Genomic DNA, 57,671 nt, shown 5'->3' with positions numbered 1-57,671 from the left:
TTTTGAATTGCGAGAAAAATTCGGACAAACCTTTGTTATCGTTACCCATAACAGCGAACTGGCAGAAATGGCAGACAGAAAACTAACCATGGTAGATGGTAAAATTGTAGATAAAGAAATCATTTTAGCATAAGGGAAAACAAATGCTAGAAGAACTTTTATTATTTGCAAAGAATCCGGTTTATGAACAGGATATTACAACTTCATTCTCGAACAAATTAAGAACTTTTTTTAAATTATTGCTTATAGCATTATGCATAAGTATTGTGCTATTGATAGTTGCCAGTTTAGCTGAAAATCTACTTCAACTTGAGATGGGCAAACATGCGATGGACGATTTGTTCGATAACTATTCAATAGCGCTTATTTTCTTTTTAGCTGTAGTGATTGCGCCATTTTTTGAAGAACTATTATTTAGAGGACCACTTGTGTTTTTCAAAGATGCTAATTATTTCAAAATAGTCTTTTATGCATTTACCATCGCTTTCGGCTTCATGCACATTAGTAATTTTGAACTGAGCACGCAAGTATTACTGTTTTCACCATTATTGGTCGCTCCGCAAATTGGTGTTGGTTTTCTATTAGGATTTATACGCGTTAAATTCGGACTAGTTTGGTCAATGGCACTGCATGCTTGTTACAATATGGTGCTGATAGTACCCATACTGATAATGCAAATTTTAGATATCCCCATTGAATGACAAAAAGTGAATTAAAAGTATTCTTAGACGAGAAGGTTATTCAGTATAATAATCCTGAATTCTTAGAAACAGATCCTATACAGATTCCACATCTTTTTACATCAAAAGAAGACATTGAAATAAGTGCTTTTTTAACCGCTACCATAGCTTGGGGAAACAGAAAAAGCATTATTAATAATTCGCATAAACTTATGGAAAGAATGGGGCAAAGTCCGTATGACTTTGTACTAAACCATGCCGATGAAAATCTTGAAAATTTAGCCGGATTCGTTCATAGAACTTTCAATGACATTGATCTTACCTATTTTATTCAGAGTCTTAAAAACATTTACACCAATCATAAGGGTTTAGAAGGTGTTTTTACAAAACATCAAGGCAAGGACAGCTTACAGCCCACAATTTCAGAATTCAAGAAAATATTTTTTGAATTACCGTATGAGCAACGTACCACAAAGCATGTTTCTGATCCATTAAAAGGTTCTGCCGCAAAAAGAATAAACATGTTTTTACGGTGGATGGTAAGAGACGCTTCTACCAATGTAGATTTCGGCATCTGGGAAAATATTAATCCCTCAAAATTATCCTGTCCATTAGACGTTCACTCTGGTAATGTAGCCCGAAAACTAGGACTTCTAAAACGGAAGCAAAATGATGCAAAAGCACTTGCAGAATTAGATAAAAACTTAAGAAAACTGGACCCATTGGATCCAGTTAAATATGATTTTGCCCTTTTCGGATTAGGAGTATTTGAAAAATTCTAATTCAGGTTTTCAAATTGTTGATCGGTCAATGTTTTCATAAAAGCGATTATTGCTTTCGATTCTACTTCAGTTAGCTTTAAAGAATCTGGCGGTAAGGTTTGATACGGTACATCTAAGCCCATACCTAATCCACCACCAACATTATAAAACTCTACCACTTCCTCTAAAGTTTTATATACACCGTTATGCATGTAAGGTCCTGTTAAATCAACATTACGTACCGTTGACGTTTTGAAGAAATGCTTCTTCTCCTCTACTTCGTATGGGTAATACTGACCCCAATCATCATCTAAAACAGGATTCTCAAAACTTGCATTTTTAGGAACCCCAAGATTCTCAAACTCACTCTCCATATATTTTGGAGGTACTGTACCGTTAAAAGCTGGTGGAAAATGGCAAGTTGCACATGCGGCTTTTCCCATAAAAAGATTAAAGCCGTCAACTTCCTCACTAGTCATGGTTTCTTCTAATCCGTTTATATTTCGGTCAAATTTAGAATCGAAACTAGAAAGACTTCTAATATAGGTAGCAATCGCATTTCTTGCATTCATATTGGTTATTTTACCATCGTAAAGCGAATCAAATTGAACTTTATAAACTGGCTGTTCTTTTATTTTTTCTTCCAATTGTTCTAAATCGATATGAAATTCGTTTTCATTATTGGTAACGCCGACAATTTGATCTTCTAGTCCGTCTGCCCTACCATCATAAAACAATGAACGCTGATATACCGCATAAGTTAGTGTGGGTGAATTGCGTTGTAATTCTTTTCCGTTAATACCGATTGCTTTTGTATGACCGTCGGTAAAAGCTTTTTCTTTAATATGGCAAGTAGCACAACTAATTGTACCAGTGCTAGACAACGCTTTATCATTAAACAATTGGCGCCCTAAAGCTATTCTTTCTTCTGTAATTTCAGGAGCTCTTTGCATCGAGAACATTTTCATATTAAAAAAGTTCTTTTCAAATAAACTGGTAGCATTCGGGTTTAATGAGCGAGAATCACTTAACTCAACATCCCAATCTTGAGCTGTTGTCATAGCTAATTCAAGCTGACGATTGGTATGATCTTTTATAAAAGAATAACGGTCAAATTCATCAAAATCACTTTTTTTCAATTCTGCAATGGCAGAAGCTATTTCTGCACTCCATTCTTCGAATAAATTTTTATCATAAAAAGCTTCCTTATAAATATCTAAAACCTTTTGTATCGATTCATAATTATAAATAGCCTCATTTAGAGAATTCGCTAACATAGGCGAATCAAAACCGGTAATGCCTTTTGTTGCGATATTTACAATAGCATCTCGAATCATTTTTAAATGATGTCGATCTCGCTGTGCAATTAAAATATGATTCTTTTTTATAAAAGGTATTCTAACCTTTAGGTATGTTAAAACGGAATTCAAATCTTTATTAGAAAAACCATCTTCAGCATATAAAAGTTCTTCTAAAACTTGAAAACTCTTTGGGTTTTGAATTTTAATATCTTGATGGTCATCTATTTCCACCTTTAATAAATTAGGTGCATTCATAGATACATAATTCTCATAATCGTAAGCTATAAGCATTGGCTCTACCCTTTTATACCATGCTCTACTTTTAAGAAAAAGCTCTTTATTTTTTAATAAAGAATTCAAGGTATCTATCTGTTGCATATAATGCGAAGTACTGTCAAGGGTAATAAAATAATAATCACGTATAGCATCATTAAACATTGATTGTTCGCTATTGGTAATCATTAATTTAGGTTTTGACTCCTCATGTTTACAGGATAGAAAAATACCCAGCATTAGTATCAAAATCCATTTATTATGAACTGCTCTCATGTTATTTATTGAAATTGTAATGAATAGAAAAGGTTCCCAATGAAGGGAACCTTTTTAAAAAAAATTATAAAGTAAATTATCTAGGCAAGCCTGTTAATTTAAAAAGAACAGAACCTTCTAAAGAAGCACTACCCTCACTAATAGCTGTTGGATCAACAAATTTAAGTCCGTCAGCCCTTACCGCAGTTTCAGGTGTAGTACTAAAATTCCATCCATGTACTTGAGCACCACCAATAAAGGTTGGTTCAGATGCACCAATGATATCAGTAACGTCGAATAACCCCGTAATTTCCCACATACTATCAGTATTTCCAATACCAACGCTAGATGCAAAAGTCTGGTTACACTCCATCACTTCAACAAAGCTACCTGTGTTTAAATCTAATTGCCATAATTTTGCGAATCCGGTAATATCGGCGTTTAAATCACTATAGCCATTTGGATCTTCTTGAACGTAAGCATAGTTTTCAGTAACCATAATATTATCAGGAGAATGCATACCGTCACCTTTACCACCTTCGATATCACCATCAACAACTACCGTAAGAACGGCATCAGCAATTGGGTCAGTATCATTTAATTCTAATTTATACACACGACCAAAACCAGTACCTCTTAAGTTAAGATCAGGGTTATCGCCACGAATTCTTCCCGTTGCATTAAAATATACTTCTCTTTGCGAGTCGGCAGAACCTCTTCTCCAATCTATATCTTCAATTCTTTGAAAACCAATTGCAGAAACATCAATAGCTTCTTGATTTAACTCATCGATAGTTCTTTCAGTAACTTCTACCCATTCTACGTCGTAAGCAACATCTTCAGACATTCCCATTTCAAATAGTTGTCCGCCTTCACCAGGTAAAGACTCTACAGGATTCTTTCCTCTTAAAACATATAATTTTCCACCGTAAAGATCACCTCTAGCAGCAACATACATTCCAAAATGAGCTTGTGGGTAAACATTATCGCTATGGTCATCTCCCATAAAAATAACAGTTTGCGAAGCGTATGCATCTTTACCGATTGCTACGGCATTTTCTGTAGACCATTCGCCTAAAGCAGGTAATCTTTCTACCTCTACTCTATCTTCTTTTGATCTAAAAGGATTTACCTTATAAACACCTTTAGCATTACCGCCCCATTCTCCACCAGAAAGATATAGAGGTCCGAAACCATGCTCTTCAACAGTTATTGCAGAACCAGAACACATAGCCGTAAATGCTGTAGCTGTTGAATTAACGATATAATCACCTTGTAATGGCTGAAGATCAGCGTTTAACATTATTCTCGCAATAGAATAATCTGCTTCTAAATTATTGATCAAAGCGTAGTTACCATCTTCAGTAGGAAAAAGTGCTGCACCATCCATATAAGAACCGTAAACAAATGTAGAATCAGACTCTAATATATCGGCAGAAGACATAATCATATTAAGGTCTGCAGATCCTGTAAATGCCCCTTTAAGCTCAAACAATTCATTCGGAGTTACAGAATTAGTTAATGGTATTGATTCTGCCAAAGTTAAATCTTGACCGTCAGCACCATCTTCTCCGTTAGTACCATCAGCGCCATCGACACCATCAATACCATTTGTTCCATTTGTACCATCAGCACCATCTTCGCCCTCACAGCTCATTACTGCAAATCCGAGGCAAGAAAAAAAAACAGCTTTTAATAGTAAATTTTTTGATTTTTTCATTATCAATATAGTTTTTAGGTTATGAATGCCAAAACTATATAGACAACCTTTTAAGAAGGTTCACTGAAAATTAGCAATTGATGAACAGAAGTTTATGCTTATGTTAAGATGTAAAATTAACTTGAATTTGAAGTGATCTAAACTTGAAATTCAAGTTAACTTAAATGTAATACTTCTGATTTATAGAATGTTATGATACTATACCTAAATCACCTAAAGACAGCGTTTGTTCTTTACCACCTTCTGCGATTGATTTGTAAATAGCTTCAACGATAATCATATCTCTTTTTCCCATTTCACCAGGCGCGATGTTTTTGGTACCTAATAACACATGCTTAGCAAAATCGTCCATCTGTAAAGCCTGCTGTCTTTTAAATGGGAATTCTATAGTATTACCGTTAGATGTTCTTCCGCTAATTGGTCCGTAACTATGAGCAGGATCCAACTCAAACCAACCATTACTACAATGACATTTTAATCGATTACCATTTGCGTTGTGTGAAGTCATCATATGTGCAACGGCACCATTAGCAAACTTAAATTGTGCGGTAATAGTTTCATCGGTATCCTTAAAATAATCTGGTCGTGTACTAAACTCTTGTGCAGAAACGGAAATAGGATTCTGCCCCGTACCATAAATACTGGTTTGTATGGCATATACACCCATATTCATTAAAGCACCACCACCTGACAATGCCTTATTCAATCGCCATTGATCAGGGTTACCATTAGAAATATATCCGGCATCCGAAGAAACAAAAAGCACATCTCCAAAAGTTTTCTCTTTCACGTATTTCTTTACCTCATTGGTATAAGGGTCGCTCTGCATTCTATAGCCAACACCTAACTTTACGTTATTCTCTTTACAAGCATTAATAATAGCATCACATTCCTCAACACTAACAGCCATTGGTTTTTCGCAAATAACATGTTTACCGGCTTTTGCAGCCCGAATACAAAAATCTACATGCATACTATTCGGTAACGCCACATAAACAATATCTATATCATCGTTCTTTGCGATAGTATCAAAATTATCGTAATTATAAATATTCTTTTTAGACAGGTTGTATTTCTCTTTCCAAATGGCTTCTTTCTCTTTGGTTCCGGTAACAATGCCCGCCAAATAGCAATGGTCTGTTTCTAATAACGATGGTGCAAGTTGATGTTCACTATAACTTCCTAAACCTACTAAAGCAATACCTAATTTTTTATTTATAGGTTTTGCAGTAAATGCTTTTGCTAGTGGCATGTTAGATAACAATGTTGTTCCTAATATTCCTTTGGCAGCTATACCGCTAAATGAGCGTCTTGATAATTTCTTCATGTGTCTATTTTAATGCTCTAGAAAATTAAATAAAAATCATTGAACTTCATCAAACCTTTAATGAATTTTATATTAAGAATATACAGTACTATTAAGTATCGTATTCTGTATTATAATCCTAAAAAATGAAGAATTGACATTAACAGTTTATTCAATTATGGTTGAAGTAAAAATTGAGCTTTTATGCTTATTTTCGTTTAACAACAGAACCTTATCAAACCATGAAAAAACTACTGCAACTATCAATTTGTTTGGCAGCCACCTTTAGCGTTGCCCAGTCTAGAGAATTACCCATAGACACTGTAATTACCACACAACATACTGCTACCATAAACGGAGCAACTTTTTCGTACACCGCGCAAACAGGTACACAACCGGTATGGGATGAAAACGCGAAACCTATTGCTTCTTTACATTACACCTATTACACTAGAAATAATATTAAAGATCGCGCAGCTAGACCATTATTAATATCGTTTAATGGCGGACCAGGTTCTGGATCTGTTTGGATGCATTTGGCGTATACAGGTCCAAAAATATTAAAGATCGATGATGAAGGATACCCGGTACAACCATATGGCGTAAGCGCAAATCCGCATTCGGTTTTAGACGTTGCCGATATTGTATATGTCAACCCTGTAAATACAGGATACAGCAGAACCATACCTGCAAGCGGAAAAGAAGTTGATAGGGATAAGTTCTTCGGAATTAACGCAGATATCAAGTATTTAGCTGAATGGTTGAACACCTTTGTTACTAGAAACAATAAATGGCGCTCACCAAAATATATCATTGGTGAAAGTTATGGAGGAACCCGTGTGATGGGACTCTCATTAGCATTACAAGAACAACAGTGGATGTACCTAAATGGCGTTATTATGGTTTCTCCGGCCGATTATAAAGTAATCCGTAATTCAGGACCAGTAGCAGAAGCAATAAACCTACCCTATTTTACAGCCGCTGCATGGCATCATAAAATGTTACCACCAGCATTGCAAAGTAAAGATTTACTAGAAATTTTACCAGAATCGGAAGCATATACGATAGATAAATTAATTCCCGCATTGGCAAAAGGCGGATTCTTAGAGTCCACAGAAAAAGAAGCTATTGCAGATAAAATAGCATATTATTCAGGATTAAACAAAAAAGATATTCTTGATCAAAATTTGGTAGTGCCCACCTCTTTCTTTTGGAAAAATCTTTTAAAAGATAAAAGTGGTTATACCATAGGTCGCCTAGACTCAAGATACTTAGGTATTGATAAACAATTGGCAGGTATGAAGCCAGATTACAATTCAGAATTAACATCATGGCTACATAGTTTTACTCCGGCAATTAATTACTACTTACAAGAAGAATTGAATTTTAAGACCGATGTAAAATATAACCTATTCGGCCCTGTACACCCTTGGAATAATGAAAACGATAATACAAGAGATAACTTAAGACTGGCAATGGCACAGAACCCATATTTAAATGTAATGATACAATCTGGATACTACGATGGGGCTACTACCTATTTTAATGCGAAATATACCATGTGGCAAGTTGATCCAAGTGGGCGCATGAAAGATAGATTCAGCTTTAAAGGCTACCGATCAGGGCACATGATGTATTTAAGAAGAGAAGATCTAAAAACGGCAAATGATGATATTCGCGATTTTATTAAACGCACTGTCGCGACCGATAGAAGTGCGAAATATTAAAAAAAGCCAAAAATTTATTTTTCTAAAACAGTACTAGACATTCCCAATATAAGCAATGAATTTATTTCTGTTGTTTCTATTGGGAATTTCTTTTGAAATCTGACATCGGCAGATTTAATAGCATCTCGATATAGTTGTTCTCTTTTGCGTTGTTTTTTCTTTTTGAAAATATCGATTGTAACTCCCACCGTAGCACCACCCAATACAGTAGCCAATAAATCTTCATTGCTCCAACCTCCATATTGCTTTTGGTCAATACTTTCTTTTGCCAAACCAATTAACAAACTACCACCCACAGCACCAATAAATGTCCAGGTTCTATCACCATCAGAAATTTCATTAGCTACTCCGGCACCAACCAATCCATACAGATTTCCTCCTAAAAAATGAAGTACTTTATCTTGTTCTATTTGACCGTATGCACTTTGTAGTGTTAAAGTAGCAACAATCATTATGAGTATATTTTTCATACTGTGCAAAGATAAAATTCTATATCATGCATATGGTATAAAAATCGTTACTATTAGTAGGTTAAATTCTCTGTAGCTGTATTTTATATTATCTTACAATTTTAAAAATTATATGGAACTAAAAAATTTTATCAAGAGCCTTTCTATCATGCATTTATTCTTACTTATTGGCTTAAGTATTTTTACCATTTGGGTGATTTTTCAAATCAACACCTTCAATACAGACAGTAATGCTGGGAGTGCGTTTTTATATGCCGTACCCATATTTGCTATGTTAGGTTATTTTGGTAGTCAATGGATATTTAAAAAAATGACTTCTAAAATTCAGTTAAACACACAACTAGAAGACAAATTAAAAAAATATCAATCTGCCTTACATATAAAATATGCACTTATTGAAATGCCTGCCTTTATTGGTCTCTTCGCCTATTATAATACAGGTAACGCATTACCACTGGTAATCTCAATTTGTTTGTTAGCATACTTAGCGGTACAAAGACCAAATAAAGATCACATCATTAAAAATGTACCATTGACTGGAGAAGAACAAAGTCAAATTCAACAAGCGTAAACAACCCACAACATGAAAAGAGCAAACAACTTAATTTTAACCTGTATGTTATCATTCTTAGGTTTAACAACGATTAATGCACAAGACTGGGCAGATTTAAAGCGTTTCGAAGAAGCTAATGCCGAAGTACAAGTAGTATCAAATAATGAAGATCGAGTTGTATTTATGGGCAACTCCATTACTATAGGTTGGTTAAATAAGCGACCAGAATTTTTTGAGGGCAAACCATACATAAATCGTGGTATTAGTGGACAAACAACACCACAGATGCTTATTCGTTTTAGACAAGATGTAATTAATCTGAATCCGAAAGTAGTAACAATACTAGCTGGCACTAATGATATTGCAGGCAATACAGGTCCGTCAACCTTAGAAATGATCATGGATAATATAAAAGGTATGGCAGAACTTGCTCATGCAAATGGTATCAAAGTAATTTTATCTTCTACCCTACCCGCTTACGATTACCCATGGAAACCTGGCTTAGAACCATCAAGTAAAATAATTGAACTGAACAAAATGATCAAAGAGTATGCCGATGCTAATGGACATATTTATTTAGATTATTTCTCTGCCATGGTCGATGAACGAAATGGCTTACCAAAAAAATACGCCGAAGATGAAGTACACCCTACAGTTGAAGGCTATAAGGTAATGGAGCCATTGGTTGAATCTGCTATTAAAGCAGCATTAAATAAATAAAAATCAACCAAAATATTGATTCTAAAATCTACCTTTTAAAACTAGATAAGATTTGATTATTTTTGGAGAAATTTGATTACTATAAAAATGAAAAAAACACTATTTCTATTGGTCGCTACGGCCATGTCATGTAATTCTTCTCAAAAAACAGTTACCGATGCCGCAACAGAAGAAGCATCATCAGTCGCATCTGAAATTTCATTTGCAGAAACAATTACTGAAGCAGAATTAAAAGAGCACCTATACATTTATGCTTCAGATGAATTCGAAGGCAGAGAAACTGGTCAACCAGGCCAGAAAAAGGCTATAGCATACTTAAAGGGCGAATATGAAAAATTAGGTATTCCTGCAGCTAAAAAAGATGGTAATTATTTTCAAGAAGTACCCTTAGAAATCAGCAAACTACCAATTGGTAAATTAACTGTTGACGGTACCGATTTCGCTGTTGGCGAGCATGTGTTAACTTTTTCTGCAGCCAACACATCAACCGATGATATTGTTTATGCAGCTTATGGAATAGAAGATGATTCCTATTCTAATTACGATGACCTTAATGTAGAAGGTAAGATTGTTTTAATGAAGTCTGGTGAGCCAAAAAATGCTGATGGCACCTTTGTAATTTCTGGTACTACCGAAACATCTAACTGGAGCAATATGTCTGAATCTTTGACTAAAAGAGTTCAAATTGCTATGGATAAAGGTGCTATCGGTGTCTTGTATTACGATGCTGGTAATTTCAGCCGATTTAAGCGCAGGTTCGAATCCATGAAAACCAATAATAGTGGCAGAATGGAAGTAGTAGATAATAGCGCTCCTGAATTCTATAACTTATTCATTGACCAAACGCTTGCAAAAAGCTTTTTATCTACTATTGACACAGATGATAAGCCACAAATTTTAAGCAAAAAATTACAATTGTCTTTTGAGAGTTCTAATGATAAAATTTCATCGGAAAACGTTGCAGCTATTTTAAAAGGTTCTGAGAAGCCGAATGAATATTTAGTTATTTCTTCGCATTTAGACCATATAGGTATTACTGGTGATGGTGAAATTAACAACGGTGCAGATGATGATGGATCTGGTACTGTTGCGCTTTTAGAAATTGCTGAAGCTTTTAAGAAAGCTGCAGATGCAGGTAACGGACCTAAAAGATCTATTGTATTCTTGCACGTTACTGGTGAAGAAAAAGGATTGTTAGGATCACAATATTACACCGATGTAGATCCAATTGTTCCGCTTGCAAATACTGTTGCCAATTTAAATATTGATATGATTGGTAGAATAGACCCTGAACGTGAAGGAGACCGCAACTATATCTATTTAATAGGTTCAGATAAATTAAGTTTAGAACTTCATAATCTTTCTGAAGAGATAAATAAGAAATTCATGAATATTGAATTAGATTATACCTATAATGATGAGAACGATCCAAATCGTTTCTACTACAGAAGTGACCATTATAACTTTGCCAAAAACAATATTCCGATTATATTTTATTTTAACGGTACTCACGCTGATTACCATAAACCAAGTGATACACCAGATAAAATAAACTACGATCTTTTAGAAAACAGATCTCGATTAATTTTTTATACGGCATGGGAAATTGCTAACAGAGAAAATAAGTTGAAAGTCGACTAAAAATCAACTACTTAACAATAAAAAAAAGCCTTGTGATCATAATGATTTACAAGGCTTTTTTTATGCTTTTTCTTAGGTAAGCAAATGGTATAAAACAAAAAAGTCTTAGAAATGAATCTAAGACTTTTTATCTGCTTTTAGGGTGGAAGACCGGGTTCGAACCGGCGACCCTCGGTACCACAAACCGATGCTCTAACCAGCTGAGCTACAACCACCATTTGTAAGCGAGTGCAAAGTTAATTTTTTTAAACAGTTCTAACAAATAATAATTTAAAAATTCAATAAATATTTAATTTTAAGAAACATTAATTATAATTTTTTTAACTTTAAGTTTTATTTGAAACAACCTACTAAGCTTATACCGTTATACATAATGCATTCTAAATCAAATAATAAACATAATTTTTTACTATTCGCATTTGTATGTTTCAGCTTTTTTTCAGCCTTTTCTCAAATAGATAGTGTTCAAGTTTTTAAAGAAAAAATATCTGAATTAAGGGAATGCCCAGATTTTTCAGAAAATGACTTCGAGTATATTGATAAACTGAACCAGCTATCTTATTACCAACGTTTAATAGCGCAAGATTCAATGTTAATAAACTCAGAGCGAGCACTTGAACTGAGTAGAAAAAATAATTACAGCTATGGAGAGCTCGAAGCTTTAGCAAATTTTGCTTTTTTTTATCTCAACGATGGTCCTACTGATAAAACAATTGAAATTTGTTTAGAGACTATAAAAAACCCTGATTTAAAAAAGTACCCAAAAACAGAAATGAAAATTTATAATCTTCTTGGGCAGGCATACTTTTATAATAATGATTATCCTTCCACCTATACTCAATTTTTACATGCTTTAGCAATTGCAGAAAAGACAAATGATCAATTTCATTTGTTTCGTATGAACATGAATTTAGGCACAATTTTTAATCGCCTTGAAAATTCTGATGAAGCATTAAAATACTACGCTGCAGCTTTTGAAGCTGTCAAAAAATTAAATGACCCCACTAAAGAAGCCATAATGCTAAGTAATATGGCATATTTAAATATAGAGTTAGGCAATCTAGAGGACGCTAAAACTAATTTGGACGCCGCTTTTAAGGTTTTTGAAATTCATAATAATACCACTTGGTTAGCATGGACCTACTCTACCCTTGCATATTATTACCTAGAATTAAAAGATTATGAAAATGCAATCATAAACTATCAGAAGAGCATAGACATGCATGATGGCTTTAATGATGTAAAAACTAAAGCAGATATCAAATATGGCTTGGCAAGAGCATATTTAGGCTTAAATAATCTACCAGAAGCTGAAGCAACTATTCTTAAAGGTCTCGCACTTTATGAATCTTCAAATTATGAAGCAGGTTTAGAACAAGCGTATAGGACACTATATGAAATTAAAAAAGAACAGGGTCAAGTAGCAGAATCTTTAAATTATCTTGAATTAACCGAGAAACTTTCTAATGATAATTACAAGAAAAAGAACAGACGAAACTTAATGATGCTTAATGCTAAATTAAACTTTGATAAAGAAACAGAACGTTTAAAAGCAGAAAATGAGCAGGCATTAAATGAACAACGTAAATATGTTAAATGGTCTCTTGCAGGTCTATTTACATTAATGTTCATAGTATTTATAATCTTAAAAGCTAATCATCGTGAAAAAATTCTAAATAAAAAACTAGCCAACCAAGCAGAAATTTTAAATAAAAACCAAGAAAGCCTTACTCAAATAAATGCTAATCAAGATCGATTGTTTTCAATCGTAGGTCACGACTTAAGAGGACCTATTAATTCATTGAACGATATTCTAAGACTGTATTTAGAAGACCCTGAAGGCAAGGTTTATTTTGAACAATTTGCTCCACAACTTAAAGAAGACCTTGAACAAGTACAATTTACAATGGACAACCTTCTGCATTGGGGAAAAACACAAATGCAAGGTAGCACCATTAATGTGCGAAGTATTTCTGTTAAGTATGAGTTAGATACTATATTACAGCTGTATAGAAATGAAATTAAGAAAAAATCTATCGTCATTAACAACCAAGTAGCAGCTAACCATAATGTGTTTGCTGATCAACAGCAATTCAATATTATTTTTAGAAATTTAATAAACAATGCCATTAAATTTACTCCTAATGATGGGTTGATTACTATATCTACCGAAATAAAAGATAAAAACCTGGTTATTCAAGTTACAGATACTGGTGTTGGTATGACTGAAGCCGATATACAAAAGTTATTTAGTAACACCGAGAATTTCTCTAAATATGGCACAAATTTAGAAAAAGGCACTGGTTTAGGTTTACGCCTGGTAAAGGCGATGGTAATAAAAAATAATGGTGAGATAATGGTTAAAAGTCAACCCAACCAGGGTAGTCAATTTATAGTTGAATTACCAGGAGACATGGTATAACTTTAGCCTCATTTTACCTAAACTTTTATTCATAATTTACTTGTAATAACTAATATGTTTATATTAATTAGCACTTTTCGATTATCAGTTTTTAAACCAACAAAAGCTTAATTCATCGACGAACTACATATATAGAACGTTGAAACACACAATAAAGCGCGTTTCACAACATTTATTACATTTCCGCATTCTTCTAGGTTAATTTTAGAATCGCATAATTGAGCGATAACTATGAATCGAAGAATACTGAAACCATTTTCATTACACTACCCATTACGGGTGTGCATGGTTGTATTCTTATTTTTAATAATAGGTAATCATTCAATTTCAGCGCAGAATTCTAAAAGAGATACATTAATACAAGAACTAGAGGATCTAAAAAACTCTACTTCTTTCAGTGCTAAGGATACCTTATATATTCAAAATCTAATTAATCTTGCTGCTGAATATCGTTTTCACAATTTAGATACTTTATTTACAATCAGTAAAAAAAGCCTAGACCTTAGCAAGAAGGCAGGTTTTATAAACGGTGAAATTAGTTCTTACCATGCTTTTGGCGGTTATTATTCAGATAAAGGAAAAATAGATCAAGCAATTGAGTATTTCACAAAGGCTTATAACCTTGCAGCAGAACAGGATCAACATTTTTTAAAGGCTAGAACTTTAAACGATTTAGCTAAAGAATATGGGTATAAAGGCGAATACTCTAAAGCATTAAAATGGTATTTGTCTACTATAGAAATTGCAGAAAAATATGATTATAAAAATATCATATCAATTGTAAACGACAATATTGCACATTTATATCTTGAACAAAAAGATTATGAGCAAGCAATGGTTTATTTCCAAAAATCTAAAAGCATTCATGAAGAAATAGGTAATCCAATTTTTCTAGCAGAAACCCTAAGCAATATTGCCTCTACATATGCAGATATGAACGAGTTAGAATATGCCATGTATAATATTAATGTAAGTATCGCAACTTTTGAAAAAGAAAGAATATTAGAATGGTTAGCGTACTGTTACGAAATAAAAGGAAAGATATACCTCAAAAATAATAAAAATACCTGGGCTCTTTATTGGTATAAACAGAGTGAATTACTACATCAAGAAATAGAAGATGACCGTGGTAAAATAGACTTATTAAATGGTATGACCGAAGCTTTTTTAAATCTTGAAAAAGATAGTGTAGCCGAAGTATATGCGCTAGATGCATTTAACCTTTCAAAAAAAATAGGTTTAAGAACAGGAATAAAAACTAGCGCACACAAACTATCTAAAATTTTTAAGGACAAAAAAGATTTTGAAAAATCGCTCTGGTATCATGAGCTTTACCAAACGACTTACGAATCTCTTTCTGCAACTAGTAATGAAAAAGCATTGAATATGCTTAAAACAAGGGTAGCATACGACCAACAGAAGCAGCAGTTAATTCTTGATAATGAAAAAGCACTGGCCAAACAAAAAATATACATTTACATATTTATTGTAATACTATTCATTTTCGCGATTATAACATTCTTAATTCATAGAAATGAACAAGCACAGAAAAAATTAAATCTAGAACTTAGAAATAAGAAAACTGATTTAGAAGAGAAACAAGCGTATTTAAATGAGTTAAATCAGACTAAAAACAAACTGTTCTCTATCATCGGTCATGATTTAAGAGGACCAATAGGTGCATTTCAAGGACTTTTAAAATTGTTTAAAGAAGGAGAAATGACAAAAGATGAATTCTTAAATTTTGTGCCGAAATTGAAAGTAGATATCGATACGATTTCGTTTACCCTAAATAATTTACTTTCATGGGGCCAAACACAAATGAATGGATCCATCACTAGACACTCCGTAACTAATTTAGATTGTATTGTTGAAGAAAATATTGCGCTTTTGTCTGAAATTGCAGAAGCTAAATCTATAACGCTAGTAAATAGAATTGAACCTAACTGTCAAATTTGGTCAGACCCAAATCAAATAGATATTATTATTAGAAATCTTTTAAGCAATGCTTTAAAATTTACTCCTAATAACGGTCAGATAATCATAGGTGCCATACAAAAAATTAAAACTTGCGAAATATATGTGAAGGATAATGGAATGGGTATGAGCGAAGATATTATTGATAAATTATTCGAAAAAGACTCTAACCACACCACCTACGGTACCAATGATGAAAAAGGTACCGGACTTGGACTATCTTTATGTAAAGAAATGGTCGAGAAAAACAATGGCAAAATATGGGTACATAGTGCCTTAGGTAAAGGTTCTAGCTTCTATTTTACCATACCAAGAATACAAAAAAGATATAAAGAATCTGCTTAAATTAAATGGTCAAGCGAATCGACCGCTACCAATCTTTCAACAGTAAAGCCCTCCGCATAGTCGACACCTACCAATCTACCTAAATCTTTGGCTCTATAGTGCACACTTTCAATAAAGGTTTTACTACTAATTGGTGTTTCAGGCTCATTACTTTTAGGATCATGAAACTGAGATGTATATGCTAAAATTGCATCAGTCTTTGCTGTAATATAATCACTGATATCTACTACAAAATCTGGCGTAATGTTCTTCCACTGAATATAATGATAAACCAATTTAGGTCTCCATTCTTGCTGACTCTCCTCCCCTATTTTCGTTTCTATCCGTCTTAATCCGCTTAAAAAACAGGCATCACTAACAAGCTTACTACCTTTACCATGATCTATATGTCGATCATCAATAGCATTACACAAAACCGTATGCGGCTTGTATTTACGAATCATTTTAATAATTTCTAATTGATGCGCCTCATCGTTAGTAAAAAAGCCATCTCTAAACCTTAAATTTTCACGAACTGCTACTCCCAGAATTTTACCTGCATTAGCAGATTCTTGATCACGAATTTCTGCGGAACCTCTAGTACCTAATTCACCACGGGTTAAATCTACAATACCTACTTTTTTACCCAGTGCTATTTCTTTGGCTATGGTACCACCTGCTCCTAGTTCTGCATCATCAGGATGCGCTCCAAATACTAAAATATCCAACTTCATGCTATGCTAATTGTAATTGATATAATTATTTTAAACTTTCTAAAGCTTGCAAAATATCTTGCTTTAAATCTTCTACTTCTTCAATACCTACCGAAAAACGAATTAATCCGTCTGCTATGCCTTGTTCTGCTCTAACTTCGGCACTCATTAATGCGTGAGATGTTTGTGTCGGTGATAAAACCGTACTCTCTACCCCTGCCAAACTCATTGATGGTTTTATTAATTGTAATGCTTTCTGAAATTGAGATGCATTAAAACTAGCATTTAATTCGAACGACAACATCCCTCCAAAGCCCTTCATTTGCTTCTTGGCGATATCATGATCAGGGTGCGATGGTAGACCAGGATAATATACTTTTTCTATATCAGCTAAATCATCAAGAAAATGTGCCATTGCCAGTGCATTCTCATTTTGTGCTCTTACACGAATACCCATCGTTTTCATACTTCTTTCTAACAGCCAAACCGTATAATCACTAAGGCTACCACCAAAGTTCTTTGCCAAATGAAAAATACGCTCCATATGCTCGGTCGTTGAAGCAACTGCACCTGCACAAATATCTGAATGACCACCCATATACTTGGTAGCACTGTGTATTACAACATCAATTCCGAAATCAATTGGGTTTTGATTTACCGGACTAGCGAAGGTATTATCAATCAAAGTTATGATTCCGTGTTTTTTTGCAATGGTAGCAACAGCCTCTAAATCGGTAATGGTCAACAACGGATTAGATGGTGTTTCTATATAAATAACCTTTGTATTCTCTTTAATTTGAGCTTCAAACGCTTCGGCACTCCAACCTTCTGTAAAAGAATACTCTATTCCGTATTTAGAAAACTCTTCGTTCACCAAATTATATGTTCCGCCGTACAAGGTCTGTTGTAAAACCACATGGTCACCCGCTCTTAAAAAAGCTAATAAAGCTGTACTTACTGCAGCCATACCGCTACCAAATATAAGTGCCGATTCTGCATGCTCTAATGCCGCAACCTTCTTACAAAGTCCTTCTTGATTAGGTGTATTAAAATATCTAGGGTATCGTTTTACGTCAACATCTTCGTATGCATAAGATGTACTCATGTATAATGGAGAAATAGCCCCCTTATGTTGTGTATCTTCCAATTCCCCTACGTGGGTACAAATAGTATTCAAGCCTTTTTTATTCGAATTCATGTGCTAATAATTATAGAAAATAAAGGTAAGAAAATAGAATGTAAACGAACTCACTATCCTACTTCTGTATGTTATCATTAAAACAATATGATATCGGTCTAAAAAGAGGGCTTAAACTTTCAATAAAAGTTACTTAAAAACCGATGTCTAAACTTTTATTAATTAATACTCATCTATCAATACTTTATTAAATGGAGTTAACTATTAAGAAATATGGAATACTTCTATCTAATTCCTTTTAAACACACTTACTTTCCCATTTTGTTTCTAGATTTAAACATCAACATTTCAAAACCTATATAAATACAAACCAATGAAAAAGAAATTCACTTATATAATTTTACTTGTTTTCGTTATTTCAGCATGTAAAAACCAACAACCTGCAGCAAAAGGATACCAAGGTCAGGGAAAAAGCGCCGTAGTCTCTACCCTATCTAAACCTGTTCAAAAACAATGGAAAGGTATTTGGACCTTTGATGAAGGCGCAACCTTCTTTAGTAATGATTTTGAAAGCGGAAGATTAAATGGTATAATTTCTGACGGAAACAATCACTACACCGCATTAATCACAGCTGAAAACACTCCTGTAAACGTAAGTCCGTGGTATGCATTTAAAGTTTGGTCAAAAACAACTAAGACTATCACTATTAAAATGACTTATCAAGATTCTAGAAGTAGATACTACCCTAAAATTAGTACTGATGGTGAAACCTTTACACCTTTAGATAGCACCAATTTTACAGGAATAAATAAAGGAACGGGTGATTTCGGAATTAAGGCAGTACCAGAAATGGTAGAAATAAAAGTAAACATTAGCGAAGAGCCAACTTACATAACCGCTCAAGAACTATACGGATCCACAAGAGTAAAAAGTTGGATAGATTCTTTAACCACCAAAGATTTTATATCTACTTATGAAATAGGAAAAAGTAGAGAAAATAGGGCAATGAATTTAATGGAAGTTAGTAACGGTGAACACAAAAAAGCTGTTATGGTTATTTCTAGACAGCACCCACCAGAAGTTACCGGGTTTCTTGCCATGAAGTCTTTTATTGAAACATTAAGCGGAGACTCGCCAAAGGCTCAAAAGTTTAGAGAAAGCTATGATTTATTTGTTGTTCCGCTAATGAATCCTGATGGAGTTGATAACGGCAATTGGCGTCATAATATGGGCGGTATCGATTTAAACAGAGATTGGCAAGATTTCAACCAACCAGAAACCAGAAGTGTTAGAGACTTTTTGGTGAAGAAAGAATCTGAAGGATATGAGTTTGTTTTTGGTGCAGATTTCCATTCCACTTGGGACGATATCTACTATCCTATTGACACTACGATTACTGGCAAGAAAGGAAAAATTGTTTTTGATTGGATAAATAATATCACCAATAGATTACCTCAAAAGCATACGAATGTAAAGCCTTCTACAACTATAAAACCGACAATGGTTTCACGTAACTATTTCTATGTTAACCACGGTATGCCAGCCATTGTTTTTGAATTGGGTGATAATACCCCTAGAGATTTCTTAAAAGAAAAAGGAAAGATAGCCGCTGAAGAACTAATGGATTTACTTGATAGTCAAAACTAAATTTTCACAAACTACTAGAAATAAAAAAGCCTCATGAAAATTTCATGAGGCTTTTTTATATAAGATATTTATCTTATTTACTATAATTGACTTTATATCTCCAATAACTGATTCCGCCTAAAACAAGTACACCAGCAACTAAGTAGTATATAAATGTTGGTGTAATTACTTGCGCACCACTAGCGTAACTATGCAGACCTACCAGGTAAAAGTTTACCCCAAAATAGGTCATCATAATACTACCGAAGGCAACAACACTCATAAAGTTGAACGTCCATTTACCTCTTAATCCCGGCACTAGTCGTGTGTGTATTACAAAAGCATAAATCATAATAGAAACCAGCGCCCAGGTCTCCTTTGGATCCCAGCCCCAATAACGACCCCAACTTTCATTTGCCCATTGTCCTCCTAAAAAGTTGCCAATGGTAAGCATCACCAGTCCCGTGGTTAAAGCCAATTCGTTGATTATGGTCAATTCTTTAATATTGATTGCCATTCGTTTCTTGTTCTTCTTGGTGGTCAAAATCATCAAAATCAATGAAACTAGACCCAAGATCATACCCACCGTCAACGGACCGTAGCTACCAACGATAACAGCAACATGAATCATTAACCAATAACTATCTAAAACTGGCTGTAGATTGGCAATAGAAGGATCTATCCAACTTTGGTGCGCTATCCATAAAAGCATAGATGTTACAAAAGCAGAAGCTGCAAATGTCATATCACTTTTACGACCTAAAGCCCAACCGATACCCATGGTTGCCCATGCTACATATAAAATACTTTCGTAAGCATTACTCCAAGGTGCGTGACCCGAAATATACCAACGCATGACTAAACCTGCAGTATGCCACAAAAACAATAGCATAATAGTTCCTTTAAAGAAATAAATTGCCACCCTCCAAATAGAACGATCTTTAAATATTTGGAATATTAAAGTGAAGAACATTAGCAAACCAACAAGCGCATAAAAACGATACAACCTATTGAAAATGTTCAATTTATTATAGATCACCTCAAGATCTACTTTCTGTTGCGATGGTAAAACTTCGCTACCATGGTTAAGTTGATTTTGGTGAAAAGCACCTAATAATTTATCTGCTCCTGTATAGTCTCCACTTTGTTGCGCCTTACCCAAAGTCATTAGGTAATACGGCATGGCATTCTTTACAAAATTAGAATACAGTGAATCTCTAATTTCGTATTGTCCCCCTCTATATTCTACTGCTGAAATCCATTTGTTATTCTCATCATCTAATAATGGAAATATCTTAACGATATCTTGCCCTAAAGCTTGATTTAAAAGACTCAATCTAATATTGGCATCTTTAAAATCTTGTTGAAATTTATTAGGATTAGCTGTAGCTGTTGCCTCTCTTAAAAAAGGTTCTAATTTATACTGCCCTTTAGAATCAAAGAAATCTGTAGCCTTTACATATTCCTGCCCTGAAGGGATACCGATAACATTTCTAATACTATCGTTCTGTGATTTTTTATCTAACGCAATGAATTCCGTATTATACCAAACCGCAGGGTTCATCATCATAGAAAGTAAAATCTGATCAGAAGTATACCCCAAATAAGTATCTTTCAGACTTAACTTACGAAGTAGTTCTGACGAGAAGGTATTGATTGGCTTCATTCGCCCACCTTCATCTTGTATAACCAGTTTACCGAATTTATCTGCATGATCTTTACTAACCATACTGGCTTCAAGCAAGGAATCGATTTGTGTTTTACTTGGTGCCTGTTGATGACCTTCTTCTGGCGTATGTTGTTCTTGTGCAAAAGATGAGAACGAAAACGCCATTAGAACAGCGATAACACCAAACATCTTTTTCTTCTTAATTTTTAATTCATCTAAAGAATTAGCTAAATCTTTAAAGCGTGTTTTTCCAAAAAACATAATCCCCATTAAACCGATATATAAAAGAAAATAACCAATGTAGGTAATCCAAGTTCCCCAAAAATCGTGGTTTACCGATAAAACAGTACCTTTTTCATCGGGATCAAAGCTAGATTGAAAAAAGCGATATCCTTGATGATCCAAAACATGGTTCATAAAAATATCATAGTCAAAAGGACGCTCATCTTCAATAGTTACTCTACTCATGTATGAAGAATACCCTTTCTCTGTACCAGGATATTTTTCGGCGATAAAATCATTTAATTTAATACCAAATGGCAAATCATACACTTTAGATCCGTATCGAATAGAAAAATTGAGTCCGCCAACATTCACTTTCTCACTAAAATCTGAAGGTCCCTTATTACCTAATAATTTAATTTGTTTGGTTTCTCCGTTAGCAGTAACATCAAAAACAATCGCATCTTGATCTATTTTAGATTTCTCAGCATCAGGTATTTCAACGATACCATATGAACCTTGGGTTACAGAATCTGGAATAACAAATTGCATACCGGCAGTATTATATAACGAACGCAATACTAAAGGTTGCAAACTATCTTTCACCAAAACACCTTGAAACTGATCAGCCATACGCATATAGTTACCGTCAAAAGGAGAATGAACTTGATACACCGAATCTGTGGTCATTATATTAATAGCACCATCTGTATTATTATTTAATGCAAAAAGTACATTATGTATACTGGCAACCTTACCATCTTCTAAATAGTGGTCATGACGTTCACCATCACCGGCCTCTACAATTTTTAAAAATTTTGTGCCATTAGAATCTGGCAATAAACCTTGTTTGGCACCTTTAATAAACTCTACATAAGAAACTTCAAAATCTTCCCCATTAAAATCAGCTTTCCAAGGTAAGTTAGATTTTATAGCTTCGGGAGTAACAATCAAGTCATCTTCCAATACTTTTCTTCGTGCTTCACCTTCAATTTCACCATCTACATAAACCGTTAGATACGTTTTATCAGAATAGAAAACCTTTTCCGTTTTTCCTTCACGAATAGGCATCATACCCTCAAAACTTATATAACGTGTTACAAAAGCACCAATAATAATTAATACCCAAGATAAATGCAGCACTAAAACGGGCCATTTCTCTAACCTTAGAAGACGGTATCTAGAGATATTACCAAAAAAATTGATTACAAAGAATACCATGATAACTTCAAACCACCAGGCATTATAAATCCAAATTCGTGCAGTTTCTGTGCTATACCAACTTTCAATAAAAGTACCGAATGCCATTGCTGTGGCAAAAACGATAAATAAGATGGACATTAAACGTGTGGAGAAAAATATTTTTTTAAACATTTCCGTCATGGAAGATAGGAGTTGATTTTCAAGATGCAAAAATAAGGTCTTTTCATGATTTACGGATGCCTTTTACTGCTTTTAAACTTCAATGAAACTGTTAATTTTAATACAACAAGACTTCTATAAACTTTGTACTTTTGCTACATGATATCAGTCGTTATAGTTGGTACAGGAAATGTAGCTCAAAATCTTTATCAAGCATTTGAAAAATCAGATGATGTAAGCATTAAGCAAGTAATTGGTAGAAACCCAGAACATTTGGCTTTTGTAAAGAACAACATTGCTGTTTCTACCACCTTTAATAATATTGCGACTGCAGATATTTACATACTTGCAATATCAGACGACGCTATTAAATTAGTTGTCGATAATTTTAAAGATGTAGCCGGAATAGTAACACATACTTCAGGCGCGACTTCTCTAGAAGCATTAAAATCTGCAAAACGACCAGGTATTTTTTACCCTTTACAGACTTTTACAAAAGGTAAAATTATTGCATTTGATGAAATTCCTATTTGTGTAGAAGCAAGAAATGAGAATGACCTTAATTTGTTAATACAACTTGGTAATACATTAAGTAACAAGGTAGTTGAAATAGATTCTGAACAACGAAAAACCCTTCATGTAGCAGCAGTATTTGTAAATAATTTTACGAATTACATGTACACGATCGGTTCTGAAATTTGCGAAGAACATAAAATCGACTTTAACCTATTGCAGCCTTTAATTAAAGAAACTGCTGCGAAGTTAGATACGTTAACACCATTGCAAGCCCAAACGGGACCTGCAAAACGCGGAGACCAAAAAACATTACACAATCATTTACAAATCATAAAAGACAAACACCAACGGGAACTGTACACCCTATTAAGCAACGCAATTAAAGAAAAGCATGGAAAAGAGTTATAAGGAATATTTAAATGACATTACCACATTTATTTTTGATGTTGATGGAGTATTTACAGATGGCAGCCTTTTAGTTACTAGTGAAGGAGAATTGCTACGTACAATGAATGTGAAAGACGGTTATGCCTTAAAAGTAGCTTTAAAAAAAGGTTATAATGTTTGTATTATTACCGGAGGAACAAATGAAGGTGTTCGTACCAGATTAAGTGCTCTCGGAGTAACAGATATTTATATGGGAGCTCATTATAAGATGGATGCTTTAGAGGAATATATGGGTATTCACCACATTGAACCAGAGAACGTATTATTCATGGGTGATGATATTCCAGATATTCCACCAATGCAAGCGGTTGCTATAGCTGCCTGCCCACAAAATGCTGTTGCAGAAGTAAAAAGTATAAGTCAATACATTTCGCACATAAACGGTGGTCATGGGTGTGTACGTGATGTGATTGAGCAGGTTTTAAAAGTACGTGGAGATTGGACAAGCCATTTCAGTGCTGCAAACGATTAGTTTATGTTGAAGAATAAATTAAAAGAATATCATTTAATTCTGGCATCTGGCTCACCAAGAAGACATCAGTTCTTTAAGGATATGGAACTTGATTTTGAAGTCCGTATTAAATCTGTAGATGAAATTTATCCTGAGGAATTAAAAGGAGCTGAAATATCAGATTACTTAGCTAAATTGAAGGCTGAGATATTTAAACCAGATTTACAGCCAAAAGATATTTTAATAACCTCAGACACTGTTGTTTGGCATAATAATGAATCTTTAGCCAAAGCTGAAGATAGTACAGAAGCTGAATCAATGCTTAACAAACTATCTGGAGATTGGCATCAGGTAATTTCTTCTGTATGTTTTACAACTACTGAACGACAGATAGTACAACATTCAATAACCGAAGTGAAGTTCAAGAATTTATCGAAAGATGAAATTCAACATTATATAAAAGAATATCAACCCTACGATAAAGCGGGTGCATATGGTATTCAAGAATGGATCGGACTTATAGGTATTGAAGAGATTAAAGGTTCATATACTAACGTAGTTGGTTTACCAACACAGCTAGTTTATGAAACCTTATTACAATTGGTAACATAGAATAATTTAAAATTATGACAGGCATGAAACTATTAAAACTAAACAAGGCAGTTTACAACATTTTCGGATTAGTAATACTTCTATCTAGCTGTAAAGAAAAACCTGAAAGTAATAGTGATACGTTAGCCATGTCAACCACTGAAATAAAAACAGAAGCTCCTAAAAAAGAGCTTTCTGAAGAATTTAAAGATTATTGGTATAACGGTACTGCAGAAATCACTTCTTACAATTTAGAACAAGCTAGATATGGCGAGATGAGAGCAGGTAGTGCTGTATTAATTTATGTAACGGAACCATTTTTACCAGGCGCTCAAGTGAAGGCAGATAATAGCAACAAAAGCAACGTTCCTGTTTTAAAATTGAATACCACCAAAAACTACATTACGGGTATTTACCCCTACTCTATTATGACGACTAGCTTCTACCCTGTGCATGATAATCAACATGCGCTTAAGGTATCCTTTTCTGCACAAGAATGGTGTGGTCATGTATACGCACAATTAAACAATAAAGATGATTTCGAAATTATGAGTCATTCTTATTTTGAATCTGAAGGTGATCAAAATTACCAAATAAAGAAAGCTGTATTAGAAAATGAAATCTGGAATAAAATCAGAGTAAATCCAAAAAATCTACCTATCGGTGAAATAAACATGATTCCGTCATTAGAGTTTATCAGAACAACTCATGAAGAATTTAAGGCATACAAGGCAATCACTTCTTTAACTGAAAAAGATGGAATAAATACTTATGAGATTAACTATCCGCAGTTAGAACGTACTTTAAAAATTATGTTTGAAAACAAGTTTCCATATGTAATAGAAAGCTGGACAGATACCTTTCATGATGGGTTTGGCGACAACAAAAAAGTTTTAACTTCAAAAGCTACAAGAATTAACAGGATTACAACACCCTATTGGCAGCAGAAATCGAATAAGGATTTATCTTTGCGCGATAGTTTAGGGTTATAGCATATGAAAGAGTTTATTAATGAGCATTACAATGAGTTAATATATAGTCTCATTGTTTTAATTGTTATTCTTATTTTAAAAGTATTATTTGCCACAGCGATAAGAAAGGTTAGTAAGATTAGCGAATACAATCCTGTACGCACTAACCTAATTCTCAAGTTTACAAACATTGCACTTACTATCATTGCGATAGTAATATTAACTCTAATATGGAGTGTCAACTACAGAGATTTAGGGGTAATGTTATCATCGGTATTTGCTGTTATTGGCGTAGCATTATTTGCACAATGGTCAATATTAAGTAACATAACCGCAGGTGTCATTATCTTCTTTTCATTCCCCTTTAAAATAGGGAATACCATTCGAATTTTAGATAAAGAATTGCTTGACCCGAACAATACCGATTTAGACAAATTCGTAATAGAAGATATTAGAGCGTTCCATTTACATTTGAGAAGAAGCAACGGTGAAATTTTAACCTACCCTAATAACCTTGTACTTCAAAAAGGAGTAATACTGATATCTACTTACCAACAAGGTGAATTTTTAAATACAGAAGAAGAGGAAGAACAAATTATTTAATTCTGTTAAAGAAGTCGTAAAAACAAGTACGCTTAGGACCTAATCTTATTATATTTGGAATTACTACCAAAACCAACTTGAAATGCGATATTTATTAGGGTTATTAACCTTCAGTATTTTTGTACTCGGTAACGTTAAAGCCCAAACCCCCAAGAATAGTTCTGCAACCGACATTTACCACTCCATTGAAAAGCTTAATTTTTTAGGTACCGCACTTTATATAGCGGCACACCCAGATGATGAAAACACCCGTTTAATATCATATCTATCTAACGATGTTAAAGCAAGAACAGGCTATTTATCATTAACCAGAGGTGATGGAGGTCAGAATTTAATTGGTCCAGAATTACGAGAACTTTTAGGTGTGCTTCGAACGCAAGAATTACTTGCAGCAAGAAGAGTTGATGGTGGCGAACAATTTTTTAGTCGCGCTAATGATTTTGGTTACTCAAAACAACCAAGTGAAACTCTTAAAATTTGGAATAAAGAAGCTATTCTTGGCGATGTTGTAAGAACCATTCGCAAGTTTAAACCAGATGTAATCATTAATAGATTTGACCACAGAACACCTGGTACAACACACGGCCATCATACTTCTTCGGCAATGTTAAGTTTCGAGGCATTCGATTTAGCAAATGATTCTAATGCTTACCCAGAACAATTAGCATCGACAAATACTTGGCAGCCAAAACGATTATTTTTTAATACTTCGTGGTGGTTCTATGGTAGCGAAGAAAAATTTAAAGAAGCAGATAAATCTAACATGTTACATATGGATGTAGGTACCTACTACCCTATGTTAGGCATGTCTAATAACGAAATAGCATCATTAGCTAGCAGTCAACATTTATGTCAAGGTTTTGGAAGACTGAGTTCTAGAGGAACAGAAGATGAATACGTTGAATTATTGAAAGGCGATTTACCAAAAGACAAGTCAAACCTTTTTGATGGTATTGACACTAGTTGGTCTAGAATTGATGGAGGAAAAGCTATCGGTGAAATTCTTTACGATGTACAAGATAATTTTAATTTTAAAGACCCTACATCACATTTGCCAAAGTTGCTTGAAGCATATCAGTTATTACAAAACATATCTGACGAACATTGGAAAAATTTGAAAACAGAAGAATTAACTACAATCATTTCAGCTATTACGGGATTGCATTTAGAAGCTTTTACGAAAACGGGGTATACAAATCCTAGTCAAAACGTCGATGTTCAAATTCAAGCATTAAATAGAAGTGATATTACTATTGAACTAAAATCGATATTTCTGAATGACCAGAATAGTAACGTTGATAATACTGTTTTAAATAATAATGAATTGTTTAAAAAGAAAATTGAATTAAATATTCCGGCTTCCACAGATTTCACTAGTCCTTACTGGTTAATGGAAAAAGGAACTTTAGGAACATATACCGTTAAGAATACCGATTTAATAGGAAAACCAGAAACACCACGAGCATTTAATGCTACTTTTAATTTGAACATAAATGGTGTTTTAATTCCTATAATCAGACCTATCGTTTATAAATATGCAAAACCCGATAAAGGAGAAATTTATCAGCCTTTTGAAGTGGTGCCAGAGGCAACATCGAGCTTTACCGATAAGGTTTTAATATTTGCTGATGCTTCACAAAAAAGAATTCCTGTTACTATTAAAGCTCACAAAGACAGTATTTCAGGTACTGTAGAATTAAAATATGGTACAGGTTGGCAAGTAGATAAAAAAACGCAACCGTTCTCAATCATTAAAAAAGGCGATGAGCAAACCGTATACTTTACATTGAGCCCACCAGCTACAGAAAATGAAAGTAGCATTGCTCCAATCATTAAACTGAACGGTAAAGAAATCACCAAAGAGTTGGTAGCCATAGCTTATGACCATGTACCAACACAAACTGTTTTATTACCTTCAGAAACTAAAGTAGTTCGATTAAACATTGAAAAAGCAGGAGAAAATATAGGTTATATTATGGGTGCCGGTGATGAAGTACCTACGAGTTTAGAACAAATTGGGTACAATGTTCAACTAATTGACCCTGCAACCATTACAAAAGAATCATTAAAAAAATATGATGCCGTTGTATTAGGTATTAGAGCATATAACGTAGTAGATGAGCTGAAGTTCAAACAACGATTTATTCTAGATTATGCCAAAAATGGTGGTACAGTAATTGTGCAATATAACACAGCTAGTAGATGGGGATCACAATTCGAAAATATAGCACCTTACGACATAGAAATTTCAAGAGACCGGGTAACGAATGAGAATTCTGATGTAGAAATAATTGCAAAAGATAATTCACTCGTAAATTTTCCTAATGAAATTAACCAGAGTGATTTTGACGGTTGGGTTCAAGAAAGAGGATTATATTTTCCGAATAAATGGAGTGCAGAATTTACACCTGTTTTAGAAATGCATGACGAAGGCGAAGAATCAACAAAAGGTAGCCTTTTAATTGCCCCGTATGGAAAGGGAAACTATATTTATACCGGACTGAGCTTTTTTAGAGAATTGCCGGTTGGTGTTCCAGGAGCTTACAAATTATTTTCTAATATGCTTTCTGTTGGAAAAGATAAAGTTGAAACAAAAGCCAAAATCAAAGGATGAGCAACGAACGCGATGAAAATAAAACTTGGAAAAAAGAGTACACCATTGTCTTGGTGCTCAATCTTATATATGTTCTTATTTTCTATTACGTAATGACTTCATTCAATTAATATGGAAGGATTAGATTGGATTATTCTTACCGGTACACTTCTCTTTATCGTAATATACGGAGTTTGGAAAACCAAAGGAAGTAAGAACGTAAACGACTACGTTCGTGGCGGTAATGATTCTAAATGGTGGACAATAGGTTTATCGGTAATGGCGACTCAAGCCAGCGCTATTACCTTTTTATCTACTCCGGGTCAAGCTTTTCATGATGGCATGGGCTTTGTTCAGTTTTATTTCGGACTCCCCTTTGCCATGATTATCATTTGTATGGTATTTGTTCCGCTATACCATAAAATGAAAGTATATACGGCCTATGAATTTTTAGAAGGGCGTTTTGATCTTAAAACTCGATCATTAGCCGCAGTACTATTCTTAATTCAAAGAGGTCTAGCTGCAGGTATTACCATTTTTGCTCCATCCATTATTTTATCTGCCGTACTTGGTTGGGATTTACGCACGTTAAATATTATACTTGGTACGCTAGTAATTATATACACTGTGTCTGGTGGAACAAAAGCTGTTAGTGTCACTCAAAAACAGCAGATGTTCATTATCATGACAGGTATGTTCATCACCTTCTTTTTTATATTAGGATATTTACCTTCTGACATTACCTTTAGTAAAGCCATGAAAATAGCTGGTGCCAGCAATAAATTGGAAATATTAAATTTTGATTTAGATACCTCTAGTAGATATACATTTTGGAGTGGTATAACAGGCGGACTTTTCCTTTTTCTAGCCTATTTCGGTACAGATCAAAGTCAGGTACAGCGTTATTTATCAGGTAAATCTGTAAGAGAAAGTCAACTAGGTCTTATTTTCAATGCCGTTCTTAAAATACCAATGCAGTTCTTTATTCTTTTGGTAGGTGTTATGGTATTTGTCTTTTATCAATACAATCCGTCACCATTAAATTTTAATCCGTCTGCGACACAGGCAGTAATGGAGTCAAGTTATGCCGAAGATTACCGTCTACTTCAAGAAGGGCAAGTAGCGCTAGAAGCTGAAAAAAGAATTGCTCAAAATAAGTTTTCAGCGGCATTAGAAATAAAAGAATTTTCAGCAGTTGAAGAAGCTAAAAAGCAAATTATTCGAATTAATCAAAAAGATAGTACCAATCGAATAGCCGCAAAGTCTTTAATTAGTCAGGCAAATGATGCGGTTGAAACCAACGATAAAGATTATGTCTTTATACACTTCATAATCAACAACTTACCCACAGGTTTAGTTGGGCTGCTATTAGCTGTAATTTTATCTGCTGCAATGTCATCAACAGCTTCAGAATTAAATGCACTTGGTACGATTACCGCTTTAGATTTATATAAGCGTAATAGAGCAACCGAAAATCTTTCTGAAGAGCATTATGTAAAAGCTTCTAAATTCTTCACTTTAATTTGGGGTATTGTCGCCATATTAATAGCCTGCGTAGCAAATCTGTTTGACAATTTAATTCAACTAGTAAATATCATTGGTAGTATATTTTACGGAAATGTTTTAGGTATATTCTTAATCGCATTTTTCTTTAAGTTTATAAAAGGCAATGCCGTTTTCTTTGCGGCCGTGGTTACTCAGGTTATTATTTGTATTATTTATTACTACCTAATTCATATTTATCCTTCAGGTCAAGAAAAATTAGGCTATCTATGGCTTAACTTTTTCGGTGCGGCATTGGTTATTATAATATCGTTTATATTTGAAGCCTTTGACCGTATGCTCAAAAAGCCTTTACCCACAACATAAGAATAATAGATTTTTATAAAAAACTAATGGTACATAAACAAATTACGTCCTATTTTATAGAACATTACAAGACTACACCTACCCTTATTAAAGCTCCGGGACGAATCAATATAATTGGTGAACATACCGATTATAATGAAGGTTTAGTACTACCTGCCTCTATAGAAAAAGGGATTTATTTTGCTGTTTCTGGCAATGACCAAAATAGTATTCAGATTGAAACTTTTTTAACCCAGCCAGAGAAAATTATATTCCAATTAAATGGCGAGCATCAAAAATTTGAATCTTTTTGGGGCAACTATTTTAAGGCTATTATTGAAATTCTAGTCGCAAAAAACTATCCCTTAAAAGGCATGGATTGTGTTTTTGGTGGAGATATTCCTATAGGATCTGGTCTCTCTTCTTCTGCTGCATTGTGTTGTGGTTTTATTTACGCCCTAACTAAAGTATCAGGTAAAGAGATTTCAAGAGAAGAAATTGCTTTAATCGCACAAGAAGCAGAACATAAAATAGGGCTTAATTGCGGATTAATGGATCAATATGCCGTGCTTTTCGGAAAAAAGGGAAATGCATTTTTCTTAGACTGTAAAGATTTGAGTCATACCTACATCCCTATAAATCTTGAGGGTTATAGTTGGGTATTAGTGAATTCTAATATAAAACACAATTTAGCTGTTGATTCTGAATATAATAAACGCCGCGTTTCTTGCGAGAATATTGTAAAAGAAGTACAGAAATATAAACCTGAAATTACTTCGTTACGTGATGTTACGCTAGAAGATTTAGAACAGGTTACAGCTGTTGCCAACGCAATCGATATTAAGCGCGCAAATTATATTATCGAAGAAAACAATCGCGTTCGCAAAATGATCAAGGTATTATCTGATGGTGATGCCAATGCTGTTGGTGCCGTACTTAAAGAAGGTCATTGGGCAATGTCTACACAATATGAAATAACCACAAACGAATTAGACGCTTTGGTTAAAATTGGTGAAAGTTTAGATGGTGTGCTTGGTTCTAGAATGATGGGTGGCGGCTTCGGCGGTTGCACTATCAATTTAGTAAAGACAGAAGAACTAGATACAAGTATAACATCTTTGCTAGACCAGTATAAAGAACAAACTGGTATCGATGCTGAATACTATCATTTGGCTATTGATGACGGCGTCAAAGTATTTGAATAAAATTTAAAATATTTTCCATAAAAAAAGTCCGCGTTTTATAACACGGACTTTTTAAGTTTTATAAAGATGCTAATTACTTAGAACTCCATTCCTTAATTGAATCGTTGTTCATTTTAATGTAATCATTGTTACCAGCTGCAGTCGCACCTGTTAATGATTTCTTGGCAGCTTCGATTGCTCCTTTTTTATCACCAGCCTTAGCTAAAATTAAAGACTGCTGTCTTAATTGCCAGAATGCAGGCTTATCTGTCATAGACATTGCTTTGTTCATCCATTCTTTGGCTTTATTGATATCTTTACCTTCGCTAGAATAGTATACTGCAGCAGCATAGTAATCACCAGCAGATGGTCCGTTTAACGCTTTATCAATACTGCTCATTACAGTAGCATCCGTACCAACAGTAAAAGGAATTGCTACATAAGTGTTTTCCCAAATGATACCAATATTTGCTCCGTTAGAAGTTACATCATCAAAAGTGATCGTAAAAGTTTCAACAGGCATTTCAATTTTGTAAACAGGTACAGATAATTGAGCAACTACTTTGCTTTCTTCCCAGTTACTTGGCGTACCACCACCTACAGTATCAGTGTAGATAAAAACTTCCCATGCAGAAGCTCCTGGTTTAGTGAAAATAGAATATGTTCCCGCTTTAACTTCTTTACCACCGATAGTTACGTCAGCGTCAAAAGTTACTAAAGTGTATCCGTTTGCTCCTGTTCTCCATAATTTATCAAAAGGCACTAAGTTTCCAAATACTTTTCTACCTCTCATAGAAGGTCTAGAATAGTCAATACTTACTTCTGTTAAACCTACAGTCTGCATTAATTTAGCTGCGGGACTAGGTGCTGGTGTATTTATTTGTGCTTCAACAGTTAAGGAAGCTACAATTGCTAATAAAAATAGTACTACTTTGTTCATGATTATTTTGCTGATTAGTTATTTATCGCAAAACTACTTATAAAGGAGGGGTCGAAATGTTAACAAATTCTTAAATACGAAGGTCGTTATTAATAAACGGCAAAAGATTTTGCAACTATACCATCTTCTAAGTATAAAGCCAAATAATAAATTGAAGATTCTAGATGATGCGAGATAACACCCTTTTTGCTTATCCCTCCCGATTTTTGCCATATTTCTTTACCAGATAAGTCATAAATAACCTGTCCGAAAACCGTTTTATCTGTGGCGATGGAATAATGGTAAAGATTTGAAGAATTATCTCTGTAAATAATCAATTTACCCTCGTCATTAGAATTCTCAGGAACTACAGGTGTTATTGGATCTGCAGGATTCTCACTTTCTTCAGGGTTTTCAGGTTCCTCTGGAGACTCAGGGTTCTCTGGCTCCTCTGGAGTTTCAGGCTCTTCGGGATTCTCTGGTTCTTCGGGATTCTCCGGTTCTTCCGGGTTCTCTGGATTTTCAGGCTCCTCCGACACAACATCTGAAATCTGAAAAGAAAATAACCGTGATGGCGATTCAATGGTAGGTGCTTGCCTTGAATAATATTCCGATGAAAAGAAATAACTGCTCGAACTGGTTTGCGTTAGTCCCTCCGCTTGAATAAAATTAAGTCCTAAAGATTGTTGTGTGTATCCTTCAAAAACAGCATTAAAATTTAAATGTTCTACAATACCCACAAACGGAGTCAATATCGAAGAATACCCGATTACAACCAATCTGTTTGATTCAGCATCATAAGTTGCATCAGTAATCAACCCCACTTCTTCAATATTCCCTACAATACCTGCCGTATACTTTCCTGGAAATTTAGAAAATTCATAAGCCACTGACCCTTGAGATTGCCATTGTTTTGTCAATACCACTATTCTATCATCGATAACAAAAAATGCTTCTGCATCCCAATCACTATTTCCATTGTTCTCGAAGGCTTGCTGATCCTCGTACGAAAAGTTTATGGTCGTTGCGGTAACGGTATTAGAACTTAGATAGTCTTCTTTTAAAATTCTATGAACCGCTAAGTCCGTTCTTATACCCACATTATTACCAAAATCCCCTATGTAGATATATTCATCATCTTGAGAAATCGCCTCCCAATCAATATTTTGAATATTGGTAACATTCACTCTTCTCTGTATAGATAGCGTCAAAGTATCTAACTCATAAAGTACAGCTTCATTACCCGAATCATTATGTGTAATTAAATTGCCGTTAAAGTAAATTAATCCAGATGTTTCAAACACATCATCGGGCAGTTCGCCAACAGTTTGCACATTCTCTTGCGCAGCTAACGTAGCTGTACTAATGAAAAAAATAATAAGACCCAACTGTTGAATAAAAAGTTTCATTGCTGCAAAATAAGCTAGAATAATGTTAATCACCTGTATTTAAGTGACCTAAATTCAATTTAATCGATAAAGTCAATTTTTACGACTATTACAAAGCATTTTTAAATAATGTTTAAGTATTTTTGAATATTGTTAGACATTTATACAGTCTATCTTTATTAAATGTGCATAAATGAAATTATATCAATTACATTCAAAACAAGCGCTACCTATTGGCAAAAAACAAGCATGGGAGTTTTTGTCTGATCCAGCAAATTTAAAGGTTATTACGCCCGAACATATGGGTTTCAATATTCTTTCAGGAGCAGATAGAGCAATGTTTCCTGGGCAGATTATACAATATAAGGTATCCCCTTTTCCTGGTTATACTACAAAATGGGTAACTGAAATAACCCACGTAGATCAAGGTAATTATTTTGTTGATGAACAAAGGTTCGGTCCATATTCACTTTGGCATCACAAGCACTTTATAAATGAAATTGATGAAGGTGTAATTATGGAAGATATTATAGACTATAAAATTCCATTCGGGCTTTTAGGTCAGTTAGCTCATCCTATCATCGTAAAAAAACAGTTGATGGAAATATTTAAGTTCAGAGAAGACAAATTGAAAGAGCTCTTCGGCACTATAGATTCCATCCCTAATGAACTTCAACTAAAATCTTTTTAAATGAAAAATATATTATTAATTGGAGGGTCTCATGGTATTGGACTTTCAATGGTAAAAGAATTACAAGAAACGCATAACATATTTGTTGCATCACGAACAGATGAACAATTGCAGTACGAAAACATAACTCATATCGAATTCGACGTTACTAAAGACGAACTAGATATTTCTCAGCTACCCGAAAAACTTGACGGATTTATATATTGCCCTGGCAGCATAAATCTAAAGCCATTTAAAATGATGTCATTAGACACCATGAAAGATGATATGGAACTTAATTTCTTTGCCATGGTGAAAATCGTGAAGCAAATAATTTCATTGATGAACGACGACTCGAGCATGGTCTTTTTTAGTACTATTGCGGTAGGTACAGGTATGCCTTTTCATACTAGCGTAGCTGCTGCTAAAGGTGCTATTGAAGGTTTCGCAAAGTCAATGGCGGCAGAGTACGCACCTAAAGTACGAGTTAATGTAATAGCACCATCTTTGGTAGATACACCATTAGCAAAACGACTTTTGAACAATGATAAAAAACGTGAAATGATGAGTGAACGTCACCCATTAAAAAGAGTCGGAAATCCTGAAGATATTGCAAATGCAGCAGTCTTTCTTTTGAGTGATAAAAGTACATGGATGACCGGACAGATTATAGGTGTAGATGGCGGACTCTCAACTTTAAACATCAACTAAATGTCTAAAAAAGTATCTATATTTTGGTTTAGAAGAGATTTAAGATTAGACGATAATGTCGGCTTTCTTGAAGCTTTGAAAGGTAACCACCCAGTATTACCCATTTTTATATTTGATAAAGAAATTCTTTCAAAATTACCGAAAGATGATGCAAGGCTTACATTCATACATGAGACCCTGCAGCATATGCGAAATCAGTTACAAGAAGAGCATGATAGCTCTTTAGCTATGTATTTTGGTAAGCCTTTAGCTATTTTAAAAAGTCTTACTCAAGAATACGAGGTAATGTCTGTATATACTAATAGAGATTATGAGCCTTACGCAAAAGAAAGAGATGAAAAAATAGCTGGTTTTTTAAAGGAGAATTCAATTAAATTTAAAACATTCAAAGACCAAGTAATTTTTGAAAAATCAGAGATTGTTAAAGGTGACGGAGATCCATATGTAGTCTACACACCTTATAAGAATAAATGGCAAGAGCATTTTAGTGCCGATAAAGATTTGGTGATTCATTATACGAGTCAGCATTTAGCTAATTTGATTAAAAACTCTCGTTTACCCAATTTATCATTAAGTGATATCGGTTTTGAAAAATCTAATATTGAAGTGCCCAACTACGATGTCACCCCTTCTCTCATTGATAATTATGAAGATACCCGTAATTTTCCAGCAAAAGAGAACGGAACATCTCACTTAGGTCCGCATTTACGTTTTGGTACTGTATCGGTTCGTAAGATGATGAAAAAAGCCATCGCCGAGAACAACAAAGTATTTTGGAGTGAATTGATTTGGAGAGAATTTTTTATGACTATTCTTTACCACTTTCCACATACTGTTGACAACGCTTTCAGATCAAAATACGACCGTATAGAATGGCGAAATAATGAAGAGGAATTCGAAAAATGGAAAACTGGAACCACTGGCTATCTTTTGGTAGATGCCGGTATGCGCGAACTAAACGAGACTGGTTATATGCATAATCGTGTGCGCATGTTGGTAGCAAGCTTTTTATGCAAACACCTTTTAATAGATTGGCGTTGGGGAGAAACCTATTTTGCCGAAAAGTTATTAGATTATGAATTGAGTTCAAATGTGGGCAATTGGCAGTGGGCCGCAGGTAGCGGTGTTGATGCTGCACCTTATTTTAGAATTTTCAACCCTATGACACAAGTCGATAAATTCGACAAGAACAAAGAATACATAAAAACCTGGATTAAAGAATTTGGTACCGACAAATACCCAGAAAAAATGGTAGATCACAAAATGGCTAGAGAACGCTGTTTAACAACATACAAAGAAGCCGTTAGCTAAGACTATTTCGCCAATTGACGATTTAGCTCTTGCTGATTTACAACTCTTCTTTTTAGCATATTTACATAACGCAAAGCATCTTTATTTTCGTAGTCTGTATAGGCTTTAGAAGCATATTCTATTGCCTTGTTCAGGTTACCGTTAATTTCGTTGCTAATGGCCATATTGTAATATGCTCTACCCGCAACCTTACTTTTGGCATTGTTTAAATCGGCATTCCATAAATCTGCGGCACCATCCCAATCACCAGCTTTTGCGCGTCTATCGGCAATTTCTAAATTGTTACTTCCTATTATAAAATAATCTCTAGCAATACGAATTTTTTCAGGTCTTGTAAAAAGAGCATAGTTCGCACCTAATTTAGAACTTACACTTAAAACAGCCTCTTTTCTACCAATAACAGCCTCTAATGCCTTTACAGGATTAATTCCTTCACCAGAAGAAAATAGTCTATCATTAGAAACATATTCATCTATAATTGTTCTATTAGACGGGTCATAGATTCTCCATCCGTTTTTAATTGCTGTATTTAGTTTTATTCTATGTCCCGGTACGTTTGCCTCAATACCTAAATTATTAGGTATTTTAACTGTCGTAATTTCATAATCGGCTGCGGTATCAGTATCATAAAATTCTAATGAAAATAGAACGTCTACGTCATTTTCCTTGCAAATTCTATCAACAATTTCCCAAGAAATTTCTGAAGGAAAAATGCTTAATCCCTTTTCTATATCTTTTTGATTCTCAATTACCTTAACAGCATCAAATCGATTACTACGTTCTAATTCATATTTGAGTCCCGTTACGGCATTTTGAGCGCCTTCCTTATCCAAATTAAGTCCCTCTAAAGATAAAATCTTATCAATATTATCTACAACCTTGTTCTTTTCTGATGCACTACTTCTATTAACTATACCAATATTAATTACATCATTTGGTATCGGTACTTGAGCAGGTTGGGTAATACCCATCGTCATTCTATTGGTAGAACTACACGCCATTATTGAAAAAAATGCTGTGATCACGAGTACTTTATAGGCTAGGTTTTTCATAATTCGAAATTTTTAAAACTTTGGGATTTGAGTAATAACGAAAAATTGGACATTAAATTATATTATTTACAAGCGATTGCACTCTCAATTTTTGAATCCAAAATAATTCATTAAAAATGAGTCGAACTTAGATATACGCAATTAGAGCCCTCATTTACAAAGTGACATCTAGCGTTTTATTTTGGTATATTTACTAGGACTTTAATCTGAAGTTTAACACTACTAATGATTAGGGAACTAACAACCAAAACGACTAATATGAAAAAAACAGTATTATTGGCACTTTGTTTATGTATGAGTGCTTCAGTTTTTTCTCAGAAAATGAGCAAAGACAAAAACCTAATTATCGCTTCTGTCGAAAAACACAAAGAAGAACTTATTAAAATTAGTGATTCTATCTGGGCACTAGCCGAAACTGCTTTTGATGAAACAGAATCTTCAAGAATTTTAGCTGATTATGCTGAAAAGAACGGATTGACCGTTACTAGAGGTGTTGCCGATATACCAACAGCTTTTACCGCAACGTATGGTTCTGGTAGCCCTGTAATAAGTATTTTGGGCGAATTTGATGCCCTACCAGGAATTTCTCAAAAAACATCTCCTGTAAAAGAACCTTTTAAAGAAGGAGCTGCAGGTCATGGTTGCGGACACAACATGTTCGGTACAGCTAGTCTTGGATCTGCAATTGCGATTAAAGAACTAATGGATGCCGGTAAAATAAAAGGAACCGTAAAATTCTTAGGCACACCAGCTGAAGAAAAATACTTTGCAAAAGTATGGATGGTAAAAGCCGGATTATGGGATGATGTCGATGTCAACGTTAGCTGGCACCCATCTGCAGGTATTGAAGCCGATGTACAAAGCGGATTATCACTTATCGATTTTGTAGTTGAGTTTTACGGTCAGGCAGCACATGCCTCAATGGATCCTTGGAACGGTCGTAGCGCATCTGATGCGTTAGAATTATACACAACAGGCATCAACTATTACAGAGAGCATATTTTACCATCTTCTAGAATTCACTACCATATACAAGATGGTGGTCAGGTTGTAAACGTGGTACCAGATTACGCTAAGCTTTGGGTACGTGTTAGAGACCCTAAAAGATCAAATATGTTACCAACGTATGAACATGTAAAAGCAATGGCAGAAGGTGCTGCTATTATGGCGAATGTTGAGTATAAAATTTCATTGGTATCAGGTATTTATGAAACATTGGTTAACCGCTCTGGCGGAGAAATCATGCAGAACAATTTAGAGTTACTAGGTCCGATTACCTATACCGAAGAAGAAACGGTTTTTGGTAAAGCAATTCAAAAAGCAACCGGCAAACCAGAAGTTGGTTTTGATGGTACCGTTCACCCATTGAGAGAAACGTTAGAAAACCCGGGCGGTGGTTCTACAGATGTAGGTGATGTAAGTTGGAATGTACCTAATATTAATTTAGGGGTTTCTGTAGCACCTACAGGTACACCTTGGCATTCTTGGGCTGTTGTTGCCTGCGGCGGAATGTCTATCGGACATAAAGGAATGATTCATGCATCTAAAGCAATGGGCATGACGATGTTAGACTTATTTCAAAATCCGAAATTAGTGACGAAGGTGAAAGAAGAGTTCAAAACCCGTAAAGGTGATGAAGTTTATGAGCCAATGATCGATGGTCCACCACCGTTAGATGGAGAATAAAACACAAGTAACAAAGAAGCTATCTTAACAGATAGCTTCTTTCATTTTTAAGTAACTTGAACCATCAAACTTAAACATCAACAATGAAAAAGATTATCGCATTATTCATTTTTATTACGGGTACTTTTGCCTCGGCCCAATCGTTCGATTTTCAATACGATCATTACTCAGTTATCGTAAAAGATTTGGATAAAGTAGGCGCATTTTATAAAGATGTTCTGAACTTGAAAGAGATTCCACACCCTTCCGCCCCTTCGGGTTTTAAATGGTTTGCAATACAAGGAAATTCACAATTACATTTAATAGGAAAAGATAGCGTAGCTATGGAACATAGTAAAAGTGTACACCTTAGTTTGGCTACCCAAAAATTAGATGAATTAATAGCTTCTCTTGAAGAAAAGAACGTTCCGTATTGGGATTGGCCAGGGAAAGAAAATACAGTAACCTTAAGAGCTGACGGAGTAAGACAGATTTATTTAAAAGATCCTGAGAATAATTGGGTGGAGATTAATAATGCTCAACATTAATTTTATATAATCTTAAAATTATGAAGAGCACAATTAAAAAAATATTTCAACTAGGCTTCCCCTGGCAAACACAAGATCCATTTTTATTCTGTGTATATCATTTGGACCACTACCCTAAGGGAAACGGAAAACTAGGTCCTGATGATTCTTTAGTAGGAAGAAATTTAGGTAACGATTTTCAAATTAAAGACGGGTATAGAATGTATCAAGGAACTACGATACCCGGATTCCCCGCACATCCGCATCGCGGCTTTGAAACTATAACAGTAGTGAATAAAGGATTTTGTGACCACTCTGATTCATTAGGCGCAGCAGGACGATTTGGAGAAGGAGATGTACAATGGATGACTGCTGGCAGCGGAGTACAACATTCAGAAATGTTTCCGCTAATTCATACAGAAAAAGAAAATACCCTAGAGCTTTTTCAAATATGGTTGAATTTACCTGCTAAAAGTAAATTTGTGGATCCGCATTTTAAAATGCTTTGGCATGAAGATATTCCGGTATTAAAATTAGAGCAGTCCACAGTTAAAATTATTGCCGGTAGTTTTGGTTCTGAACAAGCATTAAAACCTGCCCCTGATTCATGGGCATCAGAGTTAGAAAATGATGTTGCTATCTGGAATATAAAAATTGAAGCTAACGACGCTCTAATATTACCAAAAGCAAATGAAGGTTCAACTAGAACAATTTATTTCTATGATGGTGATTCTTTAGAGATTTTGGGCGAAATAATAACCCTCAATCATGGTATTGATGTAGATGCAAACACTGAAATAACATTGAAAGCCATTGAAAAAGAGGCTAGTATTCTTGTATTACAAGGCAAACCTATAGATGAACCTGTGGCTAAATATGGTCCGTTTGTTATGAATACTGAAGAAGAATTAGAAGATGCTATGAATGAGTTTAGAACTACGCAGTTTGGTGGTTGGCCTTGGAGACATCCTGATCATGTACACGAAAAAAGCAAAGGACGTTTTGCAAAATATCCTGACGGCACTTTAATTGATAAATAAATGTTAGAGACAATACGTTTAATTTGCGATAGTGGTTTATTGGTACTAATTTGGATTGTACAATTAATAATATATCCGAGTTTCTCTTATTACAAACATGTAGATCTTTTTCAATGGCACAGTAGCTACACCAAAAGAATTGCTGTTATTGTAATTCCATTAATGGTCACGCAATTAATCATAAGTCTTATTCAAGTATATACAACCCCTGATTTCTACAGCATATTATATAGTAGCTTAGTTATAGCAGCATGGATTATAACTTTTATAATGTTTGTACCATTACATGAAAATATATCTAAAGAAAGAGATGTAGAGATATCTATTAAAAAGTTAAAACTCCATAATTGGTTAAGAACCGTATTATGGAGTTTTATTTTTATGCTTACCTGTTACTTAAAATTTACATTCTTGTAATTTTAGCACCTATTGCACGTAGTCTTTCGTCTATATTTTCGTAGCCACGATCTATCTGTTCAATATTATGAATCGTAGAAGTCCCTTTTGCAGATAAAGCAGCAATTAGCAATGAAACACCAGCTCTAATATCTGGCGATGTCATTGTAGTTGCTTTTAAAGTAGACTTAAAATCATGACCTATTACTGTAGCTCTATGCGGATCACAAAGAATAACCTTCGCTCCCATGTCTAACAACTTATCTACAAAGAATAATCGGCTTTCAAACATCTTTTGATGTATAAGCACTTCTCCTCTAGATTGTGTAGCAACAACTAAAATGATGCTCAATAAATCAGGGGTTAGTCCTGGCCAAGGTGCATCTGCAATGGTTAAAATAGAACCATCAATATAGTTTTGAATTTCGTATCCGTCTAAATGAGCAGGAATATAAATATCATCACCTTTTCTTTCTAACGTAATACCTAGTTTACCGAATACTGTTGGTATTTGACCTAAATCGTCCCAACTAACATCTTTAATTGTTAATTCACTTTTAGTCATAGCAGCCAAACCGATCCAGCTACCAATCTCAATCATATCAGGTAACATACGGTGATCCGTACCACCTAATTTATCTACCCCATCAATAACCAAAAGATTAGAACCTACACCAGATATTTTGGCGCCCATTCTATTCAACATTTTACAAAGTTGTTGTAAATATGGTTCACATGCCGCATTATAAATGGTAGTTTGCCCTTCAGCTAAAACCGCTGCCATAACAATGTTTGCAGTTCCGGTAACGGAAGCTTCATCAAGCAACATATACGTACCTTTCAACTTATCTGCTTCAACACCGTAGAAATATTCTTCGCGGTTGTAGCGAAATTTGGCACCTAATTTTATAAAACCTTCAAAGTGTGTATCTAAACGTCTACGACCAATTTTGTCACCACCTGGTTTTGGAATATAACCTTTACCAAAACGTGCCAATAATGGTCCTACCAACATAATAGAGCCTCTTAAGCCCCTACCATCTTGCTTAAACTGATCAGATTGTAAATATTCCAAGTTAATATCATCGGCTTTAAAACTATAAGAACCTTTGCCTTTCTTTTGAATTTTTACACCTAAGTCTTCTAAGAGTGCTATAAGTTTATTAACATCAACAATATCTGGAATGTTGTTAATTGTTACTTTTTCGTCTGTAAGTAGTACTGCGCAAAGTATTTGAAGTGCTTCGTTCTTTGCTCCTTGAGGTGTTATTTCACCAGATAACTGATGCCCTCCTTCGATTTTGAATGTCCCCATCTAGAGAAGTGGAAATTTAATAGCGTTTTTTACCGCGGTTATTATTATTTCTTTGATTTTTCTTTCCTGAATTATTCGAGCGCGGTGTTTTCGCAACTCGATTTTTAAGGAACTGACCGCTATCTGTCAAACTTTCGCCTTCAGCAGCTAAATCTATGCGACCATCACTTAAATCGAATAAATGTTTAAAAATAGCTTTATCATCAACTACATCTTTATTCCAATTCAGGTAACATTTTTTCATGTGATTGGCAATCGCATATTCCAAACCAGAACGCTTATCACCCTTCTCCCACTCTACGGCAACATCAACCATACGTTTAATGTTATTACCGTAAAAACGATATTTAGGAAAATTTTGAGGATACTCTAAAGCCTCTGGTCTTTTTCTCAATATCTCTTTCGAAGTAATTGGAAAAGGAGAATCTACATCCAATTTAAAATCGGACATAATGAACAGCTGATCCCAAAGTTTATGTTGAAAATCAGGTACATCGCGCAAATGGGGCTGTATATTTCCCATTACACTAATGATCGCTTGCGCTACTTTATTTCTTTCTTCACGGTCTTCAATTGATATCGCATGGTTCACCATTTTTTGAAAATGACGACCATACTCTGGTATAATCAAATGTTCACGCTCGGTATTATATTCTAGGTTTTCTACTAATTGCAAATTGAAAATTTTAGCTTAATGTTTTTGAGAAGTATTCTTATAACGATGCCAAATTAATAAAATTATAGATGAAATGCTATTTTACAAGGATATTACGCCCTCTATTTCACCTACTTTTTTATATTTTTCAATAACCGCATCAGGGCTATTTAAGTTTACGGTAATAGAAACACTGGTATATTTACCATTTTTAGATTCTTTTAGATTGATAACCGCACCGGTATTATCAAAAATGGTATTTATTTTATCAATTTTATCTGTTTTTGTCTCAACAATAAACTTATACAAATAGTCAGAAGGCCATTTTGAAGTTTCTGTTAATTGCTCCTTTAATTTCTTATAGAATTCAACTGGGTTATTTTCGTCCATCACTAGTATTTTATGCAAAGATAAGTGTAATGAACCAGTTTTTTAATATTGTTGGTTTATGTACTTTTGCTGAACTAAATTATGAGTTTGAAAAGCAAGAGAATTGTTGTAACAGGAGGTCCGGGAACAGGAAAAACAGTATTAATATCATCACTTGAAGAAAATGGATACCATTGTTTTCATGAGGTAATTAGAACGATGACTTTAGATGCATTAGGCGATGTATCTTTAGAAGACAAATTAGTGAATCCCATTGATTTTGTAAAAGATTCAAAAAGTTTTAATGATGAATTGATTGATGCCCGTTTACAACATTTTATCAATGGCCAAAACATACATAAAGATCATTTATTCTATGATCGCGGGTTACCAGATGTTATAGCTTATATGGATTATTTTGGGCAACCTTCAGAAGAACGTTATGCCAATTTATGTTTAGAACACAGGTATGACGAGGTATTGATCTTACCACCTTGGAAAGAAATTTATGTGCAGGATAATGAACGAATGGAAAATTTCGAACAAGCTTGTGGCATTCACGATAAGCTTGAAAAAACGTATATTGATCTTGGGTATACGCCAATAGAAGTTCCATTTGGCACTATAGAAAATCGTATGCAATTCGTAGTAGATTTTATAAATAAAACGGGTGAATAATACACCAAAAGAAATTTTATCAAAATATTGGGGTTTTGACAGCTTTAGAGGCTCTCAAGAAGAAATCATCAATGCCATTTCTAATGGTCAAGATGTTTTAGGTTTATTACCCACAGGAGGTGGTAAATCGCTATGCTTTCAAGTACCAGCAATAATGAAAGAGGGGATTTGTATTGTTATATCTCCGCTAGTAGCCCTAATAGAAAATCAAGTCGACAATCTTCAAAAACTAGGCATTAAAGCCATAGGTCTAAAAGGCGGACTCAAATTTACTGAAGTAGATAAGCTATTAGATAATTGTATTTATGGCAGTTATAAGTTTTTGTATTTATCACCAGAGCGCTTACAGCAAGAATTGGTACAAGAACGTATTAAGGCTATGAACGTTTCTATGTTCGTTATCGATGAGGCACATTGTATTTCTCAGTGGGGTCACGATTTTAGACCTGCCTATTTAAGCTGTTCCATATTACGAGAGCTACACCCCACCCCACCAATGGTTGCTTTAACGGCAACTGCAACTAAAAGAGTTAGCGATGACATTATTTCTTCATTAGATCTCAATTATCCTTTTGTAGTAAAAGATTCCTTTTTTAGAAAAAATATAGGATTCGGAGTCCTACTGACCGAAGATAAAAATGGTCGCTTAAAACAATACTGCCAGCAAATAAAACACAGTGCCATTGTATATGTTAGAAGTAGAAGAAAGGCAGAAGAACTATCTAAATTTTTAGTAAAGAATAATGTAAAGTCAACGTTTTATCATGGCGGTGTTGATCAAAAAATGAAAACAGAACGGCTCAATCTTTGGTTAGAAGATAAAGTTCAAGTTATGGTTGCTACCAATGCTTTTGGTATGGGTATAGATAAACCAGATGTTGAGTTGGTAGTTCATTATCAAATTCCCGATAGTTTAGAAAATTACTTTCAAGAAGCAGGTAGAGCCGGAAGAAACGGAGACTTTGCAAAGGCAATTCTACTTACCAATACTACCGACAAGGTATTGGTAAAGAAACAATTTATCGAGATTTTACCAGATGTTGCCTACGTGAAAATGATTTATAAAAAATTAAATACATTTTTTCAAATTGGCTACGGAGAGTTTACCGATGCAAAGTTTCATCTAAATTTTAATGAATTCTGTAACATATATAAGCTAAATACATTTTTAACTTATAATGCATTACAGCTACTAGACAGAAACTCGGTACTATCACTATCTGAAAATTTCTCAAAAAAAATTACTATCAAATTCATAACAGATAAGGATACATTATATAGGTACATTGACAAAAATTCTAAACTTGCCGATTTCATAAAAGTAGTTCTACGCACCTATGGCGGACTCTTTGAATTCGACACACAAATTAACATGTACTTATTATCTAAAAAAACAGCTATATCAGAATCAGTGTTACATCAAAACTTTGAGCAACTAGCAAAAGATGAAATTATTGAATACACCAGTGTTTCAAGTGATTTAGAAATGCTGTTCTTGGTACCACGAGATGATGACCGCACCATTAATATTTTCGCAAGAAATATTGAAGAGCAAAATCAGCTCAAAATTGAGAAGGTAACGAAGATGCTCAACTACATTGAAAATGACACTGTTTGTAGAAGCATTCAGCTATTGGAATATTTTGGGGAGGTTCAAGAAAAAGAGTGTGGAATATGCGATGTGTGCATCAGCCAGAAATTAGGCAATACAGATGTTGTACACGCCAAAATAAAAATCATTCAACTTTTAAAGCAGAAAGCTGCAAGTTCGCGAGAATTAGAAAAACGATTAAACATCAATCAAGACATTGTTATTGCAGCCTTACAAGAACTATTAGAAGACAATTACATAACATTAAACACTATAAACGAATACCAACTATTATAATATGGAAGCATTGAGAATTGTATTTATGGGCACCCCCGATTTTGCTGTAGGCATTTTAGACATGCTTGTAAAAAAGGAATATAATATAGTAGGTGTGATTACGGCACCAGACAGACCCGCTGGTAGAGGCAGAAAGATAAACGAATCTGCAGTTAAAAAATACGCTGTTGAAAATAGCCTTACGGTTTTACAACCGACAAATTTAAAAGACACAGAGTTTTTAAGCACCCTAAAATCATTAAATGCCAATTTACAAATAGTAGTAGCCTTTAGAATGTTACCGAAGCTTGTTTGGGATATGCCAGAATATGGGACGTTTAATCTTCATGCATCGCTTCTACCTCAATACCGTGGCGCAGCACCTATTAATTGGGCAATAATAAATGGTGAAACAAAAACCGGAGTTACTACATTCTTTATCGACGAGAAGATAGATACAGGTGCCATTATAATGCAAGACGAAACTAACATTGAAAAAACAGATAATGCCGAAGACTTACATGACAGACTAATGCATTTAGGTGCAGAAACTGTCGTAAAAACTGTAGCAAGAATTCAAGAAGGAAATTTTGAAACTACAAAACAGACAAATTCCGAAGATTTAAAAGATGCTCACAAACTATTTAAAGAAACATGTGAAATAGATTGGAGCAAGTCGAAAGAAGATATCTACAACTTTATAAGAGGATTGAGTCCGTACCCAGCAGCATGGACAACTTTGACAAACGGTGACCAAACGATAATTACCAAAATTTACAAGGCACATATAGAAGTCGAAGAACATGAACTAACTACCGGAACTCTGATTTTTACTAAAAAAGAGATGAAAGTCGCAGTACAAGATGGCTACTTAAATCTCGATGAAATACAACTTCAAGGCAAGAAAAGAATGCTTGTAAGAGATCTGTTGAACGGCCTTAATTTAGAAAAAAACGCAAAAATGGGGTAAAGCCCCGCCGTTATTGGGCTGCGAGAAACGTAAAAAAAAACCTACTTTATCAACAAACACGCTGAGTTATCAACAAAATCAGGGATTTCCCCTTGTTTTACTTGTGTTGCTCAGAAATCCATATAAATTTGTTAGTAGGTATAAATTATTTAATCACAATTAATTATCACATTATGAACAAAACAGAATTGATCGATGCAATGGCAGCAGACGCTGGCATCACAAAAGCTGCGGCTAAAAAGTCATTGGAATCTTTCTTGGGAAATGTTGAAAGTTCTCTTAAAAAAGGAGATAGAATTTCTTTAGTAGGTTTCGGTTCTTGGTCCGTATCTAAAAGAAATGCAAGAGAAGGTAGAAATCCATCAACTGGAAAAACTATCCAAATCGCTGCTAAAAATGTAGTTAAGTTTAAAGCAGGTGCTGATTTAGGCAAAGCTGTAAACTAGTTTTACACAAATAAATTTATTAAAAGCGCCTTAATTGGCGCTTTTTTTATTTCTATGTTTTTGCATTTAGACGGATTTGTCTTACTTTAGGTATATAATCATCGTAAATTAATGATCGCATTAAAGCCAACCAAAGGAAAATTACTAATTGCAGAACCTTCTTTAACAGGAGACGTTTCTTTCAATAGATCTGTTGTACTGTTAGCAGAACATAGCAATGAAGGCTCTGTTGGTTTTATTTTAAATAAGCCATTAGAGTATCAGATAAACGATTTGGTCACCGAAATCGAAATACCTTTTCAAGTATATAACGGCGGACCTGTAGAGCAAGACAATCTTTACTTTATTCATAAAGTACCACACTTAATAGATAATAGTGTAGAGATATCTGATGGTATTTACTGGGGCGGTGATTTTGAAACTACCGTAGAACTCATCAATAAAGAAATTATTTCTGAAGATGACATTCGATTTTTTCTTGGTTATTCTGGCTGGTCATCTTTACAATTAGATGAAGAACTGACTTCAAAATCATGGATCGTTGTTGAAAACGAACATGAAAGTAGAATTATTCAAAAAGCCGCAAAAGCAATTTGGAAAGAAAATATGATCCAATTAGGTGGTGATTATCTACTTTGGTCAAATGCTCCAGAAAACCCGAGTCTCAACTAAACACTGGCAGTTAAAGACATTCTAGCCGCGGCATTCAATTTACCTATTAAGTTTTTTGCAGTGGTATTGACAAAATCTTTCTTTCTATATTTTGTAATAGAGATAATACCGTCAATATTATTTATAATGAATAACTCATCTGCTTTTTGAAGCTCAAAAGGCGATATACTATCCTCAAGAAATTCAAAATCATTAATTTTTGAAACAATATCAATAAGCTTTTTTCTTAGAATACTATTAATACAGCCATCAGTCACTGGCGCTGTCTTAATCTGATTACCTTTTACTACAAACAAATTACCATTTAGAGCCTCTATAACTTGCTTTCTCTCGTTGAGCAACAAACAATCTTGATAATCATTTTCTTGGGCGTAAATCGCTCCTACTACATTTAAAACTTTATTGTTGGTATCTAGATTAGATAACATACTAGAATTTTTATAGAAATCTTTAAAAAGTTCTACTTCGTATGCACCCTCATTAAGAATAAAAAATGGGTTTGTTAATGTACTACTGGTAATGAAATATGAAATACTATTATCTGATTTAGAAAAATCGGTCTGACTATTTCTAAAAACGGTGAATTTTATTTGTTTTGACTCTTTTAAATCGTTCTCAGATAAACCTTTTAGAATTTCTTCTTCCATGAACTCCATCGTAAAGTTCATAGGTATCTCCATTCTTAGAATTCTCATAGAAGACATTAAGCGTAAATAGTGATCCTCTAAAAATACGATATCACCATTTAACACACGTAACTCTTCAAAAACGGCATCACCAAGCTGTACTCCCCTATTCTTTTCGTTTAAAAAAGATGTATTATCCTCAAGAAGTTCACCATTAAAATTGAACATAAAAAAAGCCTTAAAAAATTAAGGCTCAAAGATACTGTAAATAAGGGTATTTTTAAGATGATCCCAATACCTGTTTTAAATCAGATACTTGGTTCGTCCAAAGCATTTTAGACTCCTCAATTTCATCATCTTCTGCAAAATCAGTTATAAACAATGAAACATCTTTAGTTATTTCATCTACAATTATTTTCATTTCAAAAAAGCTATCATCTTCTGCTTCATCCCAAGCAAAACGTACAAACTCATCAGATTTTCTTTTTAACAACTTAGCTTCTTCTTCAGCTCCGTCCCAAATAAATGTAAATTTCTCTCCTCTAGAATTCACATTATCTGCAAACCATTCTGACAGTCCAGAAGGTGTTGCCAGGTACTGATATAACATCTGTGGTGAAGACTGTATTACAAACTCTATTTCAAATTTTATTTTATCGCTCATGTTCATGCTACTTTATTGCGGGCAATATATATATTTCTAAATGATAAAAAAATAAATGTGAGGTATTATTTTTTTCATCATTTTTTGTTGAAGAACAAATAAATTACCACTATATTTGCAGCCGTTTAAAAATAATATGGCGAGGTAGCTCAGTTGGTTAGAGCGTCGGATTCATAACCCGGAGGTCGGGGGATCGTGCCCCCCTCTCGCTACATTAGTAAATTCAAGTAAAACAACGGTTTAGTTCACTCTAAACCGTTTTTTTATGTCTATATTTCTGCATGCAATTACAATTGAACACGAAAGTGAACACGATTTAGAACACGATTTGTCTACAAAACCAAATTTTTCAGTACCAAAAATCTATACCGCCAAAGGTGATCTTTCTAAAAGATGGTACGTCTATTTTTCATTTAGGAACCCAAAAACTAATAAATTGGAACGAATGAAAAATATTTATGGCAAGGCAAATAATTATAAAACAAAGGCAGATAGATTAACAATTCTAACCTCGTACCGTAAAAATCTATTAAAATTATTGAGAGCAGGCTATAGCCCATTGGAAAATCAATCGGTCGATAAAATTCATGAACCGGATTTAAAGCATGTAAGAGTAGATAAGAAAATAGAAAAAATTAAAACTGAATATACAGAGTCTACTAACAAAATAGCGAATATAGAACTACCTACTCAATCGGAAACAAAGGATTTAGGAATGCCCCTAAAAGATGCCTTCGATTACGTTTTAAAGTTGAAGAAAAATCAAGTTAAAGCTAGAACAGTTCAAGATTATCGACTTAAAGGTCAAGCCTTTTTAAAATGGCTATCAAAAAATTATCCAAATATAAAATACACCCATCAGCTAACTAAAAAAATGTTGCTTGACTTTTTAAACGAAATAGTCATCAATACAAGCCCAAGAAATAGAAACAATTTCAGATTGACCCTTGGTACTTTTTTACAGACTTTAGAAGAAAATGAAATTATAAAATTCAACTTTATAAAAACGATTAAGGTTTTAAAATCTATCCCAAATCGGAATAAAACATTTTCTCTCGAGGTAGAAAAAAGTATATTCAAACATTTGACGAAAGAAGACCCGATATTATTACTATATATCAAATTCGTTGCATATAACTTTCTAAGACCTATAGAAGTATCTAGGCTTCGTATTAAAGACGTGGATTTAGTAAACAGAACACTTACCTTCCAAGCTAAAAATAGTAAGTTAAAAAAGAAAATAATACCCCAAATGCTATTTGATGAAATACCAGACTTATCAAATTTGAATCCAAATGATTTACTTTTTACCCCTACCGAAATTGGCGGAGCTTGGGATACTAAAGAAACCAACAGAAGAAATTATTTCTCTAAACGATTTAAACAAAAAGTGAAAGAACATTTTAATCTAAACGAAGATTTTGGATTATACAGCTTTAGACATACGTATATCACAAAACTATATCGGGTAATATTAAAAGATGCTACACCATTTGAAGCCAAAAGTAAATTAATGTTGATTACGGGTCATAATTCAATGTCCGCCTTAGAAAAATATTTACGTGATATAGATGCTGAACTGGCCGAAGATTACTCAAATCTTTTAAAAGAATAGAATGGATACAAGCAAAACACTTAAAAATTTAATAAAACAGCTCTATACACCTCTTCTATTTTTTATTCCAAATAGTATCATTCCTTTAAGTGAACTCAGTGAGTTTAGAAATATTAAAACAGAAGAATTTTTTAATACCATTGTTTTTCTGTCTGAAAATAATTCAACAGAAAAAGTATTAGCTATAAAAGATTGTATACCGTTATTAGAGAAGGCGTCTATTCTTAACTATAATACAATAAAGTTAATAGACAAAAAGGATAATACAAGTCCATTACAATTTTCAACGCTTTTAGAAAACTATATAATGCATTTGCGGTTTTATACGTTCATTACTAAATGGATGAATGAAAATGTGACATCTCATTGCGATGCCAATAAACAAATCAAGGGATACTTTAAACTTCAGGCAGATTGTTTTCAATATCATAAAGTCCAAATTGAAAACAAATTCAGTATTCAAATAATTCCAAATCTTAATTCAGCTGAAGTTCTAACCTATATTAAGAATGACAATGTTCAGCTATTAAAAAATGTATTTAAACACCAAGAAAAGTTAGATGCAATTGAAGCTAGTCCTACACCCAAAAGTCTAAAAAAAGTAGGGTCACAAAAGCCGGTTTTAATTACCGATGAAGAATCAATGGAATTTCTTTTAGAAACTGTTTTTAATTCAAATTAGAAACAACTCCCCTATTTTAGCTAAGGTTAGTTAATTAGCTACCCTACCAAATATCTCGGAAAATCCATTAATTATGCGTCAAACATACGTACATTTAACGCTAAATGGACACGAAACACTACATCTGTAATTATTGTCATGAAGAATTCATACCCAAAAGACGGCATGTGCAAAAATTTTGCAGTGCCACTTGCAGGTCTAAAGCTCATCATCAGAAAACAAAAACATCAAATTTATTACCCTTTAAACAAGCTCCGAAATTTACCAGTAAAATTGAAAAAATGAGTGCTGCAGGAATTGGAAATGCTACTGCTGGAGCACTTGCTGCAGATGTCTTAAAAAATGCTTTTACCAATAACAATAATAAACCAGCAACTAAAGGAGATATTTTATTATTAAGAAAAAGCTTTGATCGTTACCAAAGGATTCTTAATATACCTGTAAGGCCTGACGGAATGTTACCCTACTTCGATATGGAAACAAAATTTCTCGTTTATTTAAAACCTCTTAAATAAATCTATTTATCATACTCATTATTTATTTTGGGTAATATCCATATAATTTTGCCACTTCACTAAAGTATATTTTTTAATTCCATCGTTTTGAATATTTAAAAAACCATATTCATATACAAATAAATAAACATCTCCTTTTTGATTTTTCCAATAATGGGTAAAAAATTTTGGATTAAAACCTCTATCAATTAATTCATTTCTACGAACAGTAGTAAAACCAGATCTATTGTAACTCTTTAAAATCTTTCTATTTACTTTCAAATGACTATCAACCTTAAAAAAGAACTGTTCACTTTCTTGACGTTTTTCATACTGGTTTATAGATTTACATTTCAGTGAGCAAAACAATTTATCAACTCTTCCTGAAATCGGTGTTGAACATATCAAACATTTTCTTTCCTTACCCATTTGTAAACGTATATTATACGTATAATATACTGCTAAAAATTATATATATGTTTAATCTTGTAATATGAATTCTGTAAAATCTATAACACTTTACCATCTAATGATTAAAAATCAAAAGATGATAGGTATAAAGTTTAGCCCAGATAAACTGATACAGAACTTGATCAAAGGACTCCCAGACCCCAAGTGGAGCAAACAATATAACATGGCATATATACCTAATACTAAGACAAACTTGGGTATAATCTTTACAACATTCAAAGGTATTGTTTGGATAAATTATAATCGATTCTTTACAAATAAACCTATTAATACTAACAACGAAACAGTAGATGTACAATGGTTCAGAAATAGGACTAATGTAACAGAATATAGACTTTGTCCTGAAGAGTACTTATTAAAGTTGGAACTTAAAAGATACGCCAATAGTACTGTACGCACATACGTTTCTTTTTTTGAAATGTTTATTAATTACTATAAAGAAAAAGAATTAATAACTCTTGATGAAAGTGATATCAGAAATTTTCTTCAGCACCTCATTCACAGAAATGTATCGAACTCTTACCTTAATCAAGCCATAAACGCTATTAAATTTTATTATGAAGTAGTTTTAGGTATGCCAAACCGTTTCTATGAAATAGAACGACCTAGAAAAGAATCCAAATTACCTAAAGTAATTTCAAAAGAAGAAATACTTACAATTATTGAAAACACTAACAATTTAAAACATAAATGTATTGTTCAATTATTATATGGTTCTGGTTTAAGAAGAAGTGAACTTTTAAATTTGAAAATAGAAGATATTGATAGTAAACGAATGCTAGTTCGTGTTGTAGGTTCAAAGGGAAACAAAGATAGGCAGACGTTGTTATCAAAAAATGCCTTAAATGACTTGAGGCGATACTTTACGAAATATGAACCTAAAATATATTTATTTGAAGGTAAAAATGGAATGAAATATAGCGGTGCTAGTGTATTGAAAATTGTAAAGTCCGCTGCTGAAAAAGCTAACATACGCATAACTGTTACACCACATATATTACGACATAGTTTTGCTACGCACCTACTAGAATCTGGCACAGATTTAAGGCAGATTCAAGTACTTTTAGGACATAGTTCAAGTAAAACAACTGAAATTTACACCCATGTGGCAACTAATACTTTTGAAAGTATTAAAAATCCACTAGATTAGTAATCCTAAATAAGAAATAAACGTACCTAGGTACGTTTATCCAATTGTTACCACATATTTAAAATGAAAACCTTTATTCTCTTTTTTTTAACTTCAGTTGTTTGTCTCTCTCAGCATACAGAAAAGTTTAAAGAATTGACCGATGTGATTAAAAAGGATAGTATTCGAAAGGATACCACATATTACGGAAATGGAAAAATACACTACCTAAACGAAACCTCTTTTTACTCTGAAAAAGATTTTGATTTAAAGGGTTTTACTGGTCAATCAAAACTATTTTACCGTAGTGGAGTATTAGCAAGAGAAGATATAAGGGACAATTTTGGACTTTGGTTGACTTCCAAATATTATAACAGAAAAGGAATTCTAACAAAAGAATGGATTACTACAGAGTTGGACACAAGTGCTAAAAATTTAGATGATTTTTTTTCTTCATCAAATCATATTGATGTTCGGAGAACAATTAAGCATTATAAATTTTCAAAAAAAAACAATGCTTTTTACGCATATAAAATTGAATACTTGACTGTGATTTCTAATATTGATGGCGGAAAAATTGATTTTTTAAATGAGGACGGAAAAATAATTCGGACAAAAAAACTGAAAGAGAAACCGCATAAAAACATGTGGTAACAAAACCTATAAACAATACGGGTTTCGGGCTTAAACGAAAGGTTTGTGTATATTTATAATGTCGCGAAATCTTTGGGATTCCGCTTTGACACAAAAAAAGAAAAAACAAAACCAAAAGATTTCGCTATGTGCGTGGCGGAAAGCAAACGCTAGTTTGCTCCCGTACTGTTCATAGCTCAACCGTTACCACACATTTCAAAAATGACAGAACAACATGCAATAATAGGGAGATTTATAAATTCCAATAATTCGTTCGAGTTTCAAATAAACATAATTCTGGAAATAATTTTTGATTTTATAAGAAAAGAAAACGAAGGGAGCTTAAAGATTGATTTGATTGATTATTTCCATGAATCGAGCCTTAATAAAAGAATGGAGCTATTAGTGTTCAGTCTTCTCACTCTAAATATCGGAGAACGAAAATTTGATTCTGAGATTTTATTATTACTAGAAATTAAAAACTCCTTCACAAAAAAATTTCAAACTACCAGAGACTTAGTTGCACACAATCCATTAATTCCAATTGCTGGCGACTATCTTATAACCTCTTCGAGAAGATATAAGGGTAAGTCTAATTCGATAGGTCTTGATGAATTAGAAAAATTGAGTGATGATTTAACTAAGATTAATCAATCTTGCAATGAACTAGCTAGTATGATTCAAAGCAAATTAAAAATAGAACCTGTACGTGATTTGCCAGACAAATAGAATTGAAAATTGAGCAGATGGACTTTACTCGGTCGTAATCGTTGAGAATATGGACTTGCCAAAATTGCGAAAAAGGACTAATGGAACGGGATGAGTGCGAATAGTAACGTGCCAATATAACACAAGAAAAACGTGTGGTAACAATGCCTAAACGTAATGCGGACTTTAGAGCTAAAACGAATGGTCTGTGTATATTTATAATGTCGCTAAATCTTATGGATTTAGCTTTGGAACAAAAAAGAAAAAGCAAAACAATAAGCTTTAGCTTCGTGCGCAGACGGAAACGAAAAGTTTCCTTACAACCGCACTACGCTTAGCCCAGCCGTTAGCCACCATTAGGTACGATATACAAACATCCTTTACAGAGTTATAGAAACATCGTTTACACTTTTTAAGTTGCATTTGAAACCAAAATTCAGATGCTATGCCTTGGAAAGAATCAACGATTATGGAACAAAAANATGGAAGTCATATAATTGGGTTTACCTTTCCGCTTCGCTCCAAGGTAAACACATCGGAGCACTGGACATTGGCAATGGTATTTGGAGAGTATTTTATAGAAATGTATTTTTAGGTTACTTTGATGAACATGTATTTAGAAAAAAAGAACAATCAGTGAGGTTAGAAACTAATTTAGTGTAAACTCTAATCTATAACTTTTGTAAACCATGTATATTAACGAACATTATAAAAAACCAATAGAACTGAATGAATCTATTCAAAAAAATATTTGGAAATAAACCAAAACCTGAAAACGGAACAGATGCTCAAGAGAATGAACAGTTAGAAAACCCGACTGAATTATTAATGGTAAAACTTTTCTTTGAAGATAAACCTATCCTTAACGATGAGCTTATTGAAAAAGAGCTGAAAAACAGGTTTGAAATAATAGAATTTCCGGAAACCTTGGATAAAACTGAAAATTCACGACATTACTTTTTCAAAGATTACGAAGTAAAATTTGCTGAGGGAAATATTCCTGCTCAAGCAACTATATTCATACCTGACGAAAATAAAATTGAATATTCTGAACTGAACAATTCTTTCGGACAATCTTGGAATTGGGAACATGCAGAAGAGACAGTTAAAAAATGTTCTTACGAAATCTTATTGACAGACTTAATGTCAAGGAATTTAGATTATAAAGAACGAGTAGAATATTTTCAAAAATTTGTAGCAGGTATAGTTTCTGCAATGAAACCAAATGCTGTATGGATTCGAAATAGTGAAGTTATTTTAGAGCCAAACGATTTTATAGAAAAGAGTAGTCAGAATAACTATCAAAATGTAAATGCTTTTATGAATGTTCGCTTGTTCAATATTCAAGAAGAGGAGAACGAAATGATTATGGATACTCTAGGCTTAAATTCACTTGGACTTCCAGATTTTGAATTTCGATTTACGGATTATGACCCTCAACAAATAGCTGGACTTTTATTCAATTATGGTAATTATATCTTTGAAAACGGTGTTGTAATTGAGCACGGTAATACGATTGAGGGAATTAAAGAAAATGAAAAGTTGAAGTGCTACTTTAATGATTCTCAGCTTGAACCGAAAAGAATCGTTATTGAAATAAATAACGGTGGCTAACACAACCTATAAACAATACGGGCTTCGGGCTTATTCGCAGGGTTTGTGTATTTTTATGAAGTCCGCAAAATCTTTGGGATTTTGCTTTAAACAAGGAAAAGAAAAAACAAAACAAAAAGATTTTGCTATGTGCGAGGCGGAAAGCAAACGCTAGTTTGCTCCCGTACTGTTCATAGCTAAACCGTTGTAAAACATTTGGTACGATATACAAACATCCTTTACAGAGTTATAGAAACATCGTTTACACTTTTTAAGTTGCATTTGAAACCAAAATTCAGATGCTATGCCTTGGAAAGAATCAACGATTATGGAACAAAAA

The 57,671-nt window shown here is 33.9% G+C and carries 53 protein-coding genes and 2 tRNA genes (1 of these 55 running past the window's edge); 38 read left to right on the top strand and 17 right to left on the bottom strand.

Features of this window, described 5'->3' with window-relative positions:
* The 3 genes in view from ACJJVT_RS04075 to ACJJVT_RS04065 are tightly spaced (at most 10 nt apart) and all read left to right on the top strand, a layout consistent with a single transcriptional unit that may run on beyond the window.
* Positions 1-133: the 3' portion of an ABC transporter ATP-binding protein gene (locus ACJJVT_RS04075; RefSeq protein ID WP_133687456.1), read on the top strand. It extends 548 nt beyond the left edge of the window; 133 of the gene's 681 nt are visible here — the last part of the coding sequence; its start codon lies off the left edge, out of view; its stop codon occupies positions 131-133.
* Positions 134-143: 10 nt separating this feature from the next.
* Positions 144-701, top strand: a complete 558-nt coding sequence (locus ACJJVT_RS04070; protein ID WP_405396749.1) for a CPBP family intramembrane glutamic endopeptidase — start codon at positions 144-146, stop codon at positions 699-701.
* Positions 698-1,462, top strand: a complete 765-nt coding sequence (locus ACJJVT_RS04065) for a TIGR02757 family protein (protein ID WP_405396748.1) — start codon at positions 698-700, stop codon at positions 1,460-1,462. Before ACJJVT_RS04070 ends, ACJJVT_RS04065 begins: the two co-directional genes overlap by 4 nt.
* On the opposite strand, the gene ACJJVT_RS04060 is transcribed toward ACJJVT_RS04065, so the two are convergent.
* The 3 genes from ACJJVT_RS04060 to ACJJVT_RS04050 form a co-directional block, all read right to left on the bottom strand.
* Entirely contained in the window at positions 1,459-3,291 is a 1,833-nt protein-coding gene (locus ACJJVT_RS04060; RefSeq protein ID WP_405396745.1) for a cytochrome-c peroxidase, read from the bottom strand. The genes ACJJVT_RS04065 and ACJJVT_RS04060 overlap by 4 nt on opposite strands.
* A gap of 76 nt (positions 3,292-3,367) precedes the next feature.
* The gene (locus ACJJVT_RS04055) at positions 3,368-4,990 is read right to left on the bottom strand and encodes a phosphatase (RefSeq protein ID WP_405396744.1); all 1,623 of its coding nucleotides are present in this window, start codon (positions 4,988-4,990) and stop codon (positions 3,368-3,370) included.
* A gap of 190 nt (positions 4,991-5,180) precedes the next feature.
* Positions 5,181-6,317, bottom strand: coding sequence for a Gfo/Idh/MocA family protein (locus tag ACJJVT_RS04050; protein ID WP_405396742.1), 1,137 nt, complete (start codon positions 6,315-6,317; stop codon positions 5,181-5,183).
* A 221-nt stretch (positions 6,318-6,538) separates the two neighbouring features.
* Here ACJJVT_RS04050 and ACJJVT_RS04045 point away from each other — a divergent pair, with 221 nt between their 5' ends.
* Entirely contained in the window at positions 6,539-8,023 is a 1,485-nt protein-coding gene (locus ACJJVT_RS04045) for a S10 family peptidase (RefSeq protein ID WP_405396740.1), read from the top strand.
* 14 nt (positions 8,024-8,037) lie between these two features.
* Here the strand turns inward: ACJJVT_RS04045 and ACJJVT_RS04040 are convergent, their stop codons facing one another.
* Positions 8,038-8,493, bottom strand: a complete 456-nt coding sequence (locus tag ACJJVT_RS04040; RefSeq protein WP_405396739.1) for a hypothetical protein — start codon at positions 8,491-8,493, stop codon at positions 8,038-8,040.
* Positions 8,494-8,641: 148 nt separating this feature from the next.
* On the opposite strand from ACJJVT_RS04040, the gene ACJJVT_RS04035 reads away from it, so the two are divergent.
* From ACJJVT_RS04035 to ACJJVT_RS04025, 3 genes are all read left to right on the top strand, one after another.
* Complete coding sequence (locus ACJJVT_RS04035; RefSeq protein WP_405396736.1) at positions 8,642-9,064, top strand: hypothetical protein; 423 nt, start codon at positions 8,642-8,644, stop codon at positions 9,062-9,064.
* 12 nt (positions 9,065-9,076) lie between these two features.
* Positions 9,077-9,766, top strand: a complete 690-nt coding sequence (locus tag ACJJVT_RS04030) for an SGNH/GDSL hydrolase family protein (RefSeq protein ID WP_405396734.1) — start codon at positions 9,077-9,079, stop codon at positions 9,764-9,766.
* Positions 9,767-9,853: 87 nt separating this feature from the next.
* Positions 9,854-11,407, top strand: a complete 1,554-nt coding sequence (locus ACJJVT_RS04025; protein ID WP_405396733.1) for a M28 family peptidase — start codon at positions 9,854-9,856, stop codon at positions 11,405-11,407.
* A gap of 140 nt (positions 11,408-11,547) precedes the next feature.
* Here ACJJVT_RS04025 and ACJJVT_RS04020 read toward each other — a convergent pair.
* Positions 11,548-11,623: transfer RNA gene (locus ACJJVT_RS04020), tRNA-His, on the bottom strand.
* A gap of 157 nt (positions 11,624-11,780) precedes the next feature.
* Here ACJJVT_RS04020 and ACJJVT_RS04015 point away from each other — a divergent pair.
* Positions 11,781-13,829, top strand: coding sequence for an ATP-binding protein (locus tag ACJJVT_RS04015; protein ID WP_405396732.1), 2,049 nt, complete (start codon positions 11,781-11,783; stop codon positions 13,827-13,829).
* A 231-nt stretch (positions 13,830-14,060) separates the two neighbouring features.
* Positions 14,061-16,151, top strand: a complete 2,091-nt coding sequence (locus tag ACJJVT_RS04010; protein ID WP_405396731.1) for an ATP-binding protein — start codon at positions 14,061-14,063, stop codon at positions 16,149-16,151.
* Here ACJJVT_RS04010 and bshB1 read toward each other — a convergent pair.
* A complete protein-coding gene (gene bshB1, locus ACJJVT_RS04005; protein WP_405396729.1) occupies positions 16,148-16,864 on the bottom strand; it encodes a bacillithiol biosynthesis deacetylase BshB1 in 717 nt (238 codons plus the stop codon). The two genes, ACJJVT_RS04010 and bshB1, sit on opposite strands and share 4 nt — an antisense overlap.
* Before the next feature lie 25 nt (positions 16,865-16,889).
* Complete coding sequence (locus ACJJVT_RS04000; RefSeq protein WP_405396727.1) at positions 16,890-18,041, bottom strand: trans-sulfuration enzyme family protein; 1,152 nt, start codon at positions 18,039-18,041, stop codon at positions 16,890-16,892.
* Positions 18,042-18,354: 313 nt separating this feature from the next.
* Here ACJJVT_RS04000 and ACJJVT_RS03995 point away from each other — a divergent pair, with 313 nt between their 5' ends.
* Entirely contained in the window at positions 18,355-19,629 is a 1,275-nt protein-coding gene (locus ACJJVT_RS03995) for a M14 family metallopeptidase (protein WP_405396725.1), read from the top strand.
* A gap of 73 nt (positions 19,630-19,702) precedes the next feature.
* Here ACJJVT_RS03995 and ccsA read toward each other — a convergent pair whose 3' ends face one another.
* On the bottom strand, positions 19,703-22,882 hold the full coding sequence (gene ccsA, locus ACJJVT_RS03990; protein WP_405396723.1) for a cytochrome c biogenesis protein CcsA: 3,180 nt from the start codon (positions 22,880-22,882) through the stop codon (positions 19,703-19,705).
* Positions 22,883-23,020: 138 nt separating this feature from the next.
* On the opposite strand from ccsA, the gene ACJJVT_RS03985 reads away from it, so the two are divergent.
* From ACJJVT_RS03985 to galK, 8 genes are all read left to right on the top strand, one after another.
* Positions 23,021-23,785 carry a Rossmann-like and DUF2520 domain-containing protein gene (locus ACJJVT_RS03985; RefSeq protein ID WP_405396721.1) on the top strand — a complete coding sequence of 255 codons (765 nt, stop codon included), beginning with the start codon at positions 23,021-23,023 and terminating at the stop codon, positions 23,783-23,785.
* On the top strand, positions 23,769-24,296 hold the full coding sequence (locus ACJJVT_RS03980; protein WP_405396719.1) for a KdsC family phosphatase: 528 nt from the start codon (positions 23,769-23,771) through the stop codon (positions 24,294-24,296). The genes ACJJVT_RS03985 and ACJJVT_RS03980 overlap by 17 nt, the downstream gene beginning before the upstream one ends.
* Positions 24,297-24,299: 3 nt before the next feature.
* Positions 24,300-24,887, top strand: a complete 588-nt coding sequence (locus tag ACJJVT_RS03975; protein WP_405396718.1) for a Maf family nucleotide pyrophosphatase — start codon at positions 24,300-24,302, stop codon at positions 24,885-24,887.
* 23 nt (positions 24,888-24,910) lie between these two features.
* Positions 24,911-25,858 (top strand): septum formation inhibitor Maf, encoded by a 948-nt coding sequence (locus ACJJVT_RS03970; protein WP_405396716.1) that lies wholly within the window; start codon positions 24,911-24,913, stop codon positions 25,856-25,858.
* A gap of 3 nt (positions 25,859-25,861) precedes the next feature.
* The gene (locus tag ACJJVT_RS03965) at positions 25,862-26,440 is read left to right on the top strand and encodes a mechanosensitive ion channel domain-containing protein (protein WP_405396715.1); all 579 of its coding nucleotides are present in this window, start codon (positions 25,862-25,864) and stop codon (positions 26,438-26,440) included.
* An 82-nt stretch (positions 26,441-26,522) separates the two neighbouring features.
* The gene (locus tag ACJJVT_RS03960; protein WP_405396713.1) at positions 26,523-29,054 is read left to right on the top strand and encodes a PIG-L family deacetylase; all 2,532 of its coding nucleotides are present in this window, start codon (positions 26,523-26,525) and stop codon (positions 29,052-29,054) included.
* Positions 29,055-29,165: 111 nt separating this feature from the next.
* Positions 29,166-30,902 (top strand): sodium:solute symporter, encoded by a 1,737-nt coding sequence (locus ACJJVT_RS03955; protein WP_405396712.1) that lies wholly within the window; start codon positions 29,166-29,168, stop codon positions 30,900-30,902.
* 26 nt (positions 30,903-30,928) lie between these two features.
* Positions 30,929-32,086, top strand: a complete 1,158-nt coding sequence (galK, locus tag ACJJVT_RS03950; protein ID WP_405396711.1) for a galactokinase — start codon at positions 30,929-30,931, stop codon at positions 32,084-32,086.
* A 73-nt stretch (positions 32,087-32,159) separates the two neighbouring features.
* On the opposite strand, the gene ACJJVT_RS03945 is transcribed toward galK, so the two are convergent.
* Together ACJJVT_RS03945 and ACJJVT_RS03940 are read right to left on the bottom strand one after the other, a co-directional pair.
* Positions 32,160-33,005 (bottom strand): DUF2911 domain-containing protein, encoded by an 846-nt coding sequence (locus ACJJVT_RS03945; RefSeq protein ID WP_405396709.1) that lies wholly within the window; start codon positions 33,003-33,005, stop codon positions 32,160-32,162.
* A gap of 89 nt (positions 33,006-33,094) precedes the next feature.
* A complete protein-coding gene (locus ACJJVT_RS03940) occupies positions 33,095-34,393 on the bottom strand; it encodes a hypothetical protein (protein WP_405396706.1) in 1,299 nt (432 codons plus the stop codon).
* A 172-nt stretch (positions 34,394-34,565) separates the two neighbouring features.
* On the opposite strand from ACJJVT_RS03940, the gene ACJJVT_RS03935 reads away from it, so the two are divergent.
* Genes ACJJVT_RS03935 through ACJJVT_RS03925 form a run of 3 tightly spaced genes read left to right on the top strand, consistent with a single transcriptional unit; the run spans position 34,566 to position 37,064 of the window.
* Positions 34,566-35,063, top strand: a complete 498-nt coding sequence (locus ACJJVT_RS03935) for a cell division inhibitor (protein ID WP_405396705.1) — start codon at positions 34,566-34,568, stop codon at positions 35,061-35,063.
* Positions 35,064-35,753 carry an SDR family NAD(P)-dependent oxidoreductase gene (locus tag ACJJVT_RS03930; protein WP_405396702.1) on the top strand — a complete coding sequence of 230 codons (690 nt, stop codon included), beginning with the start codon at positions 35,064-35,066 and terminating at the stop codon, positions 35,751-35,753.
* Positions 35,754-37,064, top strand: a complete 1,311-nt coding sequence (locus tag ACJJVT_RS03925; protein ID WP_405396700.1) for a cryptochrome/photolyase family protein — start codon at positions 35,754-35,756, stop codon at positions 37,062-37,064.
* A gap of 2 nt (positions 37,065-37,066) precedes the next feature.
* On the opposite strand, the gene ACJJVT_RS03920 is transcribed toward ACJJVT_RS03925, so the two are convergent.
* Positions 37,067-38,116 (bottom strand): DUF6340 family protein, encoded by a 1,050-nt coding sequence (locus ACJJVT_RS03920; RefSeq protein WP_405396699.1) that lies wholly within the window; start codon positions 38,114-38,116, stop codon positions 37,067-37,069.
* Between the two features lie 258 nt (positions 38,117-38,374).
* Here ACJJVT_RS03920 and ACJJVT_RS03915 point away from each other — a divergent pair, with 258 nt between their 5' ends.
* From ACJJVT_RS03915 to ACJJVT_RS03900, 4 genes are all read left to right on the top strand, one after another.
* Positions 38,375-39,802 carry an amidohydrolase gene (locus tag ACJJVT_RS03915; protein WP_405396697.1) on the top strand — a complete coding sequence of 476 codons (1,428 nt, stop codon included), beginning with the start codon at positions 38,375-38,377 and terminating at the stop codon, positions 39,800-39,802.
* 83 nt (positions 39,803-39,885) lie between these two features.
* Positions 39,886-40,329, top strand: coding sequence for a VOC family protein (locus tag ACJJVT_RS03910; RefSeq protein WP_405396696.1), 444 nt, complete (start codon positions 39,886-39,888; stop codon positions 40,327-40,329).
* Positions 40,330-40,349: 20 nt separating this feature from the next.
* Entirely contained in the window at positions 40,350-41,348 is a 999-nt protein-coding gene (locus ACJJVT_RS03905; protein WP_405396694.1) for a pirin family protein, read from the top strand.
* The gene (locus ACJJVT_RS03900; RefSeq protein WP_405396692.1) at positions 41,349-41,765 is read left to right on the top strand and encodes a hypothetical protein; all 417 of its coding nucleotides are present in this window, start codon (positions 41,349-41,351) and stop codon (positions 41,763-41,765) included.
* On the opposite strand, the gene murA is transcribed toward ACJJVT_RS03900, so the two are convergent.
* The 3 genes from murA to ACJJVT_RS03885 form a co-directional block, all read right to left on the bottom strand.
* Positions 41,752-43,059 (bottom strand): UDP-N-acetylglucosamine 1-carboxyvinyltransferase, encoded by a 1,308-nt coding sequence (gene murA / locus ACJJVT_RS03895; RefSeq protein ID WP_299316831.1) that lies wholly within the window; start codon positions 43,057-43,059, stop codon positions 41,752-41,754. The two genes, ACJJVT_RS03900 and murA, sit on opposite strands and share 14 nt — an antisense overlap.
* Positions 43,060-43,075: 16 nt before the next feature.
* The gene (locus tag ACJJVT_RS03890) at positions 43,076-43,735 is read right to left on the bottom strand and encodes a DUF4290 domain-containing protein (RefSeq protein WP_299799421.1); all 660 of its coding nucleotides are present in this window, start codon (positions 43,733-43,735) and stop codon (positions 43,076-43,078) included.
* Positions 43,736-43,816: 81 nt separating this feature from the next.
* Entirely contained in the window at positions 43,817-44,104 is a 288-nt protein-coding gene (locus ACJJVT_RS03885; protein WP_405396689.1) for a DUF493 family protein, read from the bottom strand.
* An 87-nt stretch (positions 44,105-44,191) separates the two neighbouring features.
* Between ACJJVT_RS03885 and ACJJVT_RS03880 the strand changes: the two genes are divergently transcribed.
* The 5 genes from ACJJVT_RS03880 (at position 44,192) to ACJJVT_RS03860 (ending at position 48,716) form a co-directional block, all read left to right on the top strand.
* Positions 44,192-44,761 carry an AAA family ATPase gene (locus tag ACJJVT_RS03880; RefSeq protein WP_405396686.1) on the top strand — a complete coding sequence of 190 codons (570 nt, stop codon included), beginning with the start codon at positions 44,192-44,194 and terminating at the stop codon, positions 44,759-44,761.
* Positions 44,754-46,649, top strand: a complete 1,896-nt coding sequence (locus ACJJVT_RS03875; protein ID WP_405396684.1) for an ATP-dependent DNA helicase RecQ — start codon at positions 44,754-44,756, stop codon at positions 46,647-46,649. Before ACJJVT_RS03880 ends, ACJJVT_RS03875 begins: the two co-directional genes overlap by 8 nt.
* Before the next feature lies 1 nt (position 46,650).
* On the top strand, positions 46,651-47,598 hold the full coding sequence (gene fmt, locus ACJJVT_RS03870; RefSeq protein WP_405396682.1) for a methionyl-tRNA formyltransferase: 948 nt from the start codon (positions 46,651-46,653) through the stop codon (positions 47,596-47,598).
* A gap of 173 nt (positions 47,599-47,771) precedes the next feature.
* A complete protein-coding gene (locus tag ACJJVT_RS03865; RefSeq protein WP_405396680.1) occupies positions 47,772-48,044 on the top strand; it encodes an HU family DNA-binding protein in 273 nt (90 codons plus the stop codon).
* A gap of 111 nt (positions 48,045-48,155) precedes the next feature.
* Positions 48,156-48,716, top strand: a complete 561-nt coding sequence (locus ACJJVT_RS03860; protein WP_405396677.1) for a YqgE/AlgH family protein — start codon at positions 48,156-48,158, stop codon at positions 48,714-48,716.
* Here the strand turns inward: ACJJVT_RS03860 and ACJJVT_RS03855 are convergent.
* Both ACJJVT_RS03855 and ACJJVT_RS03850 read right to left on the bottom strand, forming a co-directional pair.
* Positions 48,713-49,570: an aminotransferase class IV gene (locus ACJJVT_RS03855; RefSeq protein ID WP_405396674.1), complete on the bottom strand. Its 858-nt coding sequence runs from the start codon at positions 49,568-49,570 to the stop codon at positions 48,713-48,715. The two genes, ACJJVT_RS03860 and ACJJVT_RS03855, sit on opposite strands and share 4 nt — an antisense overlap.
* Before the next feature lie 52 nt (positions 49,571-49,622).
* Entirely contained in the window at positions 49,623-50,006 is a 384-nt protein-coding gene (locus ACJJVT_RS03850) for an START-like domain-containing protein (RefSeq protein ID WP_073243911.1), read from the bottom strand.
* 138 nt (positions 50,007-50,144) lie between these two features.
* Between ACJJVT_RS03850 and ACJJVT_RS03845 the strand changes: the two genes are divergently transcribed.
* The 4 genes from ACJJVT_RS03845 (at position 50,145) to ACJJVT_RS03830 (ending at position 52,818) form a co-directional block, all read left to right on the top strand.
* A tRNA-Met gene (locus tag ACJJVT_RS03845) sits at positions 50,145-50,218 on the top strand.
* A 53-nt stretch (positions 50,219-50,271) separates the two neighbouring features.
* Positions 50,272-51,621, top strand: a complete 1,350-nt coding sequence (locus ACJJVT_RS03840; protein WP_405396671.1) for a tyrosine-type recombinase/integrase — start codon at positions 50,272-50,274, stop codon at positions 51,619-51,621.
* Position 51,622: 1 nt separating this feature from the next.
* Positions 51,623-52,303, top strand: coding sequence for a hypothetical protein (locus ACJJVT_RS03835; protein WP_405396670.1), 681 nt, complete (start codon positions 51,623-51,625; stop codon positions 52,301-52,303).
* A gap of 167 nt (positions 52,304-52,470) precedes the next feature.
* Entirely contained in the window at positions 52,471-52,818 is a 348-nt protein-coding gene (locus tag ACJJVT_RS03830) for a hypothetical protein (protein ID WP_405396669.1), read from the top strand.
* A gap of 18 nt (positions 52,819-52,836) precedes the next feature.
* On the opposite strand, the gene ACJJVT_RS03825 is transcribed toward ACJJVT_RS03830, so the two are convergent.
* Positions 52,837-53,226, bottom strand: coding sequence for a DUF2116 family Zn-ribbon domain-containing protein (locus tag ACJJVT_RS03825; protein WP_405396667.1), 390 nt, complete (start codon positions 53,224-53,226; stop codon positions 52,837-52,839).
* 118 nt (positions 53,227-53,344) lie between these two features.
* On the opposite strand from ACJJVT_RS03825, the gene xerA reads away from it, so the two are divergent.
* From xerA to ACJJVT_RS03805, 4 genes are all read left to right on the top strand, one after another.
* The gene (gene xerA / locus ACJJVT_RS03820) at positions 53,345-54,418 is read left to right on the top strand and encodes a site-specific tyrosine recombinase/integron integrase (protein WP_405396666.1); all 1,074 of its coding nucleotides are present in this window, start codon (positions 53,345-53,347) and stop codon (positions 54,416-54,418) included.
* 63 nt (positions 54,419-54,481) lie between these two features.
* Entirely contained in the window at positions 54,482-55,051 is a 570-nt protein-coding gene (locus ACJJVT_RS03815; protein WP_405396664.1) for a hypothetical protein, read from the top strand.
* Between the two features lie 201 nt (positions 55,052-55,252).
* The gene (locus ACJJVT_RS03810; protein WP_405396662.1) at positions 55,253-55,759 is read left to right on the top strand and encodes a hypothetical protein; all 507 of its coding nucleotides are present in this window, start codon (positions 55,253-55,255) and stop codon (positions 55,757-55,759) included.
* Positions 55,760-56,467: 708 nt separating this feature from the next.
* Positions 56,468-57,352, top strand: coding sequence for a DUF4261 domain-containing protein (locus tag ACJJVT_RS03805; protein WP_405396659.1), 885 nt, complete (start codon positions 56,468-56,470; stop codon positions 57,350-57,352).
* Positions 57,353-57,671: the final 319 nt, after the last annotated feature.

It is taken from the genome of Maribacter sp. Asnod2-G09 (assembly GCF_045063795.1).
In the GTDB taxonomy this organism is placed as follows: domain Bacteria; phylum Bacteroidota; class Bacteroidia; order Flavobacteriales; family Flavobacteriaceae; genus Maribacter.
This window is presented reverse-complemented; position numbering and strand designations above follow the sequence as displayed.

Excerpts from the sequence above, each read along its gene's own strand:
- ACJJVT_RS03825 (WP_405396667.1), bottom strand. The coding sequence starts at position 53,226 with ATGGGTAAGGAAAGAAAATGTTTGATATGTTCAACACCGATTTCAGGA.
- ACJJVT_RS03860 (WP_405396677.1), top strand. The coding sequence starts at position 48,156 with ATGATCGCATTAAAGCCAACCAAAGGAAAATTACTAATTGCAGAACCT.
- ACJJVT_RS04040 (WP_405396739.1), bottom strand. The coding sequence starts at position 8,493 with ATGAAAAATATACTCATAATGATTGTTGCTACTTTAACACTACAAAGT.
- ACJJVT_RS04070 (WP_405396749.1), top strand. The coding sequence starts at position 144 with ATGCTAGAAGAACTTTTATTATTTGCAAAGAATCCGGTTTATGAACAG.
- ACJJVT_RS04025 (WP_405396733.1), top strand. The coding sequence starts at position 9,854 with ATGAAAAAAACACTATTTCTATTGGTCGCTACGGCCATGTCATGTAAT.
- ACJJVT_RS04060 (WP_405396745.1), bottom strand. The coding sequence starts at position 3,291 with ATGAGAGCAGTTCATAATAAATGGATTTTGATACTAATGCTGGGTATT.
- ACJJVT_RS03815 (WP_405396664.1), top strand. The coding sequence starts at position 54,482 with ATGAAAACCTTTATTCTCTTTTTTTTAACTTCAGTTGTTTGTCTCTCT.
- ACJJVT_RS03840 (WP_405396671.1), top strand. The coding sequence starts at position 50,272 with ATGTCTATATTTCTGCATGCAATTACAATTGAACACGAAAGTGAACAC.
- ACJJVT_RS03855 (WP_405396674.1), bottom strand. The coding sequence starts at position 49,570 with ATGTTCAATTTTAATGGTGAACTTCTTGAGGATAATACATCTTTTTTA.
- ACJJVT_RS03850 (WP_073243911.1), bottom strand. The coding sequence starts at position 50,006 with ATGAGCGATAAAATAAAATTTGAAATAGAGTTTGTAATACAGTCTTCA.
- ACJJVT_RS03955 (WP_405396712.1), top strand. The coding sequence starts at position 29,166 with ATGGAAGGATTAGATTGGATTATTCTTACCGGTACACTTCTCTTTATC.
- ACJJVT_RS03805 (WP_405396659.1), top strand. The coding sequence starts at position 56,468 with ATGAATCTATTCAAAAAAATATTTGGAAATAAACCAAAACCTGAAAAC.
- ACJJVT_RS03980 (WP_405396719.1), top strand. The coding sequence starts at position 23,769 with ATGGAAAAGAGTTATAAGGAATATTTAAATGACATTACCACATTTATT.
- ACJJVT_RS03905 (WP_405396694.1), top strand. The coding sequence starts at position 40,350 with ATGAAGAGCACAATTAAAAAAATATTTCAACTAGGCTTCCCCTGGCAA.
- ACJJVT_RS04015 (WP_405396732.1), top strand. The coding sequence starts at position 11,781 with ATGCATTCTAAATCAAATAATAAACATAATTTTTTACTATTCGCATTT.
- ACJJVT_RS04030 (WP_405396734.1), top strand. The coding sequence starts at position 9,077 with ATGAAAAGAGCAAACAACTTAATTTTAACCTGTATGTTATCATTCTTA.
- ACJJVT_RS03915 (WP_405396697.1), top strand. The coding sequence starts at position 38,375 with ATGAAAAAAACAGTATTATTGGCACTTTGTTTATGTATGAGTGCTTCA.
- ACJJVT_RS03835 (WP_405396670.1), top strand. The coding sequence starts at position 51,623 with ATGGATACAAGCAAAACACTTAAAAATTTAATAAAACAGCTCTATACA.
- ACJJVT_RS04045 (WP_405396740.1), top strand. The coding sequence starts at position 6,539 with ATGAAAAAACTACTGCAACTATCAATTTGTTTGGCAGCCACCTTTAGC.
- ACJJVT_RS03865 (WP_405396680.1), top strand. The coding sequence starts at position 47,772 with ATGAACAAAACAGAATTGATCGATGCAATGGCAGCAGACGCTGGCATC.
- ACJJVT_RS03900 (WP_405396692.1), top strand. The coding sequence starts at position 41,349 with ATGTTAGAGACAATACGTTTAATTTGCGATAGTGGTTTATTGGTACTA.
- galK (WP_405396711.1), top strand. The coding sequence starts at position 30,929 with ATGGTACATAAACAAATTACGTCCTATTTTATAGAACATTACAAGACT.
- ACJJVT_RS03885 (WP_405396689.1), bottom strand. The coding sequence starts at position 44,104 with ATGGACGAAAATAACCCAGTTGAATTCTATAAGAAATTAAAGGAGCAA.
- ACJJVT_RS03970 (WP_405396716.1), top strand. The coding sequence starts at position 24,911 with ATGAAACTATTAAAACTAAACAAGGCAGTTTACAACATTTTCGGATTA.
- ACJJVT_RS03945 (WP_405396709.1), bottom strand. The coding sequence starts at position 33,005 with ATGAACAAAGTAGTACTATTTTTATTAGCAATTGTAGCTTCCTTAACT.
- ACJJVT_RS04000 (WP_405396727.1), bottom strand. The coding sequence starts at position 18,041 with ATGAATTCGAATAAAAAAGGCTTGAATACTATTTGTACCCACGTAGGG.
- ACJJVT_RS03935 (WP_405396705.1), top strand. The coding sequence starts at position 34,566 with ATGAAATTATATCAATTACATTCAAAACAAGCGCTACCTATTGGCAAA.
- ACJJVT_RS04010 (WP_405396731.1), top strand. The coding sequence starts at position 14,061 with ATGAATCGAAGAATACTGAAACCATTTTCATTACACTACCCATTACGG.
- ACJJVT_RS03920 (WP_405396699.1), bottom strand. The coding sequence starts at position 38,116 with ATGAAAAACCTAGCCTATAAAGTACTCGTGATCACAGCATTTTTTTCA.
- ACJJVT_RS03975 (WP_405396718.1), top strand. The coding sequence starts at position 24,300 with ATGTTGAAGAATAAATTAAAAGAATATCATTTAATTCTGGCATCTGGC.
- ACJJVT_RS03960 (WP_405396713.1), top strand. The coding sequence starts at position 26,523 with ATGCGATATTTATTAGGGTTATTAACCTTCAGTATTTTTGTACTCGGT.
- ACJJVT_RS04050 (WP_405396742.1), bottom strand. The coding sequence starts at position 6,317 with ATGAAGAAATTATCAAGACGCTCATTTAGCGGTATAGCTGCCAAAGGA.
- xerA (WP_405396666.1), top strand. The coding sequence starts at position 53,345 with ATGATAGGTATAAAGTTTAGCCCAGATAAACTGATACAGAACTTGATC.
- ACJJVT_RS04055 (WP_405396744.1), bottom strand. The coding sequence starts at position 4,990 with ATGAAAAAATCAAAAAATTTACTATTAAAAGCTGTTTTTTTTTCTTGC.
- ACJJVT_RS03965 (WP_405396715.1), top strand. The coding sequence starts at position 25,862 with ATGAAAGAGTTTATTAATGAGCATTACAATGAGTTAATATATAGTCTC.
- ACJJVT_RS04035 (WP_405396736.1), top strand. The coding sequence starts at position 8,642 with ATGCATTTATTCTTACTTATTGGCTTAAGTATTTTTACCATTTGGGTG.
- ACJJVT_RS03910 (WP_405396696.1), top strand. The coding sequence starts at position 39,886 with ATGAAAAAGATTATCGCATTATTCATTTTTATTACGGGTACTTTTGCC.
- ACJJVT_RS03995 (WP_405396725.1), top strand. The coding sequence starts at position 18,355 with ATGAAAAAGAAATTCACTTATATAATTTTACTTGTTTTCGTTATTTCA.
- murA (WP_299316831.1), bottom strand. The coding sequence starts at position 43,059 with ATGGGGACATTCAAAATCGAAGGAGGGCATCAGTTATCTGGTGAAATA.
- ccsA (WP_405396723.1), bottom strand. The coding sequence starts at position 22,882 with ATGACGGAAATGTTTAAAAAAATATTTTTCTCCACACGTTTAATGTCC.
- ACJJVT_RS03940 (WP_405396706.1), bottom strand. The coding sequence starts at position 34,393 with ATGAAACTTTTTATTCAACAGTTGGGTCTTATTATTTTTTTCATTAGT.
- bshB1 (WP_405396729.1), bottom strand. The coding sequence starts at position 16,864 with ATGAAGTTGGATATTTTAGTATTTGGAGCGCATCCTGATGATGCAGAA.
- ACJJVT_RS03810 (WP_405396662.1), top strand. The coding sequence starts at position 55,253 with ATGACAGAACAACATGCAATAATAGGGAGATTTATAAATTCCAATAAT.
- fmt (WP_405396682.1), top strand. The coding sequence starts at position 46,651 with ATGGAAGCATTGAGAATTGTATTTATGGGCACCCCCGATTTTGCTGTA.
- ACJJVT_RS03985 (WP_405396721.1), top strand. The coding sequence starts at position 23,021 with ATGATATCAGTCGTTATAGTTGGTACAGGAAATGTAGCTCAAAATCTT.
- ACJJVT_RS03925 (WP_405396700.1), top strand. The coding sequence starts at position 35,754 with ATGTCTAAAAAAGTATCTATATTTTGGTTTAGAAGAGATTTAAGATTA.
- ACJJVT_RS04065 (WP_405396748.1), top strand. The coding sequence starts at position 698 with ATGACAAAAAGTGAATTAAAAGTATTCTTAGACGAGAAGGTTATTCAG.
- ACJJVT_RS03930 (WP_405396702.1), top strand. The coding sequence starts at position 35,064 with ATGAAAAATATATTATTAATTGGAGGGTCTCATGGTATTGGACTTTCA.